The sequence below is a fragment of the Paenibacillus sp. FSL R5-0519 genome (assembly GCF_037974275.1).
GTDB lineage: Bacteria > Bacillota > Bacilli > Paenibacillales > Paenibacillaceae > Paenibacillus.
The window spans coordinates 288,357-346,027 of the sequence record NZ_CP150234.1 but is presented as its reverse complement, the minus strand read 5'-3'; the positions used below and the strand labels follow the sequence as shown (position 1 = coordinate 346,027).

At 47.8% G+C, this 57,671-nt stretch carries 56 protein-coding genes and 1 riboswitch (1 of these 57 only partly in view); of the genes, 11 read left to right on the top strand and 45 right to left on the bottom strand.

What is annotated here, in order from left to right; translation table 11 throughout:
- Positions 1-448: 448 nt before the first annotated feature.
- From MKY73_RS01470 to MKY73_RS01355, 24 genes are all read right to left on the bottom strand, one after another.
- Entirely contained in the window at positions 449-853 is a 405-nt protein-coding gene (locus tag MKY73_RS01470) for a F0F1 ATP synthase subunit epsilon (protein ID WP_062836965.1), read from the bottom strand.
- A gap of 60 nt (positions 854-913) precedes the next feature.
- Positions 914-2,317 carry a F0F1 ATP synthase subunit beta gene (gene atpD, locus MKY73_RS01465; protein ID WP_047840699.1) on the bottom strand — a complete coding sequence of 468 codons (1,404 nt, stop codon included), beginning with the start codon at positions 2,315-2,317 and terminating at the stop codon, positions 914-916.
- A gap of 95 nt (positions 2,318-2,412) precedes the next feature.
- Entirely contained in the window at positions 2,413-3,285 is an 873-nt protein-coding gene (gene atpG, locus MKY73_RS01460) for an ATP synthase F1 subunit gamma (protein WP_076209796.1), read from the bottom strand.
- 169 nt (positions 3,286-3,454) lie between these two features.
- Entirely contained in the window at positions 3,455-4,969 is a 1,515-nt protein-coding gene (gene atpA / locus MKY73_RS01455) for a F0F1 ATP synthase subunit alpha (RefSeq protein ID WP_047840700.1), read from the bottom strand.
- 16 nt (positions 4,970-4,985) lie between these two features.
- Positions 4,986-5,534, bottom strand: coding sequence for a F0F1 ATP synthase subunit delta (locus tag MKY73_RS01450; protein WP_036612565.1), 549 nt, complete (start codon positions 5,532-5,534; stop codon positions 4,986-4,988).
- Positions 5,531-6,019, bottom strand: coding sequence for a F0F1 ATP synthase subunit B (gene atpF / locus MKY73_RS01445; RefSeq protein ID WP_339238194.1), 489 nt, complete (start codon positions 6,017-6,019; stop codon positions 5,531-5,533). The genes MKY73_RS01450 and atpF overlap by 4 nt, the downstream gene beginning before the upstream one ends.
- A gap of 113 nt (positions 6,020-6,132) precedes the next feature.
- Entirely contained in the window at positions 6,133-6,357 is a 225-nt protein-coding gene (gene atpE, locus MKY73_RS01440; protein ID WP_017691934.1) for a F0F1 ATP synthase subunit C, read from the bottom strand.
- Between the two features lie 78 nt (positions 6,358-6,435).
- Positions 6,436-7,254 (bottom strand): F0F1 ATP synthase subunit A, encoded by an 819-nt coding sequence (gene atpB / locus MKY73_RS01435; protein WP_339238196.1) that lies wholly within the window; start codon positions 7,252-7,254, stop codon positions 6,436-6,438.
- 45 nt (positions 7,255-7,299) lie between these two features.
- Positions 7,300-7,677, bottom strand: a complete 378-nt coding sequence (locus MKY73_RS01430; RefSeq protein WP_062836961.1) for an ATP synthase subunit I — start codon at positions 7,675-7,677, stop codon at positions 7,300-7,302.
- Positions 7,670-7,924 (bottom strand): AtpZ/AtpI family protein, encoded by a 255-nt coding sequence (locus MKY73_RS01425; RefSeq protein WP_024632723.1) that lies wholly within the window; start codon positions 7,922-7,924, stop codon positions 7,670-7,672. Before MKY73_RS01425 ends, MKY73_RS01430 begins: the two co-directional genes overlap by 8 nt.
- Before the next feature lie 186 nt (positions 7,925-8,110).
- Positions 8,111-9,268 carry a UDP-N-acetylglucosamine 2-epimerase (non-hydrolyzing) gene (wecB, locus tag MKY73_RS01420; protein WP_339257685.1) on the bottom strand — a complete coding sequence of 386 codons (1,158 nt, stop codon included), beginning with the start codon at positions 9,266-9,268 and terminating at the stop codon, positions 8,111-8,113.
- A gap of 50 nt (positions 9,269-9,318) precedes the next feature.
- Positions 9,319-9,948, bottom strand: a complete 630-nt coding sequence (gene upp, locus MKY73_RS01415) for a uracil phosphoribosyltransferase (RefSeq protein ID WP_017691929.1) — start codon at positions 9,946-9,948, stop codon at positions 9,319-9,321.
- A gap of 463 nt (positions 9,949-10,411) precedes the next feature.
- Entirely contained in the window at positions 10,412-11,659 is a 1,248-nt protein-coding gene (gene glyA / locus MKY73_RS01410; protein WP_339305337.1) for a serine hydroxymethyltransferase, read from the bottom strand.
- Positions 11,660-11,915: 256 nt separating this feature from the next.
- Positions 11,916-12,509 carry a TIGR01440 family protein gene (locus MKY73_RS01405; RefSeq protein WP_169479777.1) on the bottom strand — a complete coding sequence of 198 codons (594 nt, stop codon included), beginning with the start codon at positions 12,507-12,509 and terminating at the stop codon, positions 11,916-11,918.
- Between the two features lie 141 nt (positions 12,510-12,650).
- Positions 12,651-12,732, bottom strand: a riboswitch (ZMP/ZTP riboswitch).
- A gap of 96 nt (positions 12,733-12,828) precedes the next feature.
- Entirely contained in the window at positions 12,829-13,401 is a 573-nt protein-coding gene (locus tag MKY73_RS01400) for a low molecular weight protein arginine phosphatase (protein ID WP_339305335.1), read from the bottom strand.
- Between the two features lie 58 nt (positions 13,402-13,459).
- Positions 13,460-14,020, bottom strand: coding sequence for a manganese efflux pump MntP family protein (locus MKY73_RS01395; protein WP_339305332.1), 561 nt, complete (start codon positions 14,018-14,020; stop codon positions 13,460-13,462).
- A 205-nt stretch (positions 14,021-14,225) separates the two neighbouring features.
- Complete coding sequence (locus tag MKY73_RS01390; protein WP_339305330.1) at positions 14,226-15,464, bottom strand: L-threonylcarbamoyladenylate synthase; 1,239 nt, start codon at positions 15,462-15,464, stop codon at positions 14,226-14,228.
- 255 nt (positions 15,465-15,719) lie between these two features.
- On the bottom strand, positions 15,720-16,376 hold the full coding sequence (gene spoIIR / locus MKY73_RS01385) for a stage II sporulation protein R (protein ID WP_339305328.1): 657 nt from the start codon (positions 16,374-16,376) through the stop codon (positions 15,720-15,722).
- A gap of 255 nt (positions 16,377-16,631) precedes the next feature.
- On the bottom strand, positions 16,632-17,852 hold the full coding sequence (locus MKY73_RS01380) for an FtsW/RodA/SpoVE family cell cycle protein (RefSeq protein ID WP_339305326.1): 1,221 nt from the start codon (positions 17,850-17,852) through the stop codon (positions 16,632-16,634).
- Positions 17,853-18,182: 330 nt separating this feature from the next.
- Complete coding sequence (locus MKY73_RS01375) at positions 18,183-19,403, bottom strand: FtsW/RodA/SpoVE family cell cycle protein (RefSeq protein ID WP_339305324.1); 1,221 nt, start codon at positions 19,401-19,403, stop codon at positions 18,183-18,185.
- Between the two features lie 85 nt (positions 19,404-19,488).
- On the bottom strand, positions 19,489-20,373 hold the full coding sequence (gene prmC, locus MKY73_RS01370; RefSeq protein WP_339308458.1) for a peptide chain release factor N(5)-glutamine methyltransferase: 885 nt from the start codon (positions 20,371-20,373) through the stop codon (positions 19,489-19,491).
- A gap of 24 nt (positions 20,374-20,397) precedes the next feature.
- Positions 20,398-21,465, bottom strand: a complete 1,068-nt coding sequence (gene prfA / locus MKY73_RS01365) for a peptide chain release factor 1 (RefSeq protein ID WP_091036276.1) — start codon at positions 21,463-21,465, stop codon at positions 20,398-20,400.
- Positions 21,466-22,135: 670 nt separating this feature from the next.
- Entirely contained in the window at positions 22,136-23,236 is a 1,101-nt protein-coding gene (ychF, locus tag MKY73_RS01360; protein ID WP_062836948.1) for a redox-regulated ATPase YchF, read from the bottom strand.
- Between the two features lie 121 nt (positions 23,237-23,357).
- Positions 23,358-23,828, bottom strand: a complete 471-nt coding sequence (locus tag MKY73_RS01355) for a GNAT family N-acetyltransferase (protein ID WP_339305322.1) — start codon at positions 23,826-23,828, stop codon at positions 23,358-23,360.
- Positions 23,829-24,198: 370 nt separating this feature from the next.
- Between MKY73_RS01355 and MKY73_RS01350 the strand changes: the two genes are divergently transcribed.
- A complete protein-coding gene (locus MKY73_RS01350) occupies positions 24,199-24,408 on the top strand; it encodes a hypothetical protein (protein ID WP_339305320.1) in 210 nt (69 codons plus the stop codon).
- Positions 24,409-24,695: 287 nt separating this feature from the next.
- On the opposite strand, the gene MKY73_RS01345 is transcribed toward MKY73_RS01350, so the two are convergent.
- Positions 24,696-26,099 carry a hypothetical protein gene (locus MKY73_RS01345; RefSeq protein ID WP_339305318.1) on the bottom strand — a complete coding sequence of 468 codons (1,404 nt, stop codon included), beginning with the start codon at positions 26,097-26,099 and terminating at the stop codon, positions 24,696-24,698.
- A 262-nt stretch (positions 26,100-26,361) separates the two neighbouring features.
- On the opposite strand from MKY73_RS01345, the gene MKY73_RS01340 reads away from it, so the two are divergent.
- Positions 26,362-26,739 (top strand): alpha-2-macroglobulin family protein, encoded by a 378-nt coding sequence (locus MKY73_RS01340; RefSeq protein ID WP_339305316.1) that lies wholly within the window; start codon positions 26,362-26,364, stop codon positions 26,737-26,739.
- A gap of 649 nt (positions 26,740-27,388) precedes the next feature.
- Positions 27,389-27,820, top strand: a complete 432-nt coding sequence (locus MKY73_RS01335; protein ID WP_339305314.1) for a hypothetical protein — start codon at positions 27,389-27,391, stop codon at positions 27,818-27,820.
- A gap of 82 nt (positions 27,821-27,902) precedes the next feature.
- Here MKY73_RS01335 and MKY73_RS01330 read toward each other — a convergent pair whose 3' ends face one another.
- The 14 genes from MKY73_RS01330 to MKY73_RS01265 form a co-directional block, all read right to left on the bottom strand.
- On the bottom strand, positions 27,903-28,073 hold the full coding sequence (locus MKY73_RS01330; protein ID WP_339305313.1) for an aspartyl-phosphate phosphatase Spo0E family protein: 171 nt from the start codon (positions 28,071-28,073) through the stop codon (positions 27,903-27,905).
- Between the two features lie 147 nt (positions 28,074-28,220).
- The gene (locus MKY73_RS01325; protein WP_339305311.1) at positions 28,221-28,358 is read right to left on the bottom strand and encodes a hypothetical protein; all 138 of its coding nucleotides are present in this window, start codon (positions 28,356-28,358) and stop codon (positions 28,221-28,223) included.
- Between the two features lie 6 nt (positions 28,359-28,364).
- Positions 28,365-29,708 carry a transcriptional regulator gene (locus tag MKY73_RS01320; protein WP_339305309.1) on the bottom strand — a complete coding sequence of 448 codons (1,344 nt, stop codon included), beginning with the start codon at positions 29,706-29,708 and terminating at the stop codon, positions 28,365-28,367.
- Between the two features lie 174 nt (positions 29,709-29,882).
- Positions 29,883-30,680: a hypothetical protein gene (locus MKY73_RS01315; protein ID WP_339305307.1), complete on the bottom strand. Its 798-nt coding sequence runs from the start codon at positions 30,678-30,680 to the stop codon at positions 29,883-29,885.
- 88 nt (positions 30,681-30,768) lie between these two features.
- Positions 30,769-30,945, bottom strand: a complete 177-nt coding sequence (locus MKY73_RS01310) for a hypothetical protein (RefSeq protein WP_339305305.1) — start codon at positions 30,943-30,945, stop codon at positions 30,769-30,771.
- Positions 30,946-31,089: 144 nt separating this feature from the next.
- Positions 31,090-32,157 (bottom strand): type 2 isopentenyl-diphosphate Delta-isomerase, encoded by a 1,068-nt coding sequence (fni, locus tag MKY73_RS01305; RefSeq protein WP_339305303.1) that lies wholly within the window; start codon positions 32,155-32,157, stop codon positions 31,090-31,092.
- Positions 32,158-32,378: 221 nt separating this feature from the next.
- Positions 32,379-33,860, bottom strand: a complete 1,482-nt coding sequence (crtI, locus tag MKY73_RS01300; protein ID WP_339305301.1) for a phytoene desaturase family protein — start codon at positions 33,858-33,860, stop codon at positions 32,379-32,381.
- Complete coding sequence (locus MKY73_RS01295) at positions 33,857-35,005, bottom strand: glycosyltransferase family 2 protein (protein WP_339305299.1); 1,149 nt, start codon at positions 35,003-35,005, stop codon at positions 33,857-33,859. The genes crtI (MKY73_RS01300) and MKY73_RS01295 overlap by 4 nt, the downstream gene beginning before the upstream one ends.
- Before the next feature lies 1 nt (position 35,006).
- The gene (locus MKY73_RS01290) at positions 35,007-35,768 is read right to left on the bottom strand and encodes a lysophospholipid acyltransferase family protein (protein ID WP_339305297.1); all 762 of its coding nucleotides are present in this window, start codon (positions 35,766-35,768) and stop codon (positions 35,007-35,009) included.
- Positions 35,737-36,504: a carotenoid biosynthesis protein gene (locus MKY73_RS01285; protein ID WP_339305295.1), complete on the bottom strand. Its 768-nt coding sequence runs from the start codon at positions 36,502-36,504 to the stop codon at positions 35,737-35,739. Before MKY73_RS01285 ends, MKY73_RS01290 begins: the two co-directional genes overlap by 32 nt.
- Positions 36,504-37,376, bottom strand: coding sequence for a phytoene/squalene synthase family protein (locus MKY73_RS01280; RefSeq protein ID WP_339305293.1), 873 nt, complete (start codon positions 37,374-37,376; stop codon positions 36,504-36,506). Before MKY73_RS01280 ends, MKY73_RS01285 begins: the two co-directional genes overlap by 1 nt.
- Positions 37,373-38,836 carry a phytoene desaturase family protein gene (crtI, locus tag MKY73_RS01275; protein WP_339305291.1) on the bottom strand — a complete coding sequence of 488 codons (1,464 nt, stop codon included), beginning with the start codon at positions 38,834-38,836 and terminating at the stop codon, positions 37,373-37,375. The genes MKY73_RS01280 and crtI (MKY73_RS01275) overlap by 4 nt, the downstream gene beginning before the upstream one ends.
- On the bottom strand, positions 38,833-40,383 hold the full coding sequence (gene crtI, locus MKY73_RS01270; RefSeq protein ID WP_339305289.1) for a phytoene desaturase family protein: 1,551 nt from the start codon (positions 40,381-40,383) through the stop codon (positions 38,833-38,835). The genes crtI (MKY73_RS01275) and crtI (MKY73_RS01270) overlap by 4 nt, the downstream gene beginning before the upstream one ends.
- Before the next feature lie 266 nt (positions 40,384-40,649).
- Positions 40,650-41,597 carry a MerR family transcriptional regulator gene (locus tag MKY73_RS01265; RefSeq protein ID WP_339305287.1) on the bottom strand — a complete coding sequence of 316 codons (948 nt, stop codon included), beginning with the start codon at positions 41,595-41,597 and terminating at the stop codon, positions 40,650-40,652.
- A 251-nt stretch (positions 41,598-41,848) separates the two neighbouring features.
- Here MKY73_RS01265 and MKY73_RS01260 point away from each other — a divergent pair, with 251 nt between their 5' ends.
- The 8 genes from MKY73_RS01260 (at position 41,849) to MKY73_RS01225 (ending at position 51,663) form a co-directional block, all read left to right on the top strand.
- Entirely contained in the window at positions 41,849-43,324 is a 1,476-nt protein-coding gene (locus tag MKY73_RS01260) for a phospholipase D family protein (RefSeq protein WP_339305286.1), read from the top strand.
- 128 nt (positions 43,325-43,452) lie between these two features.
- Complete coding sequence (locus MKY73_RS01255; RefSeq protein ID WP_339305284.1) at positions 43,453-44,076, top strand: TetR/AcrR family transcriptional regulator; 624 nt, start codon at positions 43,453-43,455, stop codon at positions 44,074-44,076.
- Positions 44,073-44,414, top strand: a complete 342-nt coding sequence (locus MKY73_RS01250; RefSeq protein ID WP_017691902.1) for a multidrug efflux SMR transporter — start codon at positions 44,073-44,075, stop codon at positions 44,412-44,414. The genes MKY73_RS01255 and MKY73_RS01250 overlap by 4 nt, the downstream gene beginning before the upstream one ends.
- On the top strand, positions 44,414-44,728 hold the full coding sequence (locus MKY73_RS01245; protein ID WP_062836933.1) for a multidrug efflux SMR transporter: 315 nt from the start codon (positions 44,414-44,416) through the stop codon (positions 44,726-44,728). The genes MKY73_RS01250 and MKY73_RS01245 overlap by 1 nt, the downstream gene beginning before the upstream one ends.
- 336 nt (positions 44,729-45,064) lie before the next feature.
- The gene (locus MKY73_RS01240) at positions 45,065-45,199 is read left to right on the top strand and encodes a hypothetical protein (RefSeq protein WP_339238245.1); all 135 of its coding nucleotides are present in this window, start codon (positions 45,065-45,067) and stop codon (positions 45,197-45,199) included.
- A gap of 212 nt (positions 45,200-45,411) precedes the next feature.
- The gene (locus MKY73_RS01235) at positions 45,412-46,359 is read left to right on the top strand and encodes a TetR/AcrR family transcriptional regulator (RefSeq protein WP_339257713.1); all 948 of its coding nucleotides are present in this window, start codon (positions 45,412-45,414) and stop codon (positions 46,357-46,359) included.
- 33 nt (positions 46,360-46,392) lie between these two features.
- Complete coding sequence (locus tag MKY73_RS01230) at positions 46,393-49,647, top strand: efflux RND transporter permease subunit (protein WP_339305283.1); 3,255 nt, start codon at positions 46,393-46,395, stop codon at positions 49,645-49,647.
- A 339-nt stretch (positions 49,648-49,986) separates the two neighbouring features.
- On the top strand, positions 49,987-51,663 hold the full coding sequence (locus MKY73_RS01225; protein ID WP_339305281.1) for a PucR family transcriptional regulator ligand-binding domain-containing protein: 1,677 nt from the start codon (positions 49,987-49,989) through the stop codon (positions 51,661-51,663).
- Positions 51,664-51,669: 6 nt separating this feature from the next.
- Here MKY73_RS01225 and MKY73_RS01220 read toward each other — a convergent pair whose 3' ends face one another.
- The 6 genes from MKY73_RS01220 to MKY73_RS01195 form a co-directional block, all read right to left on the bottom strand.
- Complete coding sequence (locus tag MKY73_RS01220; RefSeq protein ID WP_278297894.1) at positions 51,670-51,906, bottom strand: hypothetical protein; 237 nt, start codon at positions 51,904-51,906, stop codon at positions 51,670-51,672.
- Positions 51,906-53,351: a dihydropyrimidinase gene (hydA, locus tag MKY73_RS01215; RefSeq protein ID WP_339305279.1), complete on the bottom strand. Its 1,446-nt coding sequence runs from the start codon at positions 53,349-53,351 to the stop codon at positions 51,906-51,908. Before hydA ends, MKY73_RS01220 begins: the two co-directional genes overlap by 1 nt.
- The gene (preA, locus tag MKY73_RS01210) at positions 53,348-54,643 is read right to left on the bottom strand and encodes an NAD-dependent dihydropyrimidine dehydrogenase subunit PreA (RefSeq protein WP_339305277.1); all 1,296 of its coding nucleotides are present in this window, start codon (positions 54,641-54,643) and stop codon (positions 53,348-53,350) included. The genes hydA and preA overlap by 4 nt, the downstream gene beginning before the upstream one ends.
- Positions 54,644-55,154: 511 nt before the next feature.
- On the bottom strand, positions 55,155-56,522 hold the full coding sequence (locus MKY73_RS01205) for an NAD(P)-dependent oxidoreductase (protein ID WP_339308457.1): 1,368 nt from the start codon (positions 56,520-56,522) through the stop codon (positions 55,155-55,157).
- A 117-nt stretch (positions 56,523-56,639) separates the two neighbouring features.
- On the bottom strand, positions 56,640-57,521 hold the full coding sequence (locus MKY73_RS01200; RefSeq protein ID WP_339305275.1) for a nitrilase-related carbon-nitrogen hydrolase: 882 nt from the start codon (positions 57,519-57,521) through the stop codon (positions 56,640-56,642).
- Positions 57,522-57,525: 4 nt separating this feature from the next.
- A protein-coding gene (locus MKY73_RS01195; protein ID WP_339305273.1) for a M20 family metallo-hydrolase crosses the window boundary here: on the bottom strand, positions 57,526-57,671 show its 3' end. The gene runs 1,144 nt beyond the window's last position; the window shows 146 of its 1,290 coding nt (coding positions 1,145-1,290); its start codon lies beyond the right edge, outside the window — the gene reads right to left on this strand; the stop codon is at positions 57,526-57,528.

Sequence of the window (57,671 nt, the reverse complement as noted above, 5' to 3'; positions counted from 1 at the left end):
CAACAATCCGGCTGTGCAAGACTATGGAATCTACTACGCAGCTTCCTGCTTCTGCTGACTCTATGGAATATAGGCTCTTTCATCATACATTGTCAATTACATTGATTTCCACTTCTCAAATATTTTAATTTTAAATTGCCGGGATTTTGTGACTAAAACGACATAAAAGAGCGCTATTTCGATATCGATTCTGTCATTTCCTCGGAAATAATTTTAATTTTCTCATGAAAAAAATGGTTCTCTTCGTGGTAAATACACCCACTACTTTAGTCCTATATTCTATGCAATTCCTCATCATCGGTGAATATTTTGCTTAAAATACTTCTGTTTACTGAAGGGATATGATGAGATATTGTGGTCAGCGATTTTGATATATTCGATAAAACAATTCTATCAGACAAACTCAAAAAAGCCCGGCAGACTAAGCCGCCGGGCTTCCAAGAATCGTTTATTTGCCAAAAACGTTAATCCGGTTAACCGCTTTTTGCAGCGCAATCTCTGCACGACGGTGATCAAAGTGATCCTGATTGCTTTGGCTTGCAAGCCGACGTTCTGCCCGCTCTTTCGCCGCACGCGCACGGTCCACATCAATGTTTTCCGGGAATTCAGCACTCTCTGCGAGTACAACAACCTTATCTTTACGTACTTCGATAAACCCGCCACCGATAGCAACTTGTTTATTTTCTTTTCCGTTACGAATATAGATTGGTGCAATCTGCAAAGGTGTAACCATAGGAATATGACCAGGCAGAATGCCCAGTTCCCCTTCAATACCACGAGCCGTGATGCTATCCACTTGTTCTGAATACACCAGACGCTCAGGTGTTACAATCTCCAACAAAAAGGTGCTCAATTCCATCCCTCCTGAAACTATCCGAAGGATAGCCCACATAAGGACAATCCTGGATTCAGACTAAACCAGTGTTTTGGCTTTCTCCACTGCCTCTTCAATTGTACCAACAAAGAGGAAAGCTGCTTCCGGAAGATCATCATACTTACCTTCGAGAATCTCTTTAAAGCTGCGCACCGTTTCTTTAACCGGAACGTATTTACCCGGAATACCGTTAAATGCTTCAGCAACGTGGAAAGGCTGGGACAAGAAACGTTGGATTTTACGAGCACGGTATACAAGCGCTCTGTCTTCCTCACTCAACTCATCCATACCCAAGATCGCAATGATATCTTGCAATTCATTGTAACGCGCCAAGATACGTTTAACGCCTTGAGCTACGCTGTAGTGTTCTTCACCTACAACTTCAGGGGACAAGATCCGGGAGCTGGAAGCCAGTGGATCTACCGCAGGGTAGATACCCATCTCGGAAATTTTACGCTCCAGATTCGTCGTTGCATCCAAGTGAGCAAACGTCGTTGCAGGAGCCGGGTCAGTGTAGTCATCCGCAGGCACGTAGATGGCCTGGATGGATGTTACAGAACCTTTTTTCGTTGATGTGATACGTTCTTGCAGTTGACCCATTTCTGTTGCCAGCGTAGGTTGGTAACCTACTGCGGAAGGCATACGTCCAAGCAAGGCAGATACTTCTGAACCCGCCTGGGTGAAACGGAAGATATTATCGATAAAGAGCAACACGTCACGGCCTTCTTCATCACGGAAGTATTCCGCCATGGTCAGACCTGTGAGGGCTACACGAAGACGTGCGCCTGGAGGCTCGTTCATTTGTCCGAAGACCATTGCTGTTTTGTTGATAACGCCGGAATCACTCATCTCGTGATACAAGTCATTACCTTCACGTGTACGCTCACCAACACCCGCGAATACGGAGATACCACCGTGTTCTTGTGCGATGTTGTTGATCAATTCCTGAATGGTTACCGTCTTACCTACACCGGCACCGCCGAAGAGACCGATCTTACCACCTTTAGCGTAAGGAGCAAGCAAGTCGATAACTTTGATTCCTGTCTCCAGCATCTCTGCTTGGGTAGTCAGTTCATCAAATGCAGGTGCTGAACGGTGAATCGGGTTCTTGTGCTCAGCAGCTACGGCACCGCCAGTATCAATTGCTTCGCCGAGTACGTTAAATACACGACCCAGTGTTGCTTCACCGACAGGTACAGAGATTGGTGCTCCTGTATCTAAAGCTTCCATACCACGAACAAGTCCATCCGTGGAGGACATCGCAATACAACGTACTCGGTTGTCACCCAGATGTTTCGAAGCTTCGAGTGTAAGGTTTACACTAACGCCGCTCTCACTTACTGTAGTGATCGTAATGGCATTGAGGATTTCCGGCAGACCGCCGCGATCAAACTCGACGTCAACAACCGGACCCATGATGCTCACAACGCGTCCTTTGTTCATCTTAACGTTCCCCTCCTACAAGCCTGCTACTTTTGCAAAAATAATGTACCGTTCGTTTATCTTTGCTCTGCAAGCCTTCATTAATAAAAAAACGGTTAGCCTTGTGCTGCGTTGGCACCTGCCACAATTTCCGTAATCTCCTGCGTAATCGCCGCTTGGCGGGCACGGTTGTATGTCAATGACAAGTCATTAATGAGTTTGGATGCATTTTTGGTTGCATTACCCATTGCCGTCATTTTCGCACCCAGCTCACTCGCCTTACCGTTCAGAAGTGCACCATAGATCAGCGTTTCCGCATAACGCGGAAGCAAAACTTCAAGTACAGCTTCAGCAGACGGCTCGTATTCGTAGCTTGCCGTTGGTCCTTCCGCAGCAGTTACCTCAGGTGTTTCCATTGGAAGAAGTTTTTCTACCGTAGGAATCTGGGTCAACGCATTCACAAAGCGGTTATAACAAATGTACAATTCATCAAATTCAGCCAGTTCAAACCCATGAACAGCTTCGTGTGCGATGGATTTGATATCTGCAAATGAAGGCGAATCCGACAGATCCGTTGTTGTGGATGCCATCGCCATTTCACGACGTCTGAAGTAGTCGCGTCCCTTACGTCCAATGACGAACAATTCGTAGTCATCCTGGGAGTTGTGGCGCTCTTTGAGCGTCTGATTAACCTGACGCAAAACGTTCGCATTGTATCCACCCGCAAGACCACGGTCCGATGTAATGATCAGATAAGCTGTCTTTTTGACCGGACGGCTCTCTAGCATCGGATGCTGTATGCCTTGCGTGCTAGATGCAATACTCGCTACAACTTCTTTCAGTTTCTCCGAATAAGGACGGGCTGCTTCCGCTTTTTCCTGCGCTTTACGCAGTTTTGCAGCAGCTACCATCTCCATTGCTTTGGTGATCTGCTTGGTGCTTTGTACGCTTTTAATTTGCCGCTTAATTTCGCGCATGCCTTTTGCCATGATTTCACCACCTCAAAACTTTGGCAGAGCCAAAGTTACTTCGTAAGCATTCACTAGTTTTGACAAAGTCAAAACTACATCGTAAGCACAACCCTGTTTTGACAGAGTCAACGTATTACATGCAGACATGCGGAATCGGTTAGACAACTCCGCACCTGCAATCATTTATTTAGACAGAGACAGCAAAGCTCTTTCTGAACTTCTCGATTGCACCTTTCAGTGCATTTTCGTTGTCTGCAGTCAATTCTTTAGTATCACGGATGGATGCAAGAATCTCCGGATGGCTGCTCTCCATGAACGCAAGGAACTCACGCTCGAAACGAGTAACATCACCTGTTGGAATCTCATCCAGGAATCCTTTAACCGCAGTGTACAAGCTGACAACCTGTTGTTCTACAGGCAGAGGCTGGTTAACACCTTGCTTCAGGATTTCCATCATGCGCGCACCACGATTCAGGCGGGCCTGAGTCGCTTTATCCAGATCGGAACCGAACTGGGAGAACGCTTGAAGCTCACGATATTGAGCGAGGTCGAGACGCAGGGAACCTGCAACCTTTTTCATCGCTTTGATCTGAGCAGAACCACCGACACGGGATACGGAAATACCTACGTTGATCGCCGGGCGTTGTCCAGCATTGAACAAGTCAGCTTCCAGGAAGATTTGTCCGTCCGTGATGGAGATTACGTTCGTTGGGATGTATGCAGATACGTCGGAAGCTTGTGTTTCAATGAACGGCAGTGCGGTTAAAGAACCACCACCAAGTTCATCATTCAGCTTCGCAGCACGCTCCAGCAAACGGGAGTGCAGATAGAAGACGTCACCCGGATAAGCCTCACGGCCCGGTGGACGACGAAGCAACAAGGAAAGCTCACGGTATGCAGAGGCTTGTTTGGTCAAGTCATCATAGATGACCAGAACGTGCTCGCCTTTGTACATGAAGTACTCACCCATCGAACAACCGGAATACGGTGCGATGTACAAGAGTGGTGATGGATCGGAAGCTGCTGCAGTTACAACAATCGTGTACTCCATTGCGCCTTTACGACGAAGGGTTTCCACAACTTGAGCAACCGTAGACTGTTTCTGACCAATAGCCACATAGATACACTTCATGCCGCTACCTTTTTGGTTCAGGATCGCATCAATTGCGATGGATGTTTTACCTGTTTGACGGTCACCGATGATCAACTCACGTTGTCCACGGCCGATTGGAACCATGGCATCAATGGCTTTGATCCCTGTTTGCATCGGCTCATGAACCGATTTACGATCCATTACGCCTGGTGCTTTACCTTCAACCGGACGGAATTCCGTTGTAGCGATTGGCCCTTTGCCATCCACTGGAATACCGAGCGGGTTCACAACGCGTCCAATCAATGCTTCGCCTACAGGCACTTGCATGATTTGGCCCGTACGTTTCACTTGGTCACCTTCACGAATATCGTAGTAAGGTCCCAGGATAACGACACCGACATTGCTTTCTTCCACGTTCATGGCGAGTCCCATAACACCGCTTGGGAATTCAACCAACTCGTTGGACATGACGTTCTCAAGTCCGTAAACACGAGCGATACCATCACCAACCTCGATTACCGTTCCGACTTCGACTACATCGATATCGGTCTTGTATTGTTCGATTTGGCTCTTAATTAATGTACTGATTTCTTCTGGTTTGATACTCAAGTGTCCTCACCCCAATCTACTGTACTCGTCTGTTAAAAGACTGCTCAAGACGTTCGAGCTTGCCAGCCAAGCTGCCGTCATAGATCGTATCGCCAATGGCGACTTTCAATCCGCCCAGCAGAGTCGGATCAACAATATTCTCGATACGAATCTTTTTATTCACACGGCCACCGAATTCACGGGCTACCGCTTCTTTTTCTTCATCATTCAAAGCATAAGTCGAGTAGACACGTGCATCAGCGATGCCCAGCGACTCACCTTGGATCTTCCGATAATCATTCAGTAAGTCTCCCAGCAATTCAACGCGTCCGCGTTCAATCAACAACAAGACTGTACGAAGGACTGAATCGGATACCTTGCCATCAAGACTTGAGTGAATCACGTTCTGCTTGGCCTCATCAGAGATATTAGGGGATACGATAAATTTCTCGATATCTGCATCTCCGGTCAATGCACTGACTACTGCAACCAATTCCTGTTCAACCTCAAGCACCTGCTGTTGCTGAAGAGCAACTTCGAACAATGCTTTCGCATAACGCTTGGCAACAATCGTATCGCGGCTCATTGTCGGCCTCCTACCTCATTGAGGTATTGGTTCACAAGCTCTTCTTGTGCAGGACCGTTCTCAACTTCTTTTTTGATCAACTTGGATGCAATCTGAACGGAAGCTGTACCCAGTTCGCTGCGAAGTGCTGCGACTGCTTTGTTCTTCTCGCTCTCGATTTCGCGTACTGCATCGTCTTTCAGACGATTAGCTTCAGCTTTCGCATCAGCCAAAATCGATTCAGCTTGTTTGCCACCCGTTTGTTTGGACTGTTCAATGATGTCGTAAGCATCTTTACGTGCTTGCTCAAGAGCTTGTTTTTGTTCCTCCACATAGGCAATGGCCTGTTCCCGAGTCTGTGCAGCCTCATTCATCTGCGTCATCACGAGTTCACGACGTTTTTCCATAATGGAGAACAAAGGCCCGAAGGCATAACGGCTAAGCAGCCAGTATAAAATTGCAAATGCAACAATCGCAAGAAGCGTATTTTCCCATATGAAACTCAATCTGTTCACTCCTTCCTGGAGGTATCCTTGAAACGTCATCCGTTAGAACGGACATTACCTAAAAAGAAGGCGCGGATGGCTATGGCCTTCCCCGCCAAACCTTTAAAATTTAATTAAGCCATACCGTAGAACATGAACGCGAGTACCACACCGATGATCGGCAATACCTCGATCAAACCTACACCGATAAACATTGTTGTTTGAAGAGTGGATTTTGCTTCCGGTTGACGGGCAATACCTTCCACCGTTTTGCTGATTACCATACCGTTACCAATACCTGCGCCAAACGCGCCCAGTCCTGCAACAATTGCTGCTGCGATTAATGCCATTGCTCCCATTTGTATATCCTCCTTAAAATGATAAATCGAATTTTTTATTGTTCAGCCTGGTGAAGAATTCTTCGTAGGGCTTGAAACTTAATGCTCGTCGTGCGTCTCGATGCTCTGTGAAATGTACACCATCATCAAGATAACAAACACAAATGCCTGGATCGCGCCGATAAAGATACTGAAGCCTTGCCACACCATTAATAGCGGAATTGCTGCGATAGCACCAAACACTTTGAATGTGGTCAGTTTCAGGATCGTTGCGATCAGTACCTCACCCGCGAAGATATTCGCGAATAGACGCATACCGTGTGTCAACAGCTTGGATGCCGTCTCAATCAAGTTGATTGGCAAGAACAAGGCGAATGGCTTAAGGTAATGCTGGAGATATCCTTTGGTGTTGCGGAACAATCCCAGTCCATGAGATACAAGGAACGCTACGAGAGCGAGTCCCATTGTTACAGACAAGTCGGCTGTCGGTGATTTCCACCAAGCCAGTTCAACGTGTGGGTGTGCTTCAGGATCCTTGGCATGCGCTTCTTCAAACGCTTCCACCGCTGTAACAATCGGTTTACCGAACACTTGCGCATGTTCTGCGCTGTCCACTGCAGTTACCGCTTGGAACGGAAGTCCGAGCATGTTTCCTACAAAAATGAACATAATCATGGAAAGAGCGAGAGAGATAAAATGTTTACCTTTCTTCATATCCATTGTACTGGAAATCAGATTGCGGACGAATTCTACTGCCCACTCCATAAAATTTTGCAGCTTGCCGGGGTTTTCAACGGATAATCTTCGTGTGGCCAGTACAGCAAAAATAAAAACAAGGGCACCTGTAACGACCAGCATCAACACAACCGATAGATCCAGTCGAAATCCGCCAAGCATAATAATTGGAGCTTCATGCATATTTTTCTCACCCCTTTCTCGACTTGAAAGCTGCAGCCCTTAACTTCATTCTGCTCTGCGGGAATGGACAATCCCTATAATCAGTAAGGAAAATTGTGCAATGACGAGACCGCCTGCAACCGCATATGTATTGAAGTACTGCGGAAAGCGCATCGATATGAATATACCGAGCACAGCGAGTGCCGCTCTTGTCAAAAATCCCAGGTTCACACGCTTCAAGTTACCTTCTGCCGCATCATCAGACATTTTCCTTACTTTGTAGCCCAAGTAAAATGCATTGATCCAGCTAATTCCTGTACCCAGGGCTAGTCCCAAAGCAATTGTCTCCACACGTGGCATAAAGGCCGCTGCGAGAAAACAAATCATAAGAAAGTACATGATGAAAACAGTCATCGATCTGCGGTATCTGGTTAGTTCACTCATCACTTTCCCCCATGAATTTTTTCGCGATAAAGTAGATGCTTACACCGCCTGCCGCAAGAAAAAAGAGAACGCTTACGGCGATCCATATTCCGTTACCTCCAATGGTCTTGTCCAACCAGGAGCCAGCGTAATATCCGGCAACAGCGAGAATGGCAATCTCGATCCCAAAAGCTGTCACGAGCCCCATCGCTTTCCATACATTATCGTCATGGTTACGGGATGAATTTGGTTTGTTCGAATCGGCCATTTTCCACGCCACCCTTGCAATCCCAGTTAATTTTACTGAATGATGAGAGCCTTTGTCAATTGAATGATTTTAGCGTTTTAAAGGGGAAAACGACGGGAATACAGACCCTCAAAGCCCATAAACCCGCGTAAACCGTACAGTTTAACTGTATGCTATGCCCTTTATAAATCCATCAGAAAAATTGTATTATTTTTTGAATTTTCTGTGAAATGATTCCGGACGCTCACTATTTACACCAAAATGGTGCAGAATCGCATTGACAATTCTTTCCGAAGCATGTCCATCACCGTATGGATTGGCAGCCTGGCTCATGCTTGCATACAGGTTTTTGTCTGTAAGCAGAGCTTTGGTCCGTTCATACACACGTTCCTCTTCGGTACCTACCAGTTCCAGCGTTCCAGCTTCAATACCTTCCGGGCGCTCTGTCGTATCGCGCAATACGAGCACAGGCACACCAAACGAAGGTGCTTCTTCCTGCAAACCGCCTGAATCGGTCAAAATCAAGTGAGTATGCGGGTAAAAGTTATGCAAATCCACCACGTCTAGTGGATCAATTAATTGAATACGGGGATGATTCCCCAAAATCGCGTGAGCCGGCTCCTTCACAGCAGGACTTGGATGCACCGGGTACACGATGGCAATATCTTCAAATTCGTCGGCAATCCGTTTGACGGCCTGGAAAATGTTGCGGTGAGGCTCGCCTTGAGATTCACGGCGATGAGCTGTCATCAGCACAAGGCGTTTGCCTTGGGCCCAATCAAGTACCGGGTGTGTGTAGTCCTCCCGTACTGTATATTGAAACACATCTGTTACCGTGTTGCCTGTGACGTACGTACTAGACTCTGATTTATTTTCTTTGGCAAGATTGGAAGAAGACCAGTCTGTAGGCGCAAAGTGTAGATCAGCCAGTACGCCCGTCAGCTGACGGTTCATCTCTTCGGGATATGGAGACAGCTTGTTCCACGTCCGAAGTCCTGCTTCCACATGTCCTACCTGAATCTGTTGCAGGAATGCTGCGTAACTCGCCACAAAAGTAGTCAAAGTATCTCCGTGAACCAGTACAATATCCGGTTTAGCTTCGGCTAACACTGGCTCCAGACCGCCAAGGACACGAATTGTAATCTCATTCAATGTCTGGCGGTCTTTCATTACATCCAGATCATAATCGGGATGAATGTCGAAAACTTCAAGTACCTGATCCAACATCTGGCGATGCTGCGCAGTTACGCAAACAATAGATTCAATAGACTCAGGGTGTTTTTGCAATTCCAAAATAAGCGGAGCCATCTTGATGGCTTCCGGACGCACCCCGAAGATCGTCATGACTTTAATTTTCTTGGACATTCGAGCAAAGCCCCTTTTCTATAAGTTCCGATTACAAGCAATAGATATGCTTATTTAGTGCCGTATAGACGGTCTCCTGCATCTCCAAGTCCTGGAACGATATAACCATGATCATCCAGACGGTCGTCCAAGGCTGCAACATAGATGTCCACATCGGGATGTGCATCCTGTACCGCTTTTACGCCTTCCGGTGCTGCCACCAGGTTCATCATTTTGATTTGGGTACAGCCACGTTTTTTGAGCACGTCAATAGCTGCAATCGCCGAACCGCCAGTTGCAAGCATTGGATCAATTACGATCAATTGACGCTCTGTCACGTCTGTAGGCAGTTTGGTGTAGTATTCTACCGGTTGCAGTGTTTCCGGATCACGGAACAGACCAACATGTCCAACTTTTGCGGCTGGCAACAATTTCACAACGCCATCTAGCATTCCGAGTCCTGCACGCAGAATCGGCACCAGTCCGAGCATGCGTCCAGAGATGACTTTACCTTGTGTTGCAGCTACAGGTGTCTGTACATCAATCGTTTCCAGTTCAACATCTCTTGTAATCTCATAAGCCATCAACGTTGCCACTTCATCCACCAATTCACGAAAATCTTTCGTATTCGTACGCATGTCGCGTATAAACGTCAGTTTGTGTTGAATCAAAGGGTGATCACATATTACTAATTTTCCCATCTAATTTGTCCCTCCGGTAAGTTCTTCATGTTCAGCATTTCCAAATATACCTAGCCACCATTCATGGGCTCGATAAATCCTGTATATTATATCATCACCAACAACGAATTACACCATCAAAGGGCACCCAATCATTACAGAATACCGAATCCTATAAAAAACAGGACCGGAAAATGATCCATCCGGTCCTGTTTTGCTCATGCTGTTATGTCATTGAGATAAGGAAAATGCTAAATACAATTGCACTCCACCACCAGAATGCTCCTTCGATCGCTGTTATCCCCTGATTTTTGTGATCTCCTATAAAAGGAGAAAATCAGGGGATAGCCTATGCTTCCGATGCAGCTTTCTTTCAGAAAGCTTTTAGGCGAGCGCTTCGCTTCTACGGCCTCATTCTGTCTGCTTCGTTATTTTGTATTCCATTTTAGAGAAACTCAAATACAAACACCATGAGCAAAGTTTTTTAGTATTTAAGGTCGGTATAGAGCGGGAATTGGTCTGTCAGTGCAGTTACTTCTGCACGTGCTTCATCCAGCTTCGCTGTATCTTTAGGATTTTTCAACGTTTTGGCAATGATCTTACCAATGGCAACCATCGCTTCTTCGTTCATGCCACGGGAAGTTGCAGCAGGTGTACCAATTCGAATACCACTCGTTACAAACGGGCTTGTAGGGTCGAATGGAATTGCATTTTTGTTCACGGTAATACCGATGGAATCAAGCACATGCTCAGCTTCCTTACCAGTGATGTTCACACTGCGTGTGTCGATCAGCATCAAGTGGTTATCTGTACCACCGGATACGATATTCAATCCTTCAGCGATCAGTGTTTCAGCCAGAACCTGTGCGTTTTTCACGACATTCTGTGCATATGTTTTGAACGAAGGTTGCAAAGCTTCTCCGAATGCTACCGCTTTGGAAGCAATCACGTGCATCAGAGGGCCACCTTGGGAACCTGGGAATACCGCTTTATCAATCGCTGCTGCCCACGCTTTGCGGCACAGAATCATACCACCACGAGGTCCACGCAGCGTTTTGTGTGTTGTTGTTGTTACGAAATGCGCATGTGGAACCGGGTTTGGATGCAAACCAGCAGCAACCAGTCCTGCGATGTGAGCCATGTCCACCATGAACAAAGCGCCTACATCATTGGCGATGGAAGCCAGCTTTTCAAAATCAATGGTACGTGGATATGCACTTGCACCTGCAACGATCAGACGAGGGCGGTGTTTGAAAGCCGCTTTGCGTACTTCATCATAATCAATCAGGAATGTATCTTCCTGTACGCCGTATGCTACAAAGTTGTACAGCAAACCGGATGCGTTCACCGGGCTACCGTGTGTGAGGTGTCCACCATGGGCAAGGTTCATACCGAGTACAGTATCACCAGGTTTCAATGCTGCAAGATAAACTGCCATGTTCGCTTGTGCGCCGGAGTGTGGTTGAACATTCACGTGTTCTGCTCCGAACAATTCTTTGGCACGATCACGTGCGATGTCTTCAACGACGTCCACATGCTCACAACCGCCATAGTAACGTTTGCCTGGATATCCTTCAGCGTACTTGTTGGTCAGAACAGATCCCAATGCTTCGATTACTGCTTCACTTACGATGTTCTCGGATGCAATCAGTTCGATGTTGTTCTGTTGACGTTTCAGTTCAAGATTCATCGCTTCCAGTACTGCCGGGTCATTCTTGCGCAATTGTTCCATGATTAAATTCCTCCCAGTTATAAGTGAAGTTATAAAGTGAAACTAATGTTTACACGAAAACGGCGAGTGCAACACCAATCTGAAGAAACGAAGTGGTCGCCTAAAAGCTTTCTTTAGAAAGCTACTCCGGAAGCATAGGCTATCACCGAATTTCCCCTTTTAAATAGGGAATTAAAAAATCTGGGGATAACAGCGATCGGAAGATGGTGATGCAATCAAAGTCAGGAGTGTAACCCAATTAGTCTCGCTTTATATGTTAGTCACAAAATGTTGAATCTGGTTGTTCTTCCATACGATACACCGCGCGTTCGCCGCCAATTAACTTTGGACGAGTCAACGCTGTAGTCACACGCGCATCTCCAACATAGCGGAGCGCTGTACGAAAAGGTACGGCTACATGCCGGAGATGCATGCCAATCATCGTCTCCCCAATGTCCAGTCCCGCATGGGCCTGCACATGTTCAGCCAGGCATGGATCGGTCAGCGAACGATATGCTGCGGATGCCATTGAACCTCCGGCCTTGGGCACGGGTACTGCACCAACCTCAGTCAATCCAAGACGAGTGAGTACAGAACGTTCCATTACCAGCGCACGGTTCAGATGCTCACAACATTGGAATACCGTGTCGAAACCGAATTCCTCCTGCACCTCGCGTATACCCGCAAGAAGCTGCTGCGCCACTTCAATGGCACCACTCGTACCAATCCGCGCACCTGCGACTTCACTTGTGCTTGTACCGATCACAACGATCTGTCCAGGCCCAAGCTGTCCGGCAAGCGCCAGTTCATGCAGAATGGATGCGGTCTGTTCCTGCAATCCGGGTTGTTCTGAATCTAACTCTATAGTCATCCTATCATCGCCTCCCGATAAAATCATGCGCGCTGTCTCTTGGCTGTCCTTCGTATTCTTGCACGGCATCTCAGGTACTATTATAGCGAATAATCAGATGAAAGACGAAAAAAAGAGCAGTCTGCGGGTAACGCAGAATTGCTCTTTTGCCCAGGCGACCGGCCGTTTGTTCCGGTGCTCCATCGTGGTTATGCCCACTTCGTCGCCAGTTACACCGGATCCCTGTTTTCCCCTTCATCATAAAACAACCCGCGTCTAAAATCAACGGTTAATTTACATCACATGTCCTGTTTCTATAACCTGCCCCGCAGGATCAGAATTATCCCAGCTTATCCAAAAGCCGGTCCAATGCCGTCCGAATCTCAGCCGCAGCGATATTGTAATCATCACGACTTCCCCCAAACGGGTCAGAGATGTCGAAACTTGGAATTCGTTGTCTGATCTCGATGGCTCGCTCACGCTCCGATGCCAGGATCTCTTGACCAAGGGCACGTTTCATCTCCAGCGTTGCAAACAGGCTGTCCAATTCCTGAACATCTCTTAATACCTGCTCGTCGTCTTCCACATACTCTTTCAATGTATAGGTTTTGTGGATGGAGTCGGGAAATACCTGCATGACATGCTGCTTATGACTCCGTGTTAATGTAAGAACCAGATCGGCCCAACCTACCAGGTTAGAGCTAAGCTGTGTGGAATGAGGCGGACCTTCAACGTTATGATCTCTCAAAACAGCTTCCGCATGACGAGAGATCGGCATACCCGACGTTGCTGCCACACCTGCGGAACGAACCTCCACCTGAATGCCGCGCTCCGATGCCAGTTTTCTCAAAAGCCCCTCTGCCATGGGGCTGCGGCACGTATTTCCTGTACATACGAATAAAATATGTTTCATTGTGTTAGCCTCCCCATTTTACATATGATGCGAATGATAGGATATCTCAAGTTTTATTTTAAAATATAAACAAAAGTCCAAACGCAAGCAAGATTGCGCCACCAATGGCCTCACCATAATCCCCGAGATTCTGACTCACCCGACGGCCTAATAGCAGACCCATCACCGACATCACCCCGCCACACACGCCAAAGGCAAGTACGGTTAAGATCAGATCACTGCTAAACATCCCTAAGGAAACGCCAACGGAGAACGAATCCACACTTACGCTGAGGGAAAACAGTATAACGCCGAGCAGGGAACGGTGGTCCACCAACTTGGTATCGCCTTCACGGAATGCATTCAGGATCATATGACCACCCAGCAGAACAAGTAATCCACCTGCTGCATACGTCGTAATGTCACCGAGCAGCGAGCTGACGTATTTGCCCATATACATGCCGATGAGCGGCATGATGATATGAAATAGCGCCGTTACTGTACTGATTCGCAATACATCCCTCAGCCGGATGCCCTTCATGCCTATTCCGATTCCGAGCGAGAACGCATCGAGGCCCAGCGCAACAGCCATGATCAAAATGGTTACCAACTGCCCTACATGGGCAGACACATCCCACATCCCCATACCCCCAAGTCACGTAAAGGTTCTTGTACACGATATGCGGACAAGGACCTAAACATGACCGATGAAAAGTAACGGCGATGAATCTACTCGATATCCGAGGGTGCATAAAGCTAGATTGACGTGCAAGTGGATATGGTGGTGCATTGATTGTTTTGGAAAAGAAGTTAAGTAAGTCTCCTGACTGTATGATCAGGAGAGGTTAGGAGGGCTGTGGGTCGCCAACTTGGATGAGTTGGTTACCCGCCGCCTTGAGCAGCCGATTCATGACGGCTGCTCCCAGCCCTTCGCGTGAGCAGGCTTCAGCCACAATATATGTGGCGCCTTGCTCATCGCAGCTGCGCAGCGCGGCGTATAGCCGGCGCGCTGCTTCCTCCAGCTCGCTGGCGTCACCCAGCGAGAACACGGCATCGGCGCGGTACTGCTCCGCGTGCTCGGCGAACGCCAGCACGGCGGTGCGCTCTCCGCGCTGCGCCGCCTCTGCGAGGGCGGCGCTGGTCCAGGCCGCCACCGCTGCGGGCGGCCCCTCCACCACGCACAGCGCCCCTGCGGGTGCGTAGTGCGTGTACTTCATGCCCGGCGAGCGCGGCGCCGGGCTTCCCACGCCAACGGCCCCCTCCGCGAGTAGCGCGGGGTCCGTGGCGACACGGGCGGCAACGGCGGACAGCTGTTCCGCCGTAATGCCGCCAGGGCGCAGGATGGTGACGATACCGTCGTCACCGACCTGCACCACCGTGGACTCGACGCCCACCCCGGTGGGGCCGCCGTCCACGATGCCGCCGATGCGGCCATCCAGATCCTCGCGCACATGAGACGCGAGTGTCGGACTTGGCCGCCCGGAGCGGTTGGCGCTTGGCGCAGCCACAGGGCATGCCGCCGCCGCGATCAACTGCAAGGCCACCGGATGGTCCGGCATGCGCACGGCCACCGTATCCAGACCGGCGGTGACACGCGTGGACACCGCTCCCGGCCTAACCGGCAGCACCAGCGTCAGCGGTCCCGGCCAGAAGGCCGCCATCAGCGCTTCCGCTGTCTCGTTCACTTCCGTGACCAGAGTGTCCAACTGGTCACGGTGCGCGATATGCACAATCAGTGGATTGTCGGAAGGTCGGCCTTTGGCGACAAATACAGCCTCCACGGCTGCCGTGCTACGCGCATCCGCACCCAGGCCGTAGACCGTTTCGGTCGGAAAGGCCACCGTCTGACCTTGACGAAGACAGGCTGCGGCAGCCTGCATGTCGGCGAGCGCCCTTTGATGGGCGCTCCCCTTTTTCACATCCGCTAATTCAATATTACCCAATCCATGATCATTCTCATTGCTTAATAAAACGCGCACATCCCAATTGACTGTGACCATCTCTGCTGGAGTTCCCTTGTCATGAACCTCCATGTCATTTCCCATTTCTGAGGTGGATTGCACTTGTTCATTCTCTCTATTCATATATCCATCATTCCTAAACATCATAATAGGTTACTTGTGCACGTGAGAAATACACTTTAAACTCCATACACATCCTTGTTCACTTCGCTTCATACTCCATGTTCAATATAAGTAATTATAACATACCTGTCCCGCCTCGGATGCCCTTCATACTTCGCTCCACGCAGGAGTCTCACTGTACTTTCGCTACCCATTCATATCAAAAGGGCAGCTCCCTGAATTGAAGCCACCCTTATGTATAGTATAAATTCGTTGTTATGCGAAGAATCCAGTGACCCAACTCCATAGTTTTACAGCCATATCCCACAGAAAGAATCTCGCCTCCGGTGTATCTCCCTGCACAGATGCCTCTGCATCTCCAGGTTCAGCTGCGGCCGATACAGTTGAAGGTTTCGCCAGTGCATCCCCGGTCCCTGCATCAATGAAACACAGCGGCGGGAACAACACACACCACCAGTTCTGACCTTTGCCTTCGCCTAATGTAATCCGAACCGCTTCATAATCTCCAGCAGGATACACGGTGCCTCCATATAGCTTGGTTGGGAACGGAACCGAACCCAATTCCACCTGATACTCATACTTCAAACCGCGACTGGCCAGTTCTTCTCCTACTCTATTTTCAATCTCGGACAAATGCTCACGAATGACATGGCGTGCTTCATCCAGACTTTGCGGATTCTCCAGTTCGGCTACCCACTCACCCATCTGAGCAACGACAGCATCCCGAATCTCGCGTTTCACCAATTGATCTCCCGGTGCATCCGAGTTTGCCAGAATACGCAAGCGAATGGATTGTTCAGGAATGGCTGTGGCGGCCACAGCTGCATCCGTTTTCTGACCTTCCCACATCATGATCATCATCATAAGACATACAATAATAAGTCCAATTTGTTTTACAATTCGTCTGCTCATTCCATTCTCCCCCTCGGCTCTCTGATCACGCGACCTGCAACTCTCTCATGTCTATCAGTATGCCCGGGAGAACCGGAAGTAAACCTAGCATTTGCAATAAATCTACTAAATCGATTCTCTCATTCATAATTTCTCACCCATCATGTTAAAAAGGCTGATCTGCACCTGGTTACAGGGCAAATCAGCCTCTTCATTCCTACAAACGATTACGTTAGACGCTCCACCTCTATGCTTTTCACTACACCAACTCAACCGTTACATAACACTTTTCTCTTTCTTGAGCATATTCCATAAACGTTCCGACAACCGAGGTTGCTGCTCCCCTATGAGAAGTTCATCTTCCTCTTCTTGTCCATACAACTTAATGCTCATGACTACACCGATACAAGCCATATTAATGAGCAAGGAGGTGCCGCCGTAACTGATGAACGGTAATGTAATACCTGTGAGTGGCATCAGTCCGAGGAAAGCCCCCACGTTCTCAAATACCTGATACAACAACATTCCGATAATACCTACAATGATGACGGGTCCCGCGCGATCTCTACATGCCAGAGCAATCAGCACCATCCGGTGGATCAGAATAAAGTACAGCAGAATCAGTACGGATGCACCGACAAAGCCAAACTCCTCTGCGATCACGACAAAAATGGAATCAGAATACGTATAGGGAACTCGTCCACTCTGAACGGATGTTCCTTGCAAATAACCTTTGCCAATGATGCCCCCTGAACCAATAGCTAAACCCGCATTTTTCGTATGCCAGGAAGCTTTGGAGGTAGCTTTTTCCGGTACAAGCCAAGGATCAATTCGCTCGGCCCAATGCTCCCGTTTTACCTTTTCAAGAAAAGTAAATACTTCATCATGGTAGAACGTATAGGCTTTAACAAAACCAAAGAACGCCACTCCCACAATCGCCAGCGCAATCAAAGCGTGCTTCAGCCTCATATTCCCGATCCAGAATACCGCAGCCAGAATCACCACATACCCCAACGCATTTCCCAAATCATTCTGAGCCATAACCAGGGCAAACGGAATAAATGCCCAGCAACCAATCGGCACAATATCTCTCCAAAATTTCAGCGTTCCTCGTTGTCTCTTCACAATTAAATGGGCGAGGAACAGAATCAGAATCATCTTGAACAGCTCTGCCGGTTGAAAAGAAAAATTGTCGCCCAGCTTCAGCCAGCCGTTGGCATTATTGATCGAACTGCCCAGAACATTAGCCAGAATCAGCAGTATAATCCCCAACCCATACAAATAAAACGCATATTTCACGTATAACTTGTAATTCACAAGCCCGATTACAAGCACCGCAATGAACCCAGCCACATAGAAATACATTGTTTTGACATGGTGATTCGCCAGGTTGGCATCTGTCTGCGTTCCGCTGTATATCGCAAATACACTAATAATCATGAGCAACAGCATGACGAAGAGAATCACACCGTCCATCTTTTTCAACATTCTCACCATGACTTCGTCCATCCCCCGAATCTATCACTCTATCATTTCCAATTGAACTCAATATTACCATTGTATATAATTGGATGATAAAAAGGAAATCCGGATCACTTCAGGGTGACTGGTGATTAGGAAATCATTCAAATAAATCTTTCAATCCTCTGTCGCACACCGTTAAAACAATAAAAACCCCAAAACATTCCTCCCCAGGTGAAAAGGGCTGATCTGTTTCAGGGTTCTATTGTTCTATATAAGCTGAACTAAAGATTATTTACACAGACACTACCATGACAGAATAACCTTCCAATCACTGTTATCCCCAGATTTCTCGATTCGAGAACGTTACTGCTCCTGCTGGGTTGGCTTACGTCTCAGCAATTTCCTCACCAGATCGGTAATACTCGGTTGTTCCGCAGAGCCGAGAATATCCTCGTTCTCTTCCGTATGAACCTTGATACTCATCACAATCCCCATACTGATCATGTTGAGCATAATGGAGGTACCACCCGAACTGATAAACGGCAGCGTAATCCCTGTCAATGGCATCAGACCAATGAATGGGCCAATATTAACAAAGATCTGGTAGAGCAGCATCGCTATAATACCCACAATTAGATATGGTCCAGCACGATCCTTACACTCCAGTGCAATCAGCACCAGCCTGTGAATCAGGATAAAGTACAGGAGAAGCAATACCGAGGCACCGATGAACCCGAACTCCTCACCAATCTGAACAAAGATGGAGTCAGCGTAGGCCAGCGGCACCCGATTCGACTGAATCGTCGTCCCCTCCATGTATCCTTTGCCCGTAATACCGCCAGAACCAATGGCAAGCTTTGCGTTGTACGTCTGCCAGAGTACATCTCTTGAGGTCAGCTCGGGTACAAGCCAGGGATCAAAACGATCCGCCCAGTGCGAACGTCCAATGTCATTCAGAAATTTAACAATCTCATCATGATAATGAATATATGCCTGAGTACCACCGATAAAAGTAGCCACAGCAATAATAAAACCAATGAGGGCATGCGTAAATTTAATGTTGCCGATCCATAACAGGCCCACAAGAATGACAACATAACTTAACGCATTTCCCAAGTCATTTTGAAGCAATACGAGTAGTAATGGCGGCAGGACGCAGAGTGAGATCGGAATAACATCACGTCCGAAATAGAGCGGTCGATTCTTCTTTCGGGCCAAAAAGGCCGATAAAAACACAATCAGACATAGCTTGAACAACTCAGCAGGTTGCAAACTGACCCCGAAGATGGACAGCCAACCTTTGGCACCATAATACTCTTTACCAAAGAACATTACGAAAATAAGCAGCAGCATACCCACGCCATAGATATATAAATAGTTTTTGATTATGAATTTATAGTTGATCATCGACATTCCAAAAAAGACGATGAACCCCAAAATATAAAAGATCACTGCACTTTTCGGGAGTCCCTCCAGCTTTGGACGACCAAACGTTGTACTGTAAATCGACAAAATACTGATAACCATCAGAATAACAAGTATAAACACGATAGAATAGTCTATCTTTTTAAATTTGTGCAGCATGTAATTATGTTCCCCCAAGCATTCAGAAATCTTCGGTATATCTCATTGTAGAGGATTTCACGGTAAAAAGAAAACCCGCGGAATCTTACATTTTCGTCACCTGTTCCGAAGTACGAACACCCAGGACATGCCGCTCGATTCCGGCAAGGTCCGTTACAATGATTATTTCCGGCCAATGTCCCGCCGATTCAAGCAGAGCCGCGATGTCGCGAGCCTGCCCCTGGCCCAGCTCAAAACCAATAATCTGCGGCGGCGCAGGCAGCAGCGCCAGCTGCTCCAGCATAGTGCGGTACGGTGCAAGCCCGTCCGGACCGCCATCCAGTGCCATGCGCGGCTCATGATCGCGCACCTCTTGCTGCAACCCGGCGATATCTGCCGCCGGGATATATGGCGGGTTGGACACCAGGATGTCCACCCGTGCCCCCGCGAACGGAGCCAGCAGATCGCCTTCACGGAAGTCGATCTGCACGCCGTTCGCAGCCGCGTTCCGCGCGGCCACTTGCAGGGCAGCCGCCGAGAGATCTCCGGCGCCTACCTGCCAACGCGGGCGTAGTGAAGCCATCGTCACCGCGATGGCACCACTGCCCGTGCCAATATCGACGGCGAGCGGAGCGCCGTCAGGAAACACGCGGTCGGCTTCGCGCAGCACAGCCTCGACCAGCAGCTCGGTCTCCGGCCGCGGAATCAGCACGGCCGGCGTGACCTCGAACGGCAGCCCATAGAATTCCTGGCTGCCGATAATGTATTGCGCCGGCTCACCCGCAGCCTTGCGCGTGACGGCGTCCTCCCAGCGGCTGCGATGCTCGCTGGGAAAAGGCTCCGGCTGCATCATATAGTACGCGGCGCCATAAACGCCGAGTACATGTTCCAGCAGCAGCCGGGCATTGTTTTGCGGCTCGTACACGCCGCACTTCTCCAAAAAAGAGGAAGCCTCCACGAAGGCTTCCCGACAGCTCTGTTCCGGCGTCATGACAAACTGCGCGCGGGTCACAGATTATTCTCCTCTATCCATCATCTCAGTCTGCTGAGCAATGGTCAGTGCAGACAAAATATCTTCAATCTCTCCGTTCATCACCTGATCCAGCTTGTGCATGGTCAGGCCTATGCGGTGATCCGTCACACGGCTTTGCGGGAAGTTGTACGTACGAATCCGCTCACTGCGGTCGCCCGTTCCCACTTTGCTCTTCCGCTCAACAGAGATCTTCGCTTCCTCTTCCATACGTTTCATATCGAAGATACGTGTACGCAGAACCTGCAACGCTTTTTCCTTGTTGGAGTTCTGTGATTTTCCATCCTGACATGTCGCCACGATTCCCGTTGGAACGTGCGTTACCCGTACTGCGGATTTCGTCGTATTAACCGATTGTCCACCGGCACCACTGGAACAGAACGTATCCACACGGATGTCTTTGTCATGAATTTCGATATCAAAATCTTCGGCTTCAGGCATAACGGCAACAGTTGAAGTTGACGTATGAATACGTCCGCCTGATTCGGTTGTTGGAATACGCTGCACACGGTGTGCGCCGCTTTCGTATTTCATTTTGCTGTATGCGCCGCGTCCGTTGATCAAGAAAACAACCTCTTTGAATCCACCGAGATCATTTGTGTTAACGTCCATCAGCTCTACACGCCAGCCTTGTGCATCTGCATAACGTGTGTACATCCGATACAGATCTGCTGCAAACAACGCAGCTTCATCTCCACCAGCTGCTCCGCGAATCTCAACAATAACGTTTTTGTCGTCATTCGGATCTTTTGGCAACATAAGCACACGAATCAATTCGTCCAGTTCCTTCTGGCGAGTGCTCAGTTCGTCAATTTCCATTTTGACCATTTCACGCATCTCATCATCCAGTTTCTCCCCCTGCATTTCCTTCGCAGCTTCGAGATCCTGACTTACCTGTTTGTATTCATTGTACGCTTCATAAGTCGGTTGCAGATCGGATTGTTCTTTGGAGTATTCCCGCAACTTTTTGTTGTCACTTGCCACATCCGGGTCACACAAAAGCTCGCTCAATTTGTCATAACGGTCGGCTAACGCCTGTAATTTATCCAACATGTATAGTCACCTCACGCATTATTTTGTCCAAGCACATTACATTTTCAATAATGATTTCAATTCAACATTCATTACATCTATAATCTATATTCCACAACGCACAGGATTCTCAATGAATCCCCTGACCGCAGCATGTATTCACATTCATGTATGATCGACGTATAACATCGCTACAACGTCATCAAATCCTTTACTTTTAAAGTGATATCAAGAAATCGTGTACCCTGTATGAAACCCGCTTCAGCTCATCTGTTACAGCGCGAATTTTAACGTGGTATACGACTCTTAATTATAGCATATTCTTATGGTTCTGAATAGTAACTGTTCCGCACCCGGAAGAACTAATTTTTGTGCTGCAAAATACAAACTGAAATTGTTGTTCGATGTTGTTCCGAAATGTAAAATAAACAAAAGCCACGATGCGCTAACATCGTGACTTCTCTAACAAAGGCCGATGGGCGACCACGGCGAATTTCAATCAAACGAATGAAAAACCACCGGATTGCAAGGCGACCAACCTAATCCCGGTGGTTTTTCTTGTTCCGCGCTACTTTCCACGCACTGCATAAGGCTATTAACCCCACTGCAAAACTCTAAGTCAAAGACCCCACGAACTTCACAAGAAGATCGTAGGGTCTTGTTATTAATCTACATATAAACGAGTAACAACTTATACGTTGAAACGGAAGTGCATAACGTCGCCGTCATTTACAACGTACTCTTTACCTTCAAGACGAAGTTGTCCACGCTCTTTGGCACCGTTCATGGAACCCGCTGCAACCAGATCGTCGTAGGAAACAACTTCTGCACGGATGAATCCGCGTTCGAAGTCGGTGTGAATGACACCCGCTGCGCCAGGCGCTTTTGTACCTTTACGGATTGTCCATGCACGAACTTCCTGTACACCTGCTGTGAAGTATGTGTACAGACCGAGCAATTTGTAAGCCGCTTTGATCAACAGGTTCAGACCGGAATCCTCGATACCGAGTTCTTCCAGGAACATTTGTTTATCTTCGCCTTCCAGCTCAGAGATCTCTTCTTCAACCTTCGCACTGATCGGCACCACTTCTGCGTTTTCAGCAGCTGCAAATTCTCTTACTTTTTGCACGTAAGCATTGTTCGCCACGTCGCCGATTTCGTCCTCAGCTACATTGGCTGCGTACAGAACAGGCTTCAGGGTAAGCAAGTGCAGATCACGTATGATCAGAAGCTCATCATCGGTAAGTTCCATGCTGCGTGCCGGCTTGTCATCGTACAGAACAGCCTTCACTCTCTCCAATACTTCTACTTCTTGAGAGGCAGTCTTGTTGCCGCCCTTCATGTTTTTCTTGGAGCGATCGATTTTCTTCTCAACACTCTCGATATCGGCCAGGATCAGCTCCAGATTGATCGTCTGGATGTCGCTCACCGGGTCAATTTTACCATCAACGTGTGTGATGTTCTCATCTACAAAGCAACGTACCACGTGTACGATTGCATCTACTTCACGAATGTGGGCAAGGAACTTGTTACCCAGACCTTCGCCTTTGCTCGCACCGCGAACAAGACCAGCGATATCTACAAACTCAAACGCCGTTGGAACTGTTTTCTTAGGTACAACAAGTTCTGTCAGTTTGTCCAAACGCTCATCGGGTACTTCAACGATCCCCACGTTAGGGTCAATCGTACAGAACGGATAGTTTGCCGATTCGGCACCTGCTTGTGTAATTGCATTAAACAATGTAGATTTACCAACGTTAGGCAAACCTACGATTCCAGCTTTCAAAGCCATGTATATGACAACTCCTCATTGATTACTTGTTCGGTATGGATAATCCTATACATTATATATGACAAACCTCAAGGCATCAAGGAACTTCGCCAATTCGACCAGCGTCCCATCCGCTATTGGTTTAACCTTTGATTTCCTTGTACATCGTCAGATCCGTTACCTCATATCCCATCTTGCGATACAGGCTGCTCGCCCGCACATTATGTCCAAACACATGCAAACCAATGCGATCCACGCCAAGACTCAAGGCCGTCTGTTCCAGCGCCTGCATCGTCTCTGTTCCATACCCTTTACCGCGGTGTGCTTCTTCAACCACAATGTCTAGCAAAAAAGCATCCTTCCCACGGCGATTATCCGTGATGTTAAACCAGATATACCCCACATTGCCGTCCACAGGATGCACCAGATTGTAGAGATACGCTCCGGGTGTGTTCAAGCCTTCTGGCAGATAACGTTCATAAGATTCCTCCGCCAGTTGCTGCGCCTCTTCCTCCTCCCAAGTCCCTGCTTCTACTTTTTCCTGTGCAAAATCCTTAATCGATCGAATGCGGAAACTCGCATAATCTTCCTGATTCATTGGTACCAATTCCATATGATGTTGCTCCCCTCACACGCTTGAGTCTCTATGTATAAAGTTATTTGAACTTCATCGTATTATACTCTGTTTTAATCAGGTGTGTATGTGGCACTATAAGAAAATAAAATCACACTCAACTTTGGACTCTCTCGTTACGTTTATATCTGTATAGGTTGAACAAATGAGTATACACTGGACCACTCCCACTGTGCTGCCGAACCGTCTTTCGATAATGATCTAGAAAGAAAGGAGAAATTGTCCTATGCATACACGCCGTCCCATTTCAAAGAGAAAATCGTTTCGCTCCCCTCCGAATCACCATTAACAACCAATCTGATTTGAGGTTGTTGATGTAAAGGCTGGTTTATTTCGGTGAGAAAACTCCATGAACAACGTAGATGATGGAACGTTATATGTATGGAGACAGAATGTCCCCAATGGTAAAAAAGTAGAATTTGCTCCGCAGCTTCAACTATCCGGCGAAGGAGCTGTCTACCTGGAATTCACGGACAGCCAAGGCAAAATGTATAACCGGACGGTCTGTGAGTACACCCAGTCCTTATCCAGCAATTCATATGTCACCGTCACAATGTAACCATGAAAGAAGAATTTATGTAAAATAATGTAAAATATCTACTGCGCATCACAAATTATGTATAGTATATAGGCGAGCGACACTCCAAGGTTTCTCTTCCTCCATCCCTCAATCCGTACATGGAGGAATAAGAAAACTCGAACAACCACGTGACCGTTGCGCGAAATTTGTTCGAGTTATTGTGCGAAAATCCGTCTGAAGGAGAGTTGTACCAGCCTTGGCCATAAAAACACAAACGTCGCAACAGGCACGTATGTTGCTACGATCGTTGCTTCTGCTAATCCAAGTTATGGTTGAAGAACTTGGATTCCCGTAAGGTGCAGATCAGTATATGTGGTCCAAAGCGGTTCGTACACTTTGTAAGTACCTGGAGGGATTGAGCTTTGTGTGCTGTCAAGAGTTAGGCTACCAGTATGCGTTCCTGCCAGATCAAAAGTCCAACCTGTAAGAGCATTATTATAAGCATAGTTCGTTAGGATAGGACCACCACTGTCTCCACCCTGTGAGGTATATCCGGTAGCCAAGACTTCAGCTCGATTATACCCATAACCCCCACTGCCCCAGTATATATCAACATTTGAATACGCTATGGCGCCTGATGTCATACCACCCGAATTTGCACCTCTGTGATAAACGGTATCTCCAGGTGTATCGGCAGTATACACACCTGTGATCATGGCCATATTTGAGGCTGAGGGATAGGGGACTCTTGCCCGGCCGCTATAATTTGAATTAAACGTAATATATCCAGCATCTGCAGCCTTATTTGAACCGTCACCAGCAGATTCAGTCCTAAACGTAAATTTGCCAATGGTAGAGGTATCCCGTGTAGGCTGATACCAATCTGTATTTGTTCTTGCTTTGTCCTGACAATGACCGGAGGTGACCACTACTTCTTTATTGCTTGCATTTGTAGCAAAATATCCGGCTGTACATACTGAATACCTTGTAGTGTTTCCTTCGTTTCTGTAGTCTCCGCCTAACTTAGCCCCCATAGGAAACTCAGAACCATAATGAGTATTATCTGTTTCGACCTTGAGAGCTGACGCGGGGAGCGTGGTGAACTCCAGCAAGTCAGAATGCGATACGAGAGATGAAACCGTCATCTTATCTTTCATTGTCTCTTCATCAAATGCGATGATAAGTTTGTTGTTTTTTACATCGGGAATAAGTGCACGAACAGTACCGGGCTTAACGCTTTTTATAATTTCTTCCTTTGCGTTTTCAATATCTGCCCAAGAGAACTTTTTCACCTCAAATTCTACTTTGTCATCATTTTGGACAGAGGAAAGTGTCGATTTCTTTAAGGATTCGGAGTCTTCTGTAATTTGGATGACTACGGTTCCTTTGTCAGCATTGTAGTAATGGCCCGCGTATTTGTCAGGGGTCTCATTAATGCGTTTTGAGATCGCAGGGAAATCTTTCTTTACTCTTTGCTTTTCCGCATAATTATCTAGTAAAGCACTATTGTTTATCTTTTGGAATTGGCTTTCCAATTGAAAGGGGTAAGGGACCTCGTTCAATTTGTTTTTTTGCGTTATTTCTGCAATCTCTGAAAGGGTTCCTTTAATAGTAGTCCATTGATAATTCCCCATGTCTTCGGCGGCGCTAATACTGGAACTGGTGAGCAGAGAACTGGCAAGCAAAGCACTGGCAAAAAGTGACCCTAGAAATCTTTTTGTTTTCATCATCCTCATTCCTTTCATCCTTTTTTTGAATAATATATTCGTTATAATGTAAATAAAACCCAATTGTAACTCTTCTTTTGGAAAAAATTTGAATTTTATTGAAACAAAAAACTCCTTTTACCGTCTAAATAGGAGAGGGAGGAGGTGGATCATCATTTTGAAAAAATATTACTTAGGGATTCTTGCTCTTTTTATCCTTTTTAGTTATTCATTTCAAATCACAAATCAATCTTCCGCATCGAGTGTAGAAGGAGGTACTTCCACAATGGAAAGTAAAAAAAATCCTTTTGTGGTTACCCTTTCTCTACCACAAAAAGTTAAGGCCAATGAGGAATTTTCAATTAAAGCTAGTTTGAAAAATGAAAGCCTATCCAATTTGGAAATTTTAAGTAGAACGCGGCTATTTACTTATGTAATTAAGGATTCGAGTGGGAATCAGATCAATTCTTATTCTGTTAAAGATGGAGGAAGTGCTTTTATTTTAAACGGTAAAAACAATATTTCGGAGGGTTACACTTATAAGATCAAGAAATCAGGCACTTACTATGTCTCGGCGGTTGCTGAATTTTCGATTATGGATAATGGAAATAGTAAAGATGTGAAAATTACAGAAACCAAAAAACTGGAGGTTAAGGAAATTTGAAACGGGGTTCTGCGAACGGCCTCGCGGACTGGCCTAACCGGAGCTACTTGGTATTTTCGATTCGTACCGGAATTGCGATCCTGGAATAGTATAGGGCCGCAGTATCCTATTTACGGATACTGCGACCCTATACTAGGTTTAGCCTATTGAACGTGCCGGTTGCAATTTGTTTAGTTCAAGCAACCGACAGTGATGGAGACAAACATCTGTTTCAGTATGGGAATGAAGTAAAAAACATGATTTTTATGGGGGAAGGATTTCAAGCCACGTAATCCAAACGGAATGCGACGATGGCCGTGATGGGTTATTGTCGCGTATTGATGTATTTCAATCCGTGCCCGCTTCTACTTTTTCCTGTGCAAAATCCTTAATCGATCGAATGCGAAAACTCGCATAATCTTCCTGATTCATTGGAGAAAGTTTCAACTTATTCCCCTCCTTATGTTGAGTGATCTTTATTATGTAGGATCCTTGTTCAGTCCTATTTGCACTGCTAGTACCCTATTGTATCCTGTTCTCCGTCTTGGCGCATGAAGTTATTCTGACAATTCAAACTTTGATTTTCGTGTTTAACCGTGTTTAACCATATTTTCTATAACTTTCGATCTCTTCCCATCGTTTATACCTCATAGGAAAGGAGTGGATTATATTGTACACACATCGCCGATTCTCAAAAAAGAAAATCATTATCTTGTCCGCCATCGTACTCGTCATAGGTATCATCGCCTTTAAGAGCTTGCTGAATGCAGTCGATCCCTATCGTCACTTGAGAATCACAATCCACAATCAGTCCGACTATAATCTCATCGATATTCAGGCTAGCCTCGTTCAAGGCGAATCGTATAACACCAACGAGAGTGGCTCCACCTACATATTCGATAAGGATGTTTCCAGCGGATCAAACGTGAAATTCGCCCCGCAGCTGAAACTTTCCGGGGAGGGCGCAGTCTTCTTAACGTTTACGGACAGCCGCGGAAAAACCTATAATAAAACGGTTTGCGGTTATACGGAATATTTGTCTGGTAACTCCTACGTTACTGTAACCAATGAGAATGTCACCGTGAAAGAGGAATGTATGTAATAACGATTCTTCGCTCTGTGGACTTATGTTAAAATATAGGGGCGAGCGACCCGCCAAAGTTTCTCGCCCAAAGTCGATTGAATTATTCAATCGGCTTTTTTATTCTAACCTGATTGTATTGATTAATTAGATCATCCAGGACCATAGATTGCTGTATAACATGAGGATGAAGCAGATTTCCATAGTCCACCTTGAGTTGATAGAGCTTTTGTCTCGCTGCTTCGATCTTCAACTTGAGCTCACCACAATCCATATTCACCCCTCCCTGTTGTAACATTCTAGTCCATTCTGCTAATTAGTAGGAAATCAGGCGAACTCCAACACGAAAAAGCTCCCTTCAAAGTAGACAATTCACCATTCTACTTGAGGGAGCAGGTCATATTAAATTCAGAAACGCTGGTTAACTTCCCATGCCATGGCCATTAGTTGTCATGATTACCGGACGGTCTTTTTCAACGGGGATGGGTTGAGTTATAGGAGCAACTACGCCTACTGCGATACTGCATGTAACTATCAATACTGCCAATTTCATCTTCATTCGTCATCAAACCTCCCGAATCATTTTTTTGTATCGTAGTTTAGCTTCTTCAACTGCAAAATACCGAAACTCTTCAAATATTTTTATACACTCTAGCATGCTATCTTTATTCTTAATTTTAATTACAAAATCCAAACCGTTAAGAATCAACTCAAATCCTCTGTTATAATCTTGATGTTTTAAATAGTATGTACCTAAGCCCACAAGCAAAGTACCATATTGATCATTCGTATATTGCTCGCTGATTTTTCCAATACGGCTACTCTGTTCTTGGTACATAAAATACGCGTCATATGCTTCAAGAACTGAATCAATGTTGATATCAAACCGATTTGCCGCATTAACAATTGCACATAAAGCAGGAAAGATTTCGTTCTCTCTCTCAGAGATGTAGTTCATATAACTTGGGATAACCTCTGTCTTACCTGACATTAATTCATATAGATAACGGTTGCCTTCTGCCCATTCTTCGAACTGACGAATAACAACATTTTCCTCGTCGCTCGGATTATTTACCCAGCTATAATCGGTGTACAAAGAGACATATCGAAGTGCCTTTTCATATTCTTCATAGTAGAAACAAGCTTCTCCAAGCGCTAAATATGCGTACAAAACGTAAAAAACAATCTGCTTTTTGGGTTTAGCCTCGGGCTCTTCAGATGTTACCCCTAATTCATAATGGATCATTGCTTTTAATTTTAACTTGTCAGCAAGATTCTTCACCTTATCCCATCGACGCAACGAAGCATACACATTAATCAAATCGTTTAATCCATCCAACTGATAAGGCTCGTCAAGTCGATCTACAAAAAACTCAAACTGCGTAGCAAGTGTAAGATTGCTCAACTGATCCTTGGAAAGCCCGATTGTGAACAAACGATACTGACTTAGAGCCAACCGTTCAGAATGTTGCATTTTCTCACCCTCGGCTACACATACATACAAGGGCTTGGCCGCTTCTAACTTCCCTTCACGATATAACTGTTCAGCCAACTCGAACAAAAGCGGTGCATAGGAAAGATTATCCATAATTAGATTAACGGCTTCTTCCATATAATCGACCTTACCGAGTTCGGCACAACGGTATAAAAAAGGCCCCAGTCTTCGCCAATCCGGGCTTGTATGTACAAAACACTCATGTATGTATAATTCATAGAAGTAACCCTCTGTTAAACCCATCCCGGCAGTTAGTCGATCCAACTGCTGCATGCCAATGGTACGCAGCCCGTTCAGCGTACCACTCAACGTCCCTGAGTTGATTCCCGATATCTCAGAGAATTGATTGAGTGTCATATGGTTCGTTTTTAAGTAGTCTGCTAAATGATCACGTATTGTGGCTACTGAGTTCAAAGGTACACCACCTTTCCAAGCGAAATTAAGCAATGGTCAATAAAATAATACTATATTTTTGAATTTAATATCAATATTTTACTTGTAAATAATTTACTTTTATTTAAAAAACATATCTTTTATCACGTTAAAAAAGCCGAACAATATTACGCTCGGCTAGTTAGCATTTTATTATTATTTGCTGATTATAAGCATCTGAGACAGAAAGACATCTGTTGTCGAAAGAAAAAAGACATTCGGAAAATACTTAGCCAGCTTCTTCATCTCTGTACTATCCATGACCTCTTCTTCCCCCCAACCCACACAATAACATATAAAATAAGGAGCTAAGGCTAGTTGTAGCTGAACAAATTCAATAAATTTCATTTCTTGTTGAGTAACTTCTAAATCACAGATTTCTGATGTATTCGGCCTATACTGGTAAGTGACATAAGGAGTGTGAATCAATGCTTGCCCTTTTACCCTACTTAAAAAGAACAAAATAAATGGATTTAAGCGCCCCTCCGTATACAACGTATGATAGCCATCGTATACTTTCTTCATCGAATCTGGATTTGATAAAGTAATCTGAATATGAACCTTCCCGTTTTTGTATGCAACTCGTAAAGAGTCGAAAAGCGTAAGTAGCTTCATGACCAGTTTTTCATTTAATTGACCTTCTAACTCTGGATAGTGTAGTTCTCCTACATACTTAGGTTGGTTGGTCCCCGCTTGAAGTTCACCCTGATAGATCATATAGAATTGGAACAAGGCAAACTGAATATCCACATTCGACAGAATAACTTCTTTTAAATCCTGCTTTTCGAATACAATTTCGTTAAATGCCACTCCACTATCTAAAATTTTTCTAACTACTATCATGTTTTCTTGAATAGAATAAACCTCTTGCTTCAATACTTCTTCATGCTCTGGATCACTATACAAGGTATTGAGACCACCACTATCTATTTTAAAAAGAGTTTTTTCAATCATATCAAATGACTCCTTACAAAAATATAGTTTTTAAGCAAAAGGCGTGTAGCTGTCGCCACACGCCGAATATATAATACTTGTACTAGAATTAGAAATAATGTTCCCAATCAAAGAATACATCAGCATTCGACCAACCGCCAGTTAACTTAACAGTCGCGTATCCCTCAACCATAATCATGCTAGTGTCAAAATTAATTTTGATATCACTTTCCTCAGTAATATTCACAGTTTTAAGAGGCAAGAAATTGATATAATTAATATTCATTCTTACTCCTTCTGCATTAGTAGCTGCTGCAGCATATCCTTTTACACTACTGATCCATGTGGCAATATCGCCGCCTTCGACCCATATCTAGTGTTCCTTATTTAAGATGAAACATTACACCTTTTCATAATTCAAATCTTTATGTTAATGCCGTTCCACCAGACGTGTTGTCTGCTTCAAATCCTCAATCCGCCCTGCGCCAATGCCAAACATGACGGTACGCAGTTCAAACTCGACCTGTTCCAACCGCTCATTCAGCGCATCGTCGGAAGCGACTGCGGATTCGAGCAGAGATCGGCCAAAACCAGCCAGATCCGCGCCGAGCGCAAGGGCTTTGGCTGCATCCACGCCAGTGTGCAGTCCACCGCTGCCAATCAGGGCACCAGTAGAATTCAGCGCACGCACTTCCTGAATGCACTCCGCTGTCGGAATGCCCCAGTCGGCAAAAGCTTCAGCTGCCGCCCGGCGTACAGGGTTATTGTTGCGGTACTTCTCTACCTGTACCCAGCTTGTACCGCCTGCACCAGCCACATCGATAAATGCCACACCCGCTGCATATAGGCGTTGAGCCGTCACGCCATCGATGCCAAAACCTACTTCTTTTACGCCAACAGGCACGTCTAACTCACGACACAAGTTCTCAATCCGCTGAAATAATCCGCTGAAGTTGGTATTACCTTCCGGCTGGAAGACTTCCTGCAACGTGTTCAAGTGAAGCACAAGCATGTCCGCACCGGCAATATCTACGGCACGCTGGAAGTCGGCTGTGGTGAAGCCATAGTTTAGCTGGACCGCACCCAGGTTGGCAATGACCGGGATGTCCGGTGCCCAGCGCCGCACATCAAAGGTACTTGCCAGTTCCGGCTGTTCCACGGCAGCCCGGATCGAACCTACGCCGAGCGCCCAGCCTCTGGCGTTAGCTACTCGGGCGAGGCGCTCATTGATAGCGCCCGTTGTTTTGCTTCCACCCGTCATCGAACTGATGAGCAAGGGTGTACGTACTTTTTTGCCAATAAACGAAGTCTCCAGATGCACCTCTTCAAAATCCAGCTCCGGCAATGGGTGATGACGAAAAGCATACCGCTCCATACCGCTGGTTACCCCTTCTCCTGCCACATTCTCCTCAAGACAGAGGCGCACGTGTTCCAGCTTCCGTTCTCCCGTAGCCACTTCGGGAAGCAGCCGTTCGCCGGCTCGCTCTTGTTCATTCATGATGAGACCTCCTATGTGAGAATCGTGCGGATCGACAGGATAACCTGCCCGTTCCTTGCTACTATGTATAGATGTCTTATGCAAAAGACAAAAACATTCATCTAAATAAGCATTGCAGCATAACTCTATCCAGTATAACGTTCCAATCCAGCTATGGAAAGGATGCCCCGACACCAAATGTCTCACTTAAATCTCGGAGCACCACTATCTTTTATGCCTTCTTATCTCAAGATTTCCGATGCCAGCTGCTCACCAACAAGCTGCCCGGATAAGGTCACAATCGGGGTTCCGCCGCCTGGATGCGTAGTTCCGCCGACGTACCAGAGTCCTTGGACATCTTTGCTTCGGTTGCCTGGTCGCATGAAGGTCTGCTTCACCGAGTTGGAGGAGATGCCGTAGATCGATCCTTGATGCGCCAACGTATCCCGTTCGATATCTCGCGGCGTGTATCGGATCAGCACATCAGATTGGTTCAACCCGGTAATTCCTCGTGCCGCCAATCGTTCCAGCACAAACGCTCCGTAACGTTCCGTCTGCTGCTCCCAATTCCATGAATCCGACAAGTAGGGGGCATTAACCAGAATGAACAGGTTACTTGCTCCCTCCGGGGCCATACCTGCTTCCGAATAACCGGAATAACAGATGTAGATCGTGGGATCGTCTGGCATTTTACGGTCACGGAAAATATGGTCGAACTCTGGTTCATACCGCTCCGGGAAGAAGACGGTATGGTGCAGCAATGCATCATATTGTCTTCTCACACCTGCCAGCGTTACAAATCCCGAAATGGATGGTTCATACTTCCTTATGCGGGAATCACTCATCTCTTTCCGGTGCTCCGGTGCGAGCAGCAGTCGGTTCACACTAAGCACATCTCCATTGGCAACCACCTGATCGGCTTCGCGGAAGCCTTGATCCGTATCCACGCCTGCCACTTTGCCATTCCGGACAACAATCTGCCGGACCTCTATACCGGTAATGATTTGTACACCTTTTTCCTGTGCCAGACGAGTCATTCCTTCGATTAACTGATAGGTTCCACCTTTGACCCCGTAGATGCCCACCTCTGCTTCCACATGACCCATCATGGCAAAGATGGAAGGCGACTGATACGGCGATGATCCCACATAGGTTGCGTACCGTCCGAACATAGCCAGCGTATGCGGATGTTGGAAATACGAACGCAGCAGTTTATCCAGCTTCACTGTTGGCCGCACGCGGAGCAGACTGCGCAGCATCTGAAGATTGTATTTGTCAGAAGGAGATAGCAGCAACTTACCGAGAAAATGACGATTGGCTTCCGCATACAGTGCAGCAGACTCATCCATAAATGCATCATAACGAGCCGCATCCTCCGGACTGTACGCCGCGATCTGCTCCTTCATCCACCCGCGATCACCTGACAAATCTACCACTGTGCCATCTGCGAATACATTACGCGTGCGCGGCTCTAACTCATATAGCTGTACGTAATCTTCCATTGCTACACCCGCGTAATCAAACACTGAACGAAAGGTGGATGGCATCGTGATCGTGCTCGGTCCTCGGTCAAAATGATACCCATCCCGCTCAATCTGCTGCAGCTTGCCACCTACGTGTTGTTGCCGTTCCAGAATGGTCACCTGCACACCTTGTGAAGCCAGTCTTATCGCACACGATAGACCTCCGAATCCTGCACCGATAATAATGACGTTACCTCTCAACTGTACCGCCTACCTTTCCATACATACCCCTTGCCGGAGCGGCCTGCCTGCCAGGAAGCAAGTCCGATGGCAATGACACAGGCCATGCTGACCGGTTGCAGAAGGGCAAGCCACCAAGGTTGTCCGCCAGCATGATCCGCTACTCTTTTCACAGCCATACCCAATAATGTGCCTAACAATCCATACAGAATGGACATCGTACTTCCCGTTATGAGTCCGATAATCAGGCCAAGCGGAGGCAATATATACATCAGTGTATAGATCAACATCGTACCAAGCAGCAGTACGTCTTTGCGTCCCATACCTTCGTACATATTTTTCTTATATCCGTTCCATACTTCTGCCCCGTTCTGATACATGCGGGTATCTGTTACGTCATGCACGTCTGTCAGCATCACCGGATGACCCGCACGCTTGACTGCTTTGGCAAGACTCATGTCATCCACCAGATGCGCCTGAATGGCAGCATGACCGCCGGATGCTTCGTAACTGGAGCGATGAATCAGCAAAAAAGCCCCCGTAGCGGCCACAAACATCGGACTGGATGATCTGCGGATCATGAAAATGGGCAGATGACTGATGATGGTAAAGACCATCATCGGTACGACAAGCTTCTCCATCCACGTCTTCGTTACCTGATACGGAAAACCGGTTACCAGCCCCCCGCTCTGCTCACACCCTGCCGCAAGAGTCTGCCGAATGGCACTTGGCTCCAGACGCACATCCGCATCCACAAACATAAACCATTCTCCCTTGGCCTCCTGAACCAGCCTGTGACACGCATGGGATTTCCCCATCCAGCCCTCGGGAAGATCGACGCCATGCAGCAGACGCACACGTGCATCTCGACCCGCAATCGCTTGTACCATGGCCGCTGTCTCATCTTCAGAGCGATCATCCAGCACCAATACTTCCATCCGGAATCCCGACGTATCACTCGCGAGCACACTTTCCAGACATCCTTCGATATGTAGTCTTTCATTTCTGGCCGGAATCAGCACCGAGACCAGCAGGTCTGGTGGTTGTATCTTGTCTGCCCGGAATGAACGTACTTTGGGCAGACAGGAGACGTTCCATAGAGCGAACAGCAACTGTATGCCCAATATGCATGTAAGCACAATCCAGAAGATTTCAGATGCATTCATCCTAACGGTTCACCCGCTTTCGCGTGGCATCGTATTTTTCACTTGTCGAACGTACATGACGAATCAGCGGAAGCGCATCTGGCAAACTTCCCTGCCCCATCCGTATAAGCTCTGATCTATGATCGTCTAACTGCTGTTCCAGCACATGGCCGAGTCTGGAGGCAATCTCTTCACTCTTCCATGTCTTCCAGTCTTCCATTACAGGAGGCCCCGCCTGCATCGATATTTCGGGTAAATCATGCTGGACCATCCCATGACACAAGGTTACCGGTACGGCGATGGCATTCGGAGAGCGACGAAGCAACAACCCGATGCCTGGACGGAACCGAATCGGTCTAGCCTCCTGATGTAATATTTCTCCTTGCGGAAAAATCCAGACCCTTTTGCCCGAATCTAGCAGTTCACTGGTGTACTGTAGAGAGGTCCGAATACCGGACGCACTCTCCTTATTGATCGAATACGCACCCAATTTACGAAAAAAAGCATATTGCTGAAGCTGCTGCTCCTCCATCATCACATAATGATCTCCTCGCGATGTCTGCCTGGCCGCATGATAGAGCAGCAGACCATCCCACCAGGAGCTGTGGTTCATGAAGTAGATCACAGGGCGATTAGGATTGATCGGGGAGTTGTCCCTGAGATCCACCTGCGGGTCGAGGGACCCCGAGAGAGTGAAGGAGCGGAAGCGCCGACGCAGCAGATAATAATGATTGTATAAGGCAAACATACGATTAAACGGTTTTGATTTTACGGCGCGAATCATATAGCCAGCTCCCTTCGGCAAGAAGCACACCAGCAATGGCGATGATAAAGCTGCCTGTAATCCCTTCCTTGAGAGCAAGTAGGCCGAACAGAAGAATAAATAGCTGATACAACCATTTCGCGCGCAGCAATGAGCTACGGTCATTTGGCATGGCCGGAAGGAAGAGGGACAGGAATGCACCCATGATAAACCAGCTTATGTAATTGGTCCACGGAACACCGTAGAATCCACCCGGAGCCTGCCACTCCCAAAATCCTCTCGCATGTGCAACAGGGTCGAGTACCAGATCGAGGACAATTGCCCAGAACCCGGTCTTCACTGCTCGAAGCAGTTTGCCAGTCCAGGTTGAACCGCCACCACTTAACAGCGCGGAGTTACCCACCACTGCGATCCAGGCAAAACCCAGCGTAACAGGTACACTGAACAGATGAATCCCGAAGAAGTCAGAGTAGGCATACTCACCAAAAGGCCAATGGGTATGAACCCCTACCCACTCCACGCCCATACCTCCTAGCCAGATGATCACAGAGGCTATCCATAATCCGGGTTTCAGCCAGATGACTGACTGGTCGGACAGACCTGTCCGATTACGCCCCTGATAGATCAGATCCAACACATACAACGCATAGAAAATTAGAAATAAACCATTGGAAAAAGACAACACATCGGGCACGCCGATCGTCAACATCAAGGCTGCTCCAATGGCATACCAAGCCCAGTAAAGCCACTGGATCATCAGGATACCGCCGTTCGGGAGGCTTGATAGGCCAGCATCGGGTAACGTTTCACAATCGCACCCAGCATCTCCAGTTTCAATTCATCACTAACATATGCCCGTTTGGTATATACGTCATAGTCGTTGCGTTCAACCGCGTGTAGAATGGTGGAGTAAAAGGCTGCTGCCAGCTCAATCGAAAACGCACTTTCCGTCGGATAAGTATCCAATCGATCCATGCCAATACGGAACCAGTTCAATGCTGCCGCTTTTAACTCATGAATAATGGCAACAAAGCGTTCGTCCACGATCCCGTCTTCAAAGTCCTGCTCCGAGTAACCATGCTTCTCCATGATCTCCAGCGGAACATACCGGCGCACTCTGGCCCGATCTTCACCCACATCACGAATAATGTTAACGATCTGCATTCCTTTACCCAAAGCAATCCCGTTTACGGCTACTTCCGCGCCATTATCATCCCGCAATACAGGCAACAACATCTCGCCTACGGTTCCAGCCACCAGATAACAATAATGCTCCAGTTCCTGCATCGTTGCATAATGCGTTACTTTAAGATCGGTGAGCTGCCCTTCCATCTGACGGAAGAATGGCCCCTTATCCAGATGAGGGAAACTGCTAAACAACCATCTCAGTGCCGGCCAGATAAAGTGTCCTTCCGCTTCGTCCAGTCGATCAAATAAATCATGGATCTCATGAATCGTATAGGCCGATTGTTCCGGTTCATCCACACTGTCATCTATCATGCGACAGAAGGCATAAATGACATATACCGCTTCCCGACGCGGACTTGGCAGTCCTCTAAAGGCCTGATAAAAAGAGGAAGAGCCCTTTTGCATCAACTCTTCACACCTGCTCAAAATCGCTTCATTCATGTTCCCATCTCCTTCGTGAGTTGATTGACGGCCATACGTGCACTCTGCATCACAATCGGCACTCCGCCTCCAGGATGTACAGATGCCCCTGCGGCATATAATCCCTTGATATTCGGGAATGGTTTGGGTTGCGGTCGGTATACACCGGACTGGAACAACACTGGCGCAATCCCGAAGCTTCCGCCCCCATAGAGCCCGTCTCGCTCTGCGTCAGCGGGTGTGCGCACCTTTTTCCACTTGATCGCTGCACGAAGTCCCGGGAATCCACGTTGCTCCGCTTCTTCCAGTACACGTTCTGCCAACGCCTCGCTCTCCTGCTCCCAGTCGACACCTTCGGCATCGGGTACGGGAATGAGGAAATACAATACACTCTGTCCTGAAGGCGCTGCCGTCTCATCCAATACGACCGGATTAAATACGTAAAATGAGGACTTTGCCGGAATGCGTCGCTGATTGAACACTTCCTGTAAACTGCCTTCCAGACTTGGTGGCAGGAAGAACTGGTGCGTCGTTGTATCTTCCCAGGTTTTATCCACGCCCACATAGAGCAATACACATCCGGAAGAGGGACGATACGGCTTTCTTTTCCGCCCTACCTCTGAAGATTGACCAAGCAAACCTGATAGATGGGGGAAATCACCATTGTAGATAACTGCATCCACATTTTCTGCGCCTGTTGCCGTTTCTATACCTTCACATACACCATTTTTAATCGTGAGCCCTTTAACTTCCGTATTCAGTACAACACGTCCACCACGTGAGATCAGTTCCTGTTCCAGAATAGCCGGTAATGCCGCATACCCGCCCTTCACCATCCAGATGCCATATTCATGCTCTGCATAGGGAAGCAGGGAGTAGATGCCTGGCGTCCCGAACGGCGAACCACCGATGTATAGACTTTGTAGCGAGTAAGCATCAAGCAATTCCTCATGCTGAAAATAATCGCCCACCGCTTTCCGGACACTTTTGTGTGCACGTAATCTTCCCATGAGTGACATGAGAGATGGTGTGAAGAAATCCCTTTTGCGCGGAAAAGCCCGTTCCAGAAACGCTGCCCGGCCTGCCGGAAACAACGTGTCCATGTCTTTCATAAACCGTGTGAATCCTGGGCTCTCTCCCGGGAACAAACGTTCAATCTCCGCCGTCTGCTCCTCACGTGACGTCATCTTGGTCATGACACGACCACTGTGATAATGCACTCTATATAGGGGATCACAGCGAAGCAACTCAATCTTCGAACGATCTACGCCGGCTTCTTCCAAGATGCCAAGTAACATCTCCGGCAGAAGCACGATGGTCGGCCCCTGATCGATCCGGTACTCTCCTTCCTGCTCATAACCAATGCGTCCGCCAACGCGCGAACCCCGTTCATACACGGTAACATCCCATCCCTGACGGTTCAACAACAACGCAGAAGTAAGTCCGCCAATCCCTGCCCCTACAATGGCGGCCCGCTTCATGAATGCCCTCCGGCTTCTGCCGTCTTCACATAAGAGGATGGCTTGGAGCGCGTGCGCGCGTCCTCTTCCTGGATCAGTCTCACGCTGATTCGAGCCGATTCAAAGATCGTTGGCAAACCGCTGCCCGGATGTGTTCCTCCGCCTACCAACCATACACTTTTCAATTCTTCAAACTGGTTATGGGGACGCAGGTACATCATCTGACCCAGATTATGCGCCATGTTGAACGTTGCTCCGCGGTACACATCCAGTTCATTCTCCCAGTCGAGCGGCGTGAACAGCATACATTCTTCAATCCTGCTGCGAATGTCTGCCAGCTCAGGAATGCCTTCCATGCGCTTCATCATGGCCTCCTGCACATTCTCACGTTCTGCTTCCCAATCGATGTCTGCGGTAAGGTTAGGCGTAGGCATCAGAACATATAAAGCGGATTTTCCTTCCGGTGCCAGTGTCGAATCAAGTCTGGAAGGGTTATGAATATATAGAGATGGATCGGCTGACAACATTTTGTGCTTCGTAATCTCATCAACGTTCAACCGGTAGTCCTCTGGAAAATAGATCGAGTGATGCGGCAGGTCCACTTCACCATCCACACCCAGATACAGCATCGCTGTAGAGCAGGAGTACTTTTTGCGTTTCATTTTCTCCGGGGTATATTTCTTAAGTACGCCCGGTTCGAACAAATGGTTCACCGCATGTGCAAAGTCGGCGTTCACAACCACATGGTCCGCTTCAATGCGTTCACCGTTCTCAAGCAACACACCTTCTGCACGACCCTTGCGAACGATGACCTGTTTCACCGGGGTGGAAGTATGTATCCGTCCTCCGTATTCTTCCACGACATCAGCCATGGCCTGGAAGATCCGATTCACACCGCCAATCGGGTGGAACAATCCATAGTGATGCTCGATGAACGATAGTATGGTAAATGTACCCGGACAATCCCAGGCAGACATACCAAGGTATTTGGATTGGAATGTGAATGCCCAGCGTAGACGCTCGTCTGTAAAATAGCGGGACAAGATTCCATAGACTGTATTGTGGACATCAAGCTTGGGTAGAGCTGATACCGCATCTTTACGCAAATAGTCCGTAAGCTTGCCAAAAGGACGGCGGAGCAAAGGCATCACTTTGCCAAACTTCACTTCTTCTTCTTGCATGAACCGAAGGTAATGGTCTTCATTGCCCGGGAACAATTCCTTAATCTGCGCAGCTGTATCTTCCCGATTACGAGAAGGTGTGAACACCTTGTCACCAAAGTTCAGTGCGTACAGTGGGGTTAACTCTTTCATATCCACATAATCGGATAACTTGCGACCCACCACGTCGAACATCTCTTCAATCAACTGAGGCATCATCAAAAATGTTGCGCCCCGGTCGAATCGATATTCACCCAGTTCCAATCTGGCAGAACGCCCCCCGATGACTGGCTGTTTCTCATATACATCTACTTCGTACCCCTGACCGGACAATAACATCGCTGCTGCAAGTCCACCCGGACCCGCGCCAATCACAGCTGCACGTTTGCGTTGTTGATTCGGTATCATGCCACTCACCTCTCTATGTAGGGAATTCCTATAGTTCTCTAGCCCCTAACCTATTATTAAACCGCCCAAGAACACTTTAAGCGGTAACCAGCAAAAACATTATACAAATATAATACAAATATTATACGACCTTGTAAACCAAAAAATGACCCATCGGTCAAATTACCAAGACACTCCATCCAAAAACGCAAAAAACATCCTTTGATCACTTTCGTCAAAGGATGTCCTGTATACCCTAGCTTATTCATTGTCATTTAAGATCATACTTAATTATTTGCCTGTCCAAACCTCGCACCAGGCGGTTGCTCTGTGAGATACTCACGTTCTATCCATGACTGCCAATCTGCTGAATCCTCTGGCATGATCCATTGCGGGTAACGAGCATGTTCTGCACGCTCATAGCCTTTCCCACCAAGTACGAAGCGAATATGTGGAAATTCATTTTTAATCCGCTCTATAAGTTGATCGCACCGTTCAAGCAGCCCCGGACTTGTGATCGAAAGGCAGACCAACTTGATCTTTTGCTCCCGGATAATCGGGAAAATGCCTTCTTCAGGCGTGTTCGCACCGAGATACAGTACTTCGGCTCCATTTTTACGCATAAAGAGAGAGAACAGCAGCAACCCAACCTGATGATGCTCCCCTTCTGGACACAACGCCAGAACTTTGGGCAGATGCGGATAGATCGGGAACAGATGGAAAAACTGATAAAACCGCTGTGAAATCAGCTGAGTCATGAAGTGTTCCTGAGCCACCGAAGCCCTGCCTTGCTCCCATGCATCTCCAACCCGAACCAGTATGGGAACCAGCACATGATAGAACATCGAATCGTACCCGTACATGGTGAAACCAAAATCAATCAAACCATTGGCACGTTCACCCTGAAAGTTGTAGAGCGAGTCATAGATCTGATCTGCCATACGTTCGTATGCTTCTTCCATTGAAGGCACCGGAGCCATGATGGGAATAGGCGCAGCTGCCTCGGGTGGGTTTAATTTGTTTACTTTCAACATCCGTACCGCTTCCGAGATATTAGTCTGATGCAGCTCTACCTGTTCTTTCAACCAGCGCAGATCCTCAACATTCTCTTCGGTATACATTCGATAACCCGATTCCGTCCGCTCAGGGGTGACCGCACTATACCGATTCTCCCAAGCCCGGAGCGTTACCGTCGGGATACCGAGCATGGCTGCGACTTGTTTGATGGAATACACCTTATTACCCACTTTCTTTCCTAATGTCCAGATTTCACAGGTTATATCCTTGGTTCCCCGTCCTTGTCAGGCATATGAAAACCCTAACATTCTACAAAAATAATACACTCATTATACACAACGCTCAGACACCTGTCGATTACATCCTGCCAATTTGCTATATGTACTATAATTCTACCGGGTTATCCTGCGTCAACGTTATCATTCGTGTGGTAATAGAAGTCAGCACGTACAGAAGGGGGAGTCCACCGTTGGTCTCATTACGCCGCCATACATCCGACCGCAAGTCTTCACGCGGCAAATTTCCATACATACGAACAGGGATCGCCCTATTGGTCCTATGGCTCATCGCCGTCATGCTCTATCAGACCTATAAACCATTGCCACCGGGGATTTCCTACGAAAGCCCGGAGTATCATGTGGATCAAGTCGAATTCCTGCATGACCTGACCTATCCTTCCTCCGACGGACAGATGCAGCATGAACAGCAGATCTTTCAGCGCATGATGCAGATTGTGGAGGAAGCAGAACAGTTTGTCCTGGTCGATATGTTCCTGTTCAATAATTATCAACACAAGGGACAGAACTTTCCTCCCGTAAGTACTGAATTTACCGAAGCTCTGGTCGCCAAAAAAAATCAGCATCCTGATATGGACATCTGGTTTATTACAGATGAAGTAAATACCAACTACAACTCAGCACCGAATCCGTTGCTGGAACAAATGAAACAAGCAGGCATTCATGTGGTCATTACGGATGTGGACCCTTTGCGTGATTCAACTCCGGTATACTCTGCGGTCTGGCGAACCTTCTTCCAGTGGTTTGGCCAATCGGGGGATGGCTGGATCAAGAACCTGATGGCCACAGATGGTCCGGATGTCACTGTGCGTTCCTATCTCAAGCTGCTCAATGTGAAGGCGAACCACCGCAAAGTTGTTGTTAGTGAAAAGACGGCGATTGTCTCTTCCGGCAATATCCATGATGCGAGTGCTTACCACTCGAACATTGCATTTGAAGTAACAGGTCCAGTCATAGGGGATATTCTACAATCAGAGCAAGCTGTACTTGATATCTCGGGCGGTGGTCAGGTTCCTGCCTACACAGCTCCTTCCACGAATACAAACACGGGAGATTTGCGAATACGCTATTTAACTGAGGGCAAAGTGAATGACGCTGTTCTCCATGAAATCAATCAGGCTGGCAAAGGTGATACCATATGGATGGGCATGTTCTATGTGGCCTCTCCGAAAGTATTGAAAGCCCTGTTGGAAGCCGAAAAACGAGGAACCGACATCCGGCTTGTACTTGATCCTAATGAGAATGCCTTTGGTCAGGAAAAAATCGGCATTCCAAATCGGCCTGTCGCCGCCGAATTGCATGATAAATCCAACGGTAAAATACAGATCCGCTGGTATAACACGACCAAGGAGCAGTACCACACCAAGATGATATACATTGCCAAGGCAAGCGGAGATCATATCGTGCTTGGCGGTTCAACCAACTTCACACCCCGAAATATGAATGACTACAATCTGGAGAATGATCTATGGGTTGCTGCACCTCCAGACAATAAGTTCACGCGCGATATTGCGAATTATTTTGAGCGTATCTGGAATAATGATGATGCCGAGTTCACGTTGGACCTGGATGAGTTTCAGGAGAAGACCACGTTCTTGAAAGGTATCCTTTATAAGTTACAGCTGATTCTGGGTCTTACGACCTTTTAGACAAGAACCACATCCATTCATACCTGATATCCGCCTGTACTCTCGTGTGCAGGCGGATATTTTCATCTTGACAGGTAATATGAAGTGTGAAAATATAATTACCTAACGACCGTTAGGAAGGTGATCTGATGACTGCACAATCCATTCGGGATGCAGCCCTGTTCCATTTTGCCAGAGATGGCTATGAGGGGGCTTCACTACGAGCTATAGCTGATGAAGTCGGGATTAAAAAACCGTCCATATATGCACATTTCAGCTGCAAGGATGATTTGTTTTTGCACACCCTGGCGTTTGCTTTTCACGAAGTAACACGGCACACACTCGAATATTTCCGTGATCATGAGGATCTGCCATTGGAGCAGAGGCTGAAGGGTTTGCTGATCTGGTTCGAACAAGAATATAATGCCCATGCTTCGGCTCGATTAATGTTGCGTAATTGTTTTTATCCACCACTTTCTCTTTATAGCGAAGTGATGGATCAAGTGTATCCGTTTATCGACGGCATGGAACGCGCACTAACTCGTCTGCTGCAACGGGCAATGCGTCATGGAGATATTCCGGCCATTCCCGCGGAACAGGCTGCCATTGCATTCATGACGTTTCTCGACGGTATTACCGTAGAGATCATCTATGGAAGTTCCCGTCGGTATAAGAGACGATTAGAGGCATCTTGGCCTGTCTTTTGGCATGGTATTCATCATCTGAACGAAGAGGCACAACACGTTGTGCCGGAAGGAGATTCAACATCATGAACCGCAACTGGTTATATGTATTTATCGGTGGAATTATTGAGATTGTCTGGGTAAGCGGGCTGAAACATGCCTCGAATGCCTGGGAGTGGACTTTGACGGGAATTGCCATCGTGATCAGCTTTGGACTGATCATTGCTGCTTCCAAAAGACTGCCTGTCGGTACGGTGTACGCCGTCTTTACGGGAATTGGTACAGCAGGTACCGTCCTTACGGAAATGGTCCTGTTCGGCGAACCGTTCCGCTTGGCCAAAGTATTGCTCATTGGATTGTTGCTCTGCGGCGTAATCGGACTGAAACTGGTTACGGATCAGCAAGAAGCCAAAGGAGGTGCAGTATAATGGCTTGGATGGCAATTGTAGGTGCAGGCATATGTGAAATTTTTGGCGTGATCGGTATTAATGGTGCTTCTACTCGCAAAGGCTGGCCTTATATCGTACTGATGCTGGTATCGTTTGTGTTTAGCTTCTCGCTGTTATCTTACGCCATGACGTCCATTCCCATGGGCACAGCGTATGCGGTCTGGACCGGGATCGGGACGGTAGGCAGCACGTTAACAGGCATGTTCCTGTTCGGTGAACGAAAAGAAGCGAAGCGCATCCTGTTTATTGCAATGATTTTGGTGGCCGCTGTTGGTTTGAAACTGATCACGTAACGGAACAACTGAATTACACTTTATAACTCCGATTGCAGTATTACTTTCCTATCGCTGTTATCCCCAGATATCTTTGACTTCCTTTGAAAAGAGATAAATCCGGTGATAGCATATGCTTCCGGAGTAGCTTTCTTACAGAAAGCTTTTAGGGGAACACTCCGTTTCTTCAAGTTGGTTCTGCAATCTCCGTTATCGTGTACTTCTTAGCTTCCATTAGGTTATCTATTAAATTCTGTAAAATAAAAAAGGCGACTTCGATCAGGAAGTCGTCTTTTTTGGGATATGATATAAATAGGGAACCTCCCTATACACTGCTACGTAAGAAAGGAGGGTGTAATGTTGAAAAAATTATTGGCACGCTTTGGCTCTTATACTGGGTATGCCCTGCTGATCGGCATGGCTATCTTCTATCTCATCGCGCTAGTCGCCATTATTATACTCGCCTTGTACGCCTTCACTGGAGGAGCCTAACTTAAACGTTCTTGATAGCAACACTCAATCGTACATACAGGCTACACCTTGTTACATGTTGTTCTTTTTCCCTTTGATCATCCTCTTTCCTCCATATTAATTTTCCAATTTACTCCCATTTGAATTCCTTTAACCAGATCGTTTATACTTGGTTTGACCTTAAAGTCAATTCAAGAACTCACAAGTTCCCTGATGAGGTGAATGTATCGTTAATGAACCCTATACATGAGATGAATGAGAAGAAAAAACTCATCATTACTACAGCACTCAAGCTATTTTCATCCAAAGGCAGTGCTGCAACATCCATGCAAGAGATTGCTGAACTATGCGGGATGTCCAAAGGCAGCCTTTATATCATGTTCAAATCCAAAGAGGAACTGGAAGCCAGTACGCTGGAGTACTGCATGTACACGCTGATGGACGAGATGACGCAGATTGAGCATGAAACCAGCCTCTCCCCGCGAGAACGCCTGCACAAGCAGATTGAAACTCTGCTCATTCATGTCGCCGAATTCAAGGAATTTTTGCGGGTACAATTGCGAAGCATGATGATGGATGATGAACAGCAACGCAAGGAACAGTGCCATCCACAGCAAAGAGATCTGGAGATCCGTACCTTACATTGGTTCAAGGATAAGCTGGAAGAGCAGTATGGACCGGAGATTGAACCATATACAATTGATCTTATTTTGTTGACACACGGACTGTTCCTCTCCTACGTCAAAATCTGGTTTACAGAGATGCCTTCTCTCACCGTTACCAAAATGGCAACAAACTTGCTGCAAATGATGGATTATGCCGCACATGGATTCCTTAACCAACGACCTGAGCCTTTGATTCCGTTGGAGGAATGGCCTGCCTGGATTACCGAGGCCCATCCAGATTCAACGGTGATGCGACATCCTATCCATATCATCAAACAAATGCAGGATGTCGCCGCCTCCGATTTGCCCGCAGGGCAACCGAAGAATGATGTACTTGAAACCATTGCCATTCTCAGACAGGAGATGATGGAATTCACGCCGCGACGCGCCATTATTCTGGGCATGATGCACAATCTGGAGAACGTAACTGCCATTCAACCCTTGCATTCCGAGCTTCAGCATATTTTGGATGCCATGTATAGCCGGTTCATCCCTGCTGACTCGTCACACACATAAACAGGAGAAACAGAGAGGAGAAGAAACCATCGTATGAAAGGTATTATTAATTTTTCACTGAACAACAAGTTTGCGATCTGGATTCTGACAATCATCATCTCATTCGCAGGTTTGTACAGCGGATTGACGATGAAGCAAGAGACCATTCCGAACATCAACGTACCGTTTCTGAATGTCACTGCCATTGATCCGGGGGCTGCACCGGAGGGAATTGTTGAAGATGTCACGAAGCCGCTGGAAGTAAAGCTGCGGAATGTTGATGGCGTTAAGACGGTTACCTCCACGTCCATGGAGAATGCAGCATCTATCACACTCGAATTCGATTATGGAACAGATTTGACCAATGCAACGGCAACCGTCCGTGAGGCACTGAATGAAGTACAACTGCCTGACAGCGTACAGAAGCCGACCATTTCCAAGTTCAGCATTAACTCGTTCCCTGTTGTATCTCTAAGCCTGTCCGACAAGGACGGTGGTGACCTGGAACAATTGACACGACTGGTTGAATCGGATATTCAGCCTGCACTCGAAGACATTGAAGGTGTAGCTCAGGTTCAGGTGTCAGGTCAATATGTAAAAGAAGTTCAATTGAAGTTCGATCAAGCCAAAATGGCCGAGCTTGGCCTAACGGAAGACACGGTAAACGGCATCGTTCAAGGTTCGTCCATTCGTGTGCCCCTGGGACTGTTCGAACTTGATAAATCCCAGAAAGCCGTTGTCGTAGATGGCAACATCGTCGACATCGATGATCTGAAAAACCTTGCCATTCCAGTCGTACCCGGCGGTGCCGGCGCTTCTGCAGGCAATGGCTCAAGCGCAGCTCCACAAGGCTCTGGAGCACCAACAGGTGAAGGCTCCGCGGCTGGTGATGCAGCTCAAGGTACAGCTCCTGGCTCTGCACAAGGAACAGACCCTGCCGCAGGCCAAGCTGCTGGCGGTAACGCCAGTGTAGGTAGTCCTTCAGGCGCTGCCAATGCTCCTGGTATTCCAACTGTAAAGCTAAGTGAAATTGCCAAGATCGAAGTCATCGGTCAAGCGGAATCCATTTCCCGGACAGACGGCAAGGAATCCATCGGTATTTCCGTTGTAAAATCCAACGATGCCAACACGGTTGATGTCGTGAATGCAGTCAAAGACAAAGCGGAAGAATTGCAGAAGCAGTTCAAAAACGCAGACCTGACTGTACTTCTCGACCAAGGTAAACCGATCCAGGACTCGGTGAACACGATGCTGGGCAAAGCTGTTTTCGGTGCTTTGTTTGCCATCCTGATCATCTTGCTGTTCCTGCGTAATATTCGTTCAACCATTATCTCCATTATCTCGATCCCGCTCTCCTTGCTCATGGCATTGACTGCGCTCAATATCATGGATATTACCTTGAACATGATGACACTGGGTGCCATGACAGTTGCCATCGGACGGGTTGTCGATGACTCCATCGTTGTTATCGAGAACATCTACCGCAGATTAACACTCAAAGGAGAGAGACTGAAAGGCCGTGAACTGGTCCGCGAAGCAACGCGCGAGATGTTCATTCCCATTCTTTCTTCCACGATCGTAACGATTGCGGTATTCCTGCCACTGGCATTGGTAAGCGGTATGGTTGGTGAGCTATTCCTGCCATTTGCATTGACCATGGTATTTGCCTTGCTGGCCTCCCTGATCGTTGCCATTACCATCGTGCCGATGCTTGCGCATTCCCTGTTCCGTAAAGGGCTGAAGAACAAGCAGAATCACGAAGAAAAACCAGGCAAAATGGCGGAAGGTTACAAACGCCTGCTGAACTGGACCCTGTCACACAAACTCATTACGGTCAGTATTGCAGTGATCCTGCTGGTCGGCAGTTTGTTCCTGTATCCATTCATCGGTGCAAGCTTCTTGCCGGAACAACAGGATAAATATGTGACGATTACGTACAACCCGCAAACCGGAGCTTTGCGTGAAGATGTAGAAAAAGAAGCACTTGTTGCCGAGAAGTGGTTGCTGAAACAACCGGGTCTGGAGAAAATGCAATATTCCATCGGTGGAAGCAATCCACTGAGCAGTATGGGTGGCGGCAGCTCCAACTCGGCTCTCTTCTATATTGAATATAACAAAGATACAAAAGACTTCACCAAAGTGAAGGAACAGCTTGTCGAAGGATTGAAGAAAGAAGTTACCGTAGGAACCTGGAATGAGCTCGACATGTCCGGCGGTCTGGGTGGCAGTGGCCTGAGCCTATCCATCTATGGCGATAATGTAGAGCAGCTCAAACCTGTATCGGACGAAATTCTGAAACTGGTTGAAGCGGATACGGAAAATTTTGAAAAAGCAGACACCACACTCGCTGACACCTACGGGCAATATACGCTCGTGGCAGATCAGGAGAAACTAAGTTCCTTGGGCCTGACTGCTGGCCAACTGGCCATGGCATTGAGCCCGGTACGGGAACGCCCTGTGCTCACGGAAGTTGATATTGATAACAAAACGTATAAAGTATATGTAGAGACAGACGATAAAACATTTAACAGCATTCAAGAGATTGAGGATGAAACCGTCACTTCACCGCTTGGCATCCAAGTACCGATCAAAGATGTTGCCAAAGTGGAAGAAGGCACCTCCCCGAACTCCATCATGCAAATTGATGGTAAGGTGGTTGTACAAGTGACAGCCAACATCCTGGCTTCGGATGTAACGAAGGCTTCAAATAGCTTACAGGCTGAGATCGACAAGTTGGATCTGCCTGACGGCGTTGAAGTGAAGTTCGGCGGTACAACCGAACAGATTAATGATACCTTTACTCAGCTTGGTCTCGCCATGTTGGCAGCCATCGCCATTGTATACTTCGTGCTTGTTGTAACGTTCGGCGGCGGTTTGGCACCATTCGCCATCCTGTTCTCCCTGCCATTTACGGTGATTGGTATTATGGTAGGTCTGTTCATCGCTGGGGGTACACTTGACGTCTCCGCCATGATGGGTGGACTGATGCTTATCGGGATCGTGGTCACCAACGCCATCGTGTTGATCGACCGTGTTATTCACAAGGAAAAAGAGGGTATGCCTACCCGTGAAGCCTTGCTGGAAGCCGGTGCAACACGTCTGCGTCCAATTCTGATGACCGCTCTCGCAACCATCGGCGCCCTGTTGCCATTGGTTACAGGTCTCGAAGAAAGTGCGGGGATCATCTCGAAAGGACTCGGAATTACCGTAATCGGCGGTCTGATCAGCTCCACGCTGCTTACGCTGGTTATCGTACCGATTGTGTATGAGTTCCTGATGAAATTCAAAAAGAAAAGAATCGAAGATTAAGAAATAGTTGATCGTGCTCATGTAGCGGTTCGAGTACAACTTAGATACAGACTATACGTTCTAACCTCTTGCCCCTTAGCGCATATTGGAATGATTGAATTCCGATGTAATGCTAAGGGGTTTTTTATGATGTAAATGTACAGGAGATATAAACTGACATAGAAATAATTCATTTTAATCAAAATTACAAAAAGAAGAGACCCATTTGTCATTTAAAACAAATGAACGTGAGATTTCAGCCCATCTCCTGTAAATCGACTTATAATATGGATTAATTATGCAAGTTAACGGATTCCAGCTCCAGATAGATCACATGTATTGGGGAAGGACGGTGGTTGTGTGGGGGAGACAACGCTTCATATTCAAGTCAGAGACATGTTAAAACGTCCCGTGTTTCGCAAGGCAGAGGTTCTGGCCAGTGATCGTGCGCTGGAGCGGTATGTTCGCTGGGTTCATATTATGGAAGTGCCTGAGGTAGGAGACTTGCTCAATGGCGGGGAATTGGTGCTGACGACAGGCATTGGCTGGCAGGAAGGTGAACAGCAAGGTCTGTCTTTCCTGCGTCAGTTAATTGCACGTGGGGCTGCCGGACTCTGCATGGAACTGGGGGATCACACCAAGTCACAGCTCGGTGCCATGAAGGAAATTGCAGTCGCAGCGGATTTCCCGTTGATCTGGTTCCACGAACAAGTCCGTTATATTGATATTACACAAGACCTGCATTTCACCCTGATTCGCAGTCATCAGCGGATGATCGCCGAACTCGATAATCTCACCACCTCGTTTAACCAACTTCTTCTGAATGGAGATGGCGTACAACCCTTACTTCGATTACTATCACGAACAACCGGATGTGCCGTGGCGTTATACCCACTTGAAGGGGAAGCAAGTAGCGTTCCCTATTGCTCGCCAGAGCAGCTGGAGACTCGGCGGCAGGATTGGTTTTTGCAGCGAGGACGATCGGATCAAGTAGATATTTCGAAGGAAGCCCCACTAACCAGGAACACTTGCCATCTATTCTATCTGCCTGTTCAGGCGTTGGACTACACCTTTGCCGACCTTGTGCTGATGCACCAAAAACTGCCGGAGCACGATTTAAATATACCCATTAATCCCTCGGATGAATTCGTCATTCAGGCACTGGAACGTTGTGCGGCAGCGATTGCCCAAGACTGGATGCGAACCAAATACATGGAAGAGAAACGTCGCTACAAAGAAGATATGTGGGTCATTGACTGGCTTAACGGACATCACTCCACGAAGGAAATCCATGAATATGTCTCCACGGTCAATCCCCTTCTTGCAACGAGCAAAGCGAACATCATCCTATTCGACAGCAACCCCGCATACACAGACAGTCTCAGACTCCAGAAGATATTAATCCAACGCAACATCGTCGCCCGTTCCGTGTTCGCCCGGGAGAACTTCACCCTCTACAGCACCGTTCTGAACCACCAGATCATTCTTATCATTCTCGACCCACTACCTGGATCTCAGCGCAAAAGCAGTCTCTGGCGCTGCATTGAACAATTGCAGCAGCACGAGCAGGAACAGACCCATCGTCTCTTCTCAGGTCTGTTCGCTATCGGTCATAGCTGCGCGAATCTCTCCCGTCTAAAGGAAAGCCTGGAATCCGCAAAAGAGACACTGCGGATTCAGAAGGACATCGGCGAGATGCAGCAGCCCTTTTACAGTAATCTTCATTGTTATCGCATCATTGCCAACATGAAGCAGAGCGGTAATCTGGAAGATTTCATTGAAGAATATCTGGGTCCTCTTATCCGTTACGATATGGAGAAAGGAGGCCAATTACTGCGCACACTCAAGCAATATTTCGTATTATGCTGCTCCAAGCAAGAGACGGCTACCGCTCTTTATATTGTCAGACAGACACTCTATCACCGTTTGGACAAAATCGAAGCGCTTCTGGGCGAAGATTTTATCCTCCCCGAGAAACGAGTTGCGATCGAGCTCGCGATCTATGCTTATGAGTATGTTCATGGCCCCTTAGGTTGATCTGTTCTAAGCAATCCCAGCTCCCCGCTGCTCCTGAAGCTGGCGAATCAGGATATGACTGAACCATTTCCGTCCAGACGCCGTGCCCACGTATTGCTCTTGTTTCTCTTCCGGAAGATTCGGGTGCTCCCATATGATATGAGCACCCTCCAGATGTTCCCGTACCGCATAGATCCGATACCCCTGCGCAACCATTCGCTCAATGGCAATCCTCTCAGTCTCAAAAACATCATGATCCGACATCAGTTCATCCCTCCATTCACTGCCGCTACAGGCTGTTTCATCGGTATGGGTGCACCTGCATCATATTTATTGCGCTTCACATACTGGCCTGCTCCTGCTGTTCCGGCATATTGCCGATCTCGAATGACATATTCCCCGCGGCACAACACCGTCACCGGACACCCCTGTACCTGCATGCCTTCAAATGCACTGTAATCGACATTCATATGATGTGTATTTGCCGAGATCACCCTGTTTACAGAGGGGTCAAAAATAACGATATCCGCATCTGTCCCTACTGCAAGCGTGCCTTTCTGCGGAAATAATCCAAATAACTTGCTCGCTCTTGTCGAGCATAGATCGACCCATTGATTGAGTGTAATCCGCCCCTTGACGACACCTTCCGAATACAGAATGCTGAGGCGATCTTCGATGACAGGCCCCCCGTTCGGAATTTTGCTGAAATCATCCTTGCCCAGGTCCTTCTGCCCTTTGAAGTTAAACGAGCAATGATCGGAGCCAATGGTTTGCAGTTGGCCACTTTTCAGCGCGTTCCATAACACTTCCTGATGTGCTGCTTCCCGCAGCGGTGGTGACCAGACATACTTTGCACCCTCAAAGTCCGGTTGATCCATGATCGACTGATCCAGCGTCAAATACTGAGGACAGGTCTCCCCCCAGATTCGGTAACCCAATTCACGCATACGCGCGATCTGCTCCACGGCCTCCGCACAGGTCACATGCACCACATACAGCTGTGAATCCGCAAGTGCAGCCAACCGGGCGGCTCGGCCTGTCGCTTCTCCCTCCAGCATGGATGGACGAGTCAGCGCATGATGAATTGGCTCCGTGCGCCCTTCGGCGAGTGCTTGTCGAACCAGCAGGTCAATAACATCCCCGTTCTCGGCATGCACCATGACGAGTGCGCCGTACTCTTTTGCCTTTTGCAACGTCTGGAAGAGAATTCCGTCGTCGGCCTGGAACTGGTTTTTGTACGCCATGAACACCTTGAAGGATGACACACCCTCTTCTTCAATGATCTGCGGTAACTCCCCCAACACCTGATCATTCATCTCCCCGATCATGAGATGGAAACCGTAGTCAATGGCGGCTTTACCCTCGGCTTTGGCATGCCATTCCTGGAGGGATTCGATCAATGGACGGCCTTTTTGTGTCAAGCAGAAATCAATGATCGTCGTTGTACCGCCAAAGGCTGCCGCTGTTGTTCCCGTCGCAAAATCATCCGCCGTTACTGTTCCACCGAATGGCATATCCAGATGTGTATGCGGGTCAATACCGCCCGGAATAACGTAACAGCCTGAAGCGTCCACAACTTCCATATGTTCATCCGGGGTAAGCCCGATGCCAATCTGTGTGATTTTCCCCTTTTCGATCAAAATATCTGCTTCAAAGGTATCTGACGCTGTGACCAACACACCATTACGAATCAATTTGCGGGTACTCATGATATCGCCTCCTTGGTTGATTGATCTCTGACCGATTGCAGCATGGCAATCGCCGACTGACGTTCATTCCAGGTTACTGTTTCCTGCTCTGGCACAAGTTCTACCATCTCAATCGCCCCATCCACCGGGCACACGATCGAACACAGATTACAGCCTACACAATCCTCCTCCACCACTTCCAGATAGGAACCGGATGGGTCGGTCAACATATCAATACACTGGTGCGAAGTGTCCTCACAAGCAATATGGCATTTGTTGCAATTAATGCAGACATCGCGGTTGATGCGAGCAACGACTTTGTAGTTCAGATCGAGATTGCCCCAATCCGAGTAACGCGGAACCGTCTGGCCTACCAACTCCGCTACACTGCTCAGACCCTTCTCATCCAGATAGTCATTCAGTCCATCAATCATGTCCTCCACAATGCGGAATCCATGATGCATCGCTGCGGTACATACCTGCACCCCTGTAGCGCCCATGAGCAGAAACTCTGCGGTATCCCGCCAGTCGGATATGCCACCAATCCCCGAGATTGGCACACCCACCTCCGGATTACGTGCGCACTCGGCAACCATGTTCAGTGCGATGGGCTTCACGGCTGGGCCACAGTATCCACCATGAGCTCCTTTGCCGCCCACATGCGGTACGGTATTCCACGTATCCAGATCCACACCTGCCAGGGAGTTAATCGTATTGATCAGGGAGATTGCATCTGCGCCGCCGCGGACAGCTGCCTTGGCGGTTGCCGTAATATCCGTGATATTCGGCGTGAGCTTCACAATCACCGGTGTGGTCGCTACTTCCTTCACCCACATCGTCTGTAGTTCGACCAGGTCAGGTTGCTGACCAGAGGCGGCTCCCATACCACGTTCAGCCATGCCATGCGGGCAGCCAAAGTTCAGTTCCAGACCGTCGACGCCGACGGCTTCCACCTTCTTTACAATCTCATGCCACTTCTCCCGCGTAGGTTCCACCATCAGTGAAGCGACAACTGCGCGATCCGGGAAGCGTTTCTTGGTCTCGGCAATCTCCCTCAGATTCACTTCCAGCGGACGATCGGATATCAATTCAATATTGTTGAACCCCGCCACCCGTTGTCCGCCAAAATGGACCGCCGCGAAACGCGAGGATGTATTGATAATCGGCTCACCCAGTGTCTTCCACACCGCGCCGCCCCAGCCCGCTTCGAACGCACGCTGAACCTGATACCCCGTATTGGTCGGTGGTGCAGAAGCCAACCAGAATGGATTGGGTGATCGAATACCTGCCAGATTAATGGATAAGTCAGCCATAACGATCCCTCCTTGGTGTTTGACCTTATTAGTTACACTGAACACTCCGATGACAGAACAACCTTCCGATCGCTGTTATTCCCAGATTTTTTTGATTCCTTTTCTAAAGGGAAGATCCGGGAATAAAGGCGAGCACTTCGTTTCTTCAGGTCCTTTCTGTCCTCTCCGTTTCGTGTAAATGTTTAGTTCAATGTATACCGTTGTAATGGATATTTGGTCGTGCTCAGGATCTCTGCATAGTAATAGATTCTAGATAGCACGCAACTAAATTCTAACGAACTATACAGCTCTTATTCGACTCATATGCAGCAATTTCAAAATCTAACGAATCGTAGAAATCTTATAGTGCTGTAACAGCTCATTTCTGCTTCATTTCAACGATTTTTTGTCAACATAAGACGTGTGAGATTCGTTAAATTTTTCAATCCTCCATAATTGCCACGATAAGGTGTATAGGGTTCGTTACGTTAGCGCGTCAGGGACACGAGGATGCGAGGGTTCGATGCACCACTCACGCCGTCTCCTCCACCTGCCCAGGCAATGCCTTCATCACTGCGGCAGCAGCCAGCTTACCTTGCTGTGCAGCCGAGACAACCATCGCCTCACCCTGGCCCTGACCAAAAATAACATCTCCTGCCGCATAGATCTGAGGATTCGAGGTACGGTACGTATGCGGCTCAATCTCGACGACACCCCACTGGTGACGCAGCTCAAACGCTTCGATTAATGGTAATAAACGATGCTGTCCAATCGCCCGAATGACCGTATCACATTCAATCATGAACTCCGACCCTTCCACTGGCACAGGCAATGCACGCCCACCTCCAGGCGGAGTAATCAGTTCCATTTTCACACATTCCACAGCCTGAACCCGACCGTTCTCGTCTCCAATAATACGCTGCGGCATCGTAAACCAGCGGAACTCCACACCCTCCTGCTTGGCAAACGTATATTCAAACGCATACGCCGTCATCTGGCTTTCCCCGCGCCGATATAACATCTGCACCCGCTCGGCACCCAGACGCACCGAACAGGTCGCTGCATCTACCGCCGTATTGCCCGCGCCAATCACGGCGACCTTCAGACCATTCAGTGCCGGCGGAACACCCTGCTTCGTAGACTCCACCAGTTCAATCGCATCATAGACACCTTCCAGTGTCTCTCCTTCAATGCCCAGCATGGGCACCGATCCCATGCCGCAAGCCAGAATGACCGCTTCATGCTGCTCCAGCAACTGCGTAGCAGGAATATCTACACCAATGCGCACCTCGTAACGGATCTGCACACCCAGCGCTTCCACCTGCTCCACTTCCCATAACGCAACTGATTCGGGCAGACGGAAGGATACGATGCCGTACGTGTTTAGCCCACCGCCTTTGGGTTTGGCTTCATAGATCGTCACCTCATACCCTGCGCGCCCCAGTTCACGTGCGGCCGACAGTCCCGCTGGCCCCGCTCCCACTACAGCGACGGTCCTCCCATTGGCAGGTGCCGCCTGGAATAACGGCTCATTCTTCGCCCGCGCCCAGTCGGTGGCGTAACGCTGCAAGTCACCAATACGAATCGGCTTCGACGATTCGTTCAGCACACATGCGCCTTCACACAACTCTTCTGTGGGGCACACGCGTGCGCAGCTGGCTCCAACCGGATTCGCATCCATGATGGTGCGGGCCGATCCTTTCAGGTGCCCTGTTGATATTTTGCTAATAAAAGAAGGGATATTAATGTCGGTTGGACAGGCCTTGATACAAGGTGCATCGTAACAGTACAGACAGCGGTTCGATTCCTCCATCGCTTCCTTACCTGTCATGGCGGGTTTCATCTCGGCAAAACGACTTTCCCACCCATAATCGGATAACGTTGTTCCTGAGCTGTTCATCAAATGTCGTGCACCTCCTGGAGAATGATCTACGCTATCTCAAACTCAAACAAACTTGCGTGCATTACACGTTCCACCCCGCTGACAGAATCACTTACCGATCACGTGTGCCGCTTCCTACAGACTAACCAGATGTTCGTACGTTTCCGGTCTGCGATCACGGTAGAACTGCCATACATTACGTACCTCACGAATCATCTCCGTATCCATCTCGCCAATGACGACCTCATCCTGATCCCTGCTGCCGATGGCAACCATTCTGCCTCGTGGATCGACCAAGTACGACTGCCCATAAAATTCACCCATATTCCACGGCGCTTCCACGCCGACCCGGTTGATGGCTGCCACATAATAGCCATTAGCTACCGCATGAGCGGGTTGTTCCAGTTTCCACAGATATTCCGATGTACCTGCAACCGTAGCGGACGGGTTAAACACAATCTCTGCCCCTGCCAGCCCAAGCAATCGTGCCCCTTCAGGAAAATGTCGGTCATAACAAATGTACACGCCAACTCTGGCGTAAGCTGTATCGAATACCGGATACCCGAGGTTGCCTGGTTTGAAGTAATACTTTTCCCAGAATCCATTCGTACCCTCACCTGCTTCCACATGCGGGATATGATGTTTGCGGTATTTGCCCAGATACGTACCATCTGCATCAATAACGGCTGCCGTATTGTAATACGAAGCAATGCCCTCCACCTCGTACACCGGCAAAATAATCACCACCGCAAGCTCCTTCGCCAACTCCTGAAACAGCTTGGTCGTGGGCCCTTCCGGCACGGGTTCAGCGGATGCATACCATTTGGGATTTTGCTCTGTACAAAAGTACGGCCCATAAAATACTTCCTGCAATCCAATGATCTTGGCCCCTTTTGCAGCCGCTTCACGGACCAACGTGATGTGCTTCTGAACCGCAGCCTCTTTGTGAACTTCAACGGGAGCCGAACCTTCAATCTCATGTGATGCCTGGATTAATCCGATGCTGATTTTGCCCATATCGTCACAACGCCTCCTTAGGTAAAATGGTAGGTTGGTTCACTCCACCGCACATCCTTCGAATGGTTCGATACAGCACTTCCGTGCCGAGTCCAATATCCTCCGGAGAGGAATATTCGCTGGGATGATGACTGATGCCGTCCTTGCTGC

Coding starts and splice junctions, on each gene's coding strand:
- MKY73_RS01250 (WP_017691902.1), top strand. CDS start 44,073: ATGAACCGCAACTGGTTATATGTATTTATCGGTGGAATTATTGAGATT.
- atpD (WP_047840699.1), bottom strand. CDS start 2,317: ATGAACAAAGGACGCGTTGTGAGCATCATGGGTCCGGTTGTTGACGTC.
- MKY73_RS01375 (WP_339305324.1), bottom strand. CDS start 19,403: ATGCTGCACAAATTTAAAAAGATAGACTATTCTATCGTGTTTATACTT.
- atpE (WP_017691934.1), bottom strand. CDS start 6,357: ATGGGAGCAATGGCATTAATCGCAGCAGCAATTGTTGCAGGACTGGGC.
- MKY73_RS01230 (WP_339305283.1), top strand. CDS start 46,393: ATGAAAGGTATTATTAATTTTTCACTGAACAACAAGTTTGCGATCTGG.
- MKY73_RS01330 (WP_339305313.1), bottom strand. CDS start 28,073: ATGGATTGTGGTGAGCTCAAGTTGAAGATCGAAGCAGCGAGACAAAAG.
- MKY73_RS01430 (WP_062836961.1), bottom strand. CDS start 7,677: ATGAGTGAACTAACCAGATACCGCAGATCGATGACTGTTTTCATCATG.
- MKY73_RS01280 (WP_339305293.1), bottom strand. CDS start 37,376: ATGAATGAAGCGATTTTGAGCAGGTGTGAAGAGTTGATGCAAAAGGGC.
- wecB (WP_339257685.1), bottom strand. CDS start 9,268: ATGTCCAAGAAAATTAAAGTCATGACGATCTTCGGGGTGCGTCCGGAA.
- MKY73_RS01295 (WP_339305299.1), bottom strand. CDS start 35,005: ATGAATGCATCTGAAATCTTCTGGATTGTGCTTACATGCATATTGGGC.
- MKY73_RS01390 (WP_339305330.1), bottom strand. CDS start 15,464: ATGAATAGAGAGAATGAACAAGTGCAATCCACCTCAGAAATGGGAAAT.
- glyA (WP_339305337.1), bottom strand. CDS start 11,659: ATGGAACAATTGCGCAAGAATGACCCGGCAGTACTGGAAGCGATGAAT.
- MKY73_RS01310 (WP_339305305.1), bottom strand. CDS start 30,945: ATGAATATTAATTATATCAATTTCTTGCCTCTTAAAACTGTGAATATT.
- MKY73_RS01240 (WP_339238245.1), top strand. CDS start 45,065: ATGTTGAAAAAATTATTGGCACGCTTTGGCTCTTATACTGGGTATGCC.
- MKY73_RS01425 (WP_024632723.1), bottom strand. CDS start 7,924: ATGGCCGATTCGAACAAACCAAATTCATCCCGTAACCATGACGATAAT.
- crtI (WP_339305289.1), bottom strand. CDS start 40,383: ATGATACCGAATCAACAACGCAAACGTGCAGCTGTGATTGGCGCGGGT.
- atpG (WP_076209796.1), bottom strand. CDS start 3,285: ATGGCAAAAGGCATGCGCGAAATTAAGCGGCAAATTAAAAGCGTACAA.
- MKY73_RS01405 (WP_169479777.1), bottom strand. CDS start 12,509: ATGACTATAGAGTTAGATTCAGAACAACCCGGATTGCAGGAACAGACC.
- MKY73_RS01350 (WP_339305320.1), top strand. CDS start 24,199: ATGAACAACGTAGATGATGGAACGTTATATGTATGGAGACAGAATGTC.
- MKY73_RS01395 (WP_339305332.1), bottom strand. CDS start 14,020: ATGTGGGATGTGTCTGCCCATGTAGGGCAGTTGGTAACCATTTTGATC.
- MKY73_RS01255 (WP_339305284.1), top strand. CDS start 43,453: ATGACTGCACAATCCATTCGGGATGCAGCCCTGTTCCATTTTGCCAGA.
- fni (WP_339305303.1), bottom strand. CDS start 32,157: ATGAATGAACAAGAGCGAGCCGGCGAACGGCTGCTTCCCGAAGTGGCT.
- MKY73_RS01340 (WP_339305316.1), top strand. CDS start 26,362: ATGGAAAGTAAAAAAAATCCTTTTGTGGTTACCCTTTCTCTACCACAA.
- MKY73_RS01315 (WP_339305307.1), bottom strand. CDS start 30,680: ATGATTGAAAAAACTCTTTTTAAAATAGATAGTGGTGGTCTCAATACC.
- MKY73_RS01290 (WP_339305297.1), bottom strand. CDS start 35,768: ATGATTCGCGCCGTAAAATCAAAACCGTTTAATCGTATGTTTGCCTTA.
- MKY73_RS01200 (WP_339305275.1), bottom strand. CDS start 57,521: ATGGGCAAAATCAGCATCGGATTAATCCAGGCATCACATGAGATTGAA.
- MKY73_RS01380 (WP_339305326.1), bottom strand. CDS start 17,852: ATGGTGAGAATGTTGAAAAAGATGGACGGTGTGATTCTCTTCGTCATG.
- MKY73_RS01400 (WP_339305335.1), bottom strand. CDS start 13,401: ATGAAACATATTTTATTCGTATGTACAGGAAATACGTGCCGCAGCCCC.
- atpB (WP_339238196.1), bottom strand. CDS start 7,254: ATGCATGAAGCTCCAATTATTATGCTTGGCGGATTTCGACTGGATCTA.
- upp (WP_017691929.1), bottom strand. CDS start 9,948: ATGGGAAAATTAGTAATATGTGATCACCCTTTGATTCAACACAAACTG.
- MKY73_RS01345 (WP_339305318.1), bottom strand. CDS start 26,099: ATGATGAAAACAAAAAGATTTCTAGGGTCACTTTTTGCCAGTGCTTTG.
- preA (WP_339305277.1), bottom strand. CDS start 54,643: ATGGCTGACTTATCCATTAATCTGGCAGGTATTCGATCACCCAATCCA.
- crtI (WP_339305291.1), bottom strand. CDS start 38,836: ATGAAGCGGGCCGCCATTGTAGGGGCAGGGATTGGCGGACTTACTTCT.
- MKY73_RS01450 (WP_036612565.1), bottom strand. CDS start 5,534: ATGAGCCGCGATACGATTGTTGCCAAGCGTTATGCGAAAGCATTGTTC.
- MKY73_RS01355 (WP_339305322.1), bottom strand. CDS start 23,828: ATGGAATTGGTACCAATGAATCAGGAAGATTATGCGAGTTTCCGCATT.
- MKY73_RS01220 (WP_278297894.1), bottom strand. CDS start 51,906: ATGTCGGATCATGATGTTTTTGAGACTGAGAGGATTGCCATTGAGCGA.
- prfA (WP_091036276.1), bottom strand. CDS start 21,465: ATGTTGGATAAATTACAGGCGTTAGCCGACCGTTATGACAAATTGAGC.
- hydA (WP_339305279.1), bottom strand. CDS start 53,351: ATGAGTACCCGCAAATTGATTCGTAATGGTGTGTTGGTCACAGCGTCA.
- MKY73_RS01285 (WP_339305295.1), bottom strand. CDS start 36,504: ATGATCCAGTGGCTTTACTGGGCTTGGTATGCCATTGGAGCAGCCTTG.
- MKY73_RS01235 (WP_339257713.1), top strand. CDS start 45,412: ATGAACCCTATACATGAGATGAATGAGAAGAAAAAACTCATCATTACT.
- ychF (WP_062836948.1), bottom strand. CDS start 23,236: ATGGCTTTGAAAGCTGGAATCGTAGGTTTGCCTAACGTTGGTAAATCT.
- spoIIR (WP_339305328.1), bottom strand. CDS start 16,376: ATGAGCAGACGAATTGTAAAACAAATTGGACTTATTATTGTATGTCTT.
- prmC (WP_339308458.1), bottom strand. CDS start 20,373: ATGACGCCGGAACAGAGCTGTCGGGAAGCCTTCGTGGAGGCTTCCTCT.
- MKY73_RS01245 (WP_062836933.1), top strand. CDS start 44,414: ATGGCTTGGATGGCAATTGTAGGTGCAGGCATATGTGAAATTTTTGGC.
- MKY73_RS01205 (WP_339308457.1), bottom strand. CDS start 56,522: ATGAACAGCTCAGGAACAACGTTATCCGATTATGGGTGGGAAAGTCGT.
- MKY73_RS01325 (WP_339305311.1), bottom strand. CDS start 28,358: ATGAAGATGAAATTGGCAGTATTGATAGTTACATGCAGTATCGCAGTA.